The 51,856-nt window shown below is 71.7% G+C and carries 43 protein-coding genes; 20 read left to right on the plus strand and 23 right to left on the minus strand.

Annotated elements, in window-relative coordinates; translation table 11 throughout:
- The first annotated feature begins 79 nt into the window (after positions 1-79).
- Positions 80-1,231 carry a dipeptidase gene (locus tag ACZ3I3_RS09815; protein ID WP_467363938.1) on the plus strand — a complete coding sequence of 384 codons (1,152 nt, stop codon included), beginning with the start codon at positions 80-82 and terminating at the stop codon, positions 1,229-1,231.
- Between the two features lie 12 nt (positions 1,232-1,243).
- On the opposite strand, the gene ACZ3I3_RS09820 is transcribed toward ACZ3I3_RS09815, so the two are convergent.
- Together ACZ3I3_RS09820 and ACZ3I3_RS09825 are read right to left on the minus strand one after the other, a co-directional pair.
- On the minus strand, positions 1,244-1,639 hold the full coding sequence (locus tag ACZ3I3_RS09820; RefSeq protein WP_467363939.1) for a VOC family protein: 396 nt from the start codon (positions 1,637-1,639) through the stop codon (positions 1,244-1,246).
- 14 nt (positions 1,640-1,653) lie between these two features.
- Positions 1,654-2,025, minus strand: coding sequence for a VOC family protein (locus tag ACZ3I3_RS09825; protein ID WP_020274492.1), 372 nt, complete (start codon positions 2,023-2,025; stop codon positions 1,654-1,656).
- A gap of 129 nt (positions 2,026-2,154) precedes the next feature.
- Between ACZ3I3_RS09825 and ACZ3I3_RS09830 the strand changes: the two genes are divergently transcribed.
- On the plus strand, positions 2,155-2,658 hold the full coding sequence (locus ACZ3I3_RS09830) for a CGNR zinc finger domain-containing protein (protein WP_467363941.1): 504 nt from the start codon (positions 2,155-2,157) through the stop codon (positions 2,656-2,658).
- A gap of 12 nt (positions 2,659-2,670) precedes the next feature.
- Here ACZ3I3_RS09830 and ACZ3I3_RS09835 read toward each other — a convergent pair whose 3' ends face one another.
- The 6 genes from ACZ3I3_RS09835 to ACZ3I3_RS09860 form a co-directional block, all read right to left on the minus strand.
- Positions 2,671-3,405, minus strand: coding sequence for a cupredoxin domain-containing protein (locus ACZ3I3_RS09835; RefSeq protein ID WP_467363943.1), 735 nt, complete (start codon positions 3,403-3,405; stop codon positions 2,671-2,673).
- Positions 3,402-3,899 (minus strand): hypothetical protein, encoded by a 498-nt coding sequence (locus ACZ3I3_RS09840; RefSeq protein ID WP_467363945.1) that lies wholly within the window; start codon positions 3,897-3,899, stop codon positions 3,402-3,404. The genes ACZ3I3_RS09835 and ACZ3I3_RS09840 overlap by 4 nt, the downstream gene beginning before the upstream one ends.
- Positions 3,900-4,008: 109 nt before the next feature.
- Positions 4,009-5,007 carry a cupredoxin domain-containing protein gene (locus ACZ3I3_RS09845; protein WP_467363947.1) on the minus strand — a complete coding sequence of 333 codons (999 nt, stop codon included), beginning with the start codon at positions 5,005-5,007 and terminating at the stop codon, positions 4,009-4,011.
- Between the two features lie 25 nt (positions 5,008-5,032).
- Positions 5,033-6,373 (minus strand): copper resistance CopC/CopD family protein, encoded by a 1,341-nt coding sequence (locus ACZ3I3_RS09850; protein ID WP_467363949.1) that lies wholly within the window; start codon positions 6,371-6,373, stop codon positions 5,033-5,035.
- A complete protein-coding gene (locus ACZ3I3_RS09855) occupies positions 6,370-6,990 on the minus strand; it encodes a hypothetical protein (RefSeq protein ID WP_467363951.1) in 621 nt (206 codons plus the stop codon). The genes ACZ3I3_RS09850 and ACZ3I3_RS09855 overlap by 4 nt, the downstream gene beginning before the upstream one ends.
- Before the next feature lie 392 nt (positions 6,991-7,382).
- On the minus strand, positions 7,383-8,726 hold the full coding sequence (locus ACZ3I3_RS09860) for a UDP-glucose dehydrogenase family protein (protein WP_399414228.1): 1,344 nt from the start codon (positions 8,724-8,726) through the stop codon (positions 7,383-7,385).
- Between the two features lie 185 nt (positions 8,727-8,911).
- On the opposite strand from ACZ3I3_RS09860, the gene ACZ3I3_RS09865 reads away from it, so the two are divergent.
- Positions 8,912-10,069, plus strand: coding sequence for an acyl-CoA dehydrogenase (locus tag ACZ3I3_RS09865; RefSeq protein ID WP_467363953.1), 1,158 nt, complete (start codon positions 8,912-8,914; stop codon positions 10,067-10,069).
- A gap of 51 nt (positions 10,070-10,120) precedes the next feature.
- Here the strand turns inward: ACZ3I3_RS09865 and ACZ3I3_RS09870 are convergent, their stop codons facing one another.
- Positions 10,121-10,678, minus strand: a complete 558-nt coding sequence (locus ACZ3I3_RS09870) for an acyl-CoA thioesterase (protein ID WP_467363954.1) — start codon at positions 10,676-10,678, stop codon at positions 10,121-10,123.
- Positions 10,679-10,797: 119 nt separating this feature from the next.
- Between ACZ3I3_RS09870 and ACZ3I3_RS09875 the strand changes: the two genes are divergently transcribed.
- The gene (locus ACZ3I3_RS09875) at positions 10,798-12,099 is read left to right on the plus strand and encodes an LCP family protein (RefSeq protein WP_467363956.1); all 1,302 of its coding nucleotides are present in this window, start codon (positions 10,798-10,800) and stop codon (positions 12,097-12,099) included.
- A 58-nt stretch (positions 12,100-12,157) separates the two neighbouring features.
- Here the strand turns inward: ACZ3I3_RS09875 and ACZ3I3_RS09880 are convergent, their stop codons facing one another.
- Both ACZ3I3_RS09880 and ACZ3I3_RS09885 read right to left on the minus strand, forming a co-directional pair.
- Entirely contained in the window at positions 12,158-12,520 is a 363-nt protein-coding gene (locus ACZ3I3_RS09880; RefSeq protein ID WP_467363958.1) for a four-helix bundle copper-binding protein, read from the minus strand.
- Between the two features lie 122 nt (positions 12,521-12,642).
- The gene (locus ACZ3I3_RS09885; protein ID WP_467363960.1) at positions 12,643-14,124 is read right to left on the minus strand and encodes an LCP family protein; all 1,482 of its coding nucleotides are present in this window, start codon (positions 14,122-14,124) and stop codon (positions 12,643-12,645) included.
- A 127-nt stretch (positions 14,125-14,251) separates the two neighbouring features.
- Here ACZ3I3_RS09885 and ACZ3I3_RS09890 point away from each other — a divergent pair, with 127 nt between their 5' ends.
- A complete protein-coding gene (locus ACZ3I3_RS09890) occupies positions 14,252-15,310 on the plus strand; it encodes a glycosyltransferase family 2 protein (RefSeq protein WP_467363962.1) in 1,059 nt (352 codons plus the stop codon).
- Positions 15,311-15,362: 52 nt separating this feature from the next.
- Here ACZ3I3_RS09890 and ACZ3I3_RS09895 read toward each other — a convergent pair whose 3' ends face one another.
- The 6 genes from ACZ3I3_RS09895 to ACZ3I3_RS09920 form a co-directional block, all read right to left on the minus strand.
- Positions 15,363-16,976, minus strand: coding sequence for an LCP family protein (locus tag ACZ3I3_RS09895; RefSeq protein ID WP_467363964.1), 1,614 nt, complete (start codon positions 16,974-16,976; stop codon positions 15,363-15,365).
- A gap of 90 nt (positions 16,977-17,066) precedes the next feature.
- Positions 17,067-18,767 (minus strand): LCP family protein, encoded by a 1,701-nt coding sequence (locus ACZ3I3_RS09900; protein ID WP_467363966.1) that lies wholly within the window; start codon positions 18,765-18,767, stop codon positions 17,067-17,069.
- A 224-nt stretch (positions 18,768-18,991) separates the two neighbouring features.
- On the minus strand, positions 18,992-20,620 hold the full coding sequence (locus ACZ3I3_RS09905; protein ID WP_467363967.1) for an LCP family protein: 1,629 nt from the start codon (positions 20,618-20,620) through the stop codon (positions 18,992-18,994).
- A 75-nt stretch (positions 20,621-20,695) separates the two neighbouring features.
- Entirely contained in the window at positions 20,696-22,486 is a 1,791-nt protein-coding gene (locus ACZ3I3_RS09910; protein ID WP_467363968.1) for an LCP family protein, read from the minus strand.
- A 240-nt stretch (positions 22,487-22,726) separates the two neighbouring features.
- A complete protein-coding gene (locus ACZ3I3_RS09915; protein WP_467363970.1) occupies positions 22,727-23,947 on the minus strand; it encodes an LCP family protein in 1,221 nt (406 codons plus the stop codon).
- A 251-nt stretch (positions 23,948-24,198) separates the two neighbouring features.
- Positions 24,199-24,954, minus strand: a complete 756-nt coding sequence (locus ACZ3I3_RS09920) for a TIGR03089 family protein (RefSeq protein ID WP_467363971.1) — start codon at positions 24,952-24,954, stop codon at positions 24,199-24,201.
- A 149-nt stretch (positions 24,955-25,103) separates the two neighbouring features.
- On the opposite strand from ACZ3I3_RS09920, the gene ACZ3I3_RS09925 reads away from it, so the two are divergent.
- Complete coding sequence (locus ACZ3I3_RS09925) at positions 25,104-26,585, plus strand: peptidoglycan recognition protein family protein (protein ID WP_467363973.1); 1,482 nt, start codon at positions 25,104-25,106, stop codon at positions 26,583-26,585.
- 134 nt (positions 26,586-26,719) lie between these two features.
- Positions 26,720-27,802: a mannose-1-phosphate guanylyltransferase gene (manB, locus tag ACZ3I3_RS09930; RefSeq protein WP_467363975.1), complete on the plus strand. Its 1,083-nt coding sequence runs from the start codon at positions 26,720-26,722 to the stop codon at positions 27,800-27,802.
- Positions 27,803-27,971: 169 nt separating this feature from the next.
- Here manB and ACZ3I3_RS09935 read toward each other — a convergent pair whose 3' ends face one another.
- From ACZ3I3_RS09935 to ACZ3I3_RS09950, 4 genes are all read right to left on the minus strand, one after another.
- Positions 27,972-28,973 (minus strand): DNA-3-methyladenine glycosylase family protein, encoded by a 1,002-nt coding sequence (locus ACZ3I3_RS09935; RefSeq protein WP_467363976.1) that lies wholly within the window; start codon positions 28,971-28,973, stop codon positions 27,972-27,974.
- A gap of 69 nt (positions 28,974-29,042) precedes the next feature.
- Complete coding sequence (locus ACZ3I3_RS09940; protein WP_467363977.1) at positions 29,043-30,371, minus strand: coenzyme F420-0:L-glutamate ligase; 1,329 nt, start codon at positions 30,369-30,371, stop codon at positions 29,043-29,045.
- Entirely contained in the window at positions 30,368-31,327 is a 960-nt protein-coding gene (gene cofD, locus ACZ3I3_RS09945; RefSeq protein ID WP_467363979.1) for a 2-phospho-L-lactate transferase, read from the minus strand. Before cofD ends, ACZ3I3_RS09940 begins: the two co-directional genes overlap by 4 nt.
- Before the next feature lie 54 nt (positions 31,328-31,381).
- On the minus strand, positions 31,382-31,888 hold the full coding sequence (locus ACZ3I3_RS09950; protein WP_467363981.1) for a cysteine dioxygenase: 507 nt from the start codon (positions 31,886-31,888) through the stop codon (positions 31,382-31,384).
- Between the two features lie 657 nt (positions 31,889-32,545).
- Between ACZ3I3_RS09950 and ACZ3I3_RS09955 the strand changes: the two genes are divergently transcribed.
- From ACZ3I3_RS09955 to ACZ3I3_RS09965, 3 genes are all read left to right on the plus strand, one after another.
- Entirely contained in the window at positions 32,546-32,809 is a 264-nt protein-coding gene (locus ACZ3I3_RS09955) for a WhiB family transcriptional regulator (RefSeq protein ID WP_010034659.1), read from the plus strand.
- Between the two features lie 173 nt (positions 32,810-32,982).
- The gene (locus tag ACZ3I3_RS09960) at positions 32,983-36,654 is read left to right on the plus strand and encodes a glycosyltransferase (RefSeq protein WP_467363983.1); all 3,672 of its coding nucleotides are present in this window, start codon (positions 32,983-32,985) and stop codon (positions 36,652-36,654) included.
- A complete protein-coding gene (locus tag ACZ3I3_RS09965) occupies positions 36,651-38,171 on the plus strand; it encodes a DUF5719 family protein (protein WP_467363984.1) in 1,521 nt (506 codons plus the stop codon). The genes ACZ3I3_RS09960 and ACZ3I3_RS09965 overlap by 4 nt, the downstream gene beginning before the upstream one ends.
- A 121-nt stretch (positions 38,172-38,292) precedes the next feature.
- Here the strand turns inward: ACZ3I3_RS09965 and ACZ3I3_RS09970 are convergent, their stop codons facing one another.
- Positions 38,293-38,748 (minus strand): metallopeptidase family protein, encoded by a 456-nt coding sequence (locus ACZ3I3_RS09970; RefSeq protein WP_356927591.1) that lies wholly within the window; start codon positions 38,746-38,748, stop codon positions 38,293-38,295.
- Positions 38,749-39,042: 294 nt separating this feature from the next.
- On the opposite strand from ACZ3I3_RS09970, the gene ACZ3I3_RS09975 reads away from it, so the two are divergent.
- The 9 genes from ACZ3I3_RS09975 (at position 39,043) to ACZ3I3_RS10015 (ending at position 49,247) form a co-directional block, all read left to right on the plus strand.
- A complete protein-coding gene (locus ACZ3I3_RS09975) occupies positions 39,043-39,465 on the plus strand; it encodes a DUF3499 domain-containing protein (RefSeq protein WP_399414181.1) in 423 nt (140 codons plus the stop codon).
- Positions 39,466-39,584: 119 nt separating this feature from the next.
- A complete protein-coding gene (locus ACZ3I3_RS09980; protein ID WP_467364014.1) occupies positions 39,585-41,201 on the plus strand; it encodes an L-lactate permease in 1,617 nt (538 codons plus the stop codon).
- A 103-nt stretch (positions 41,202-41,304) separates the two neighbouring features.
- Positions 41,305-42,669 carry a phosphomannomutase/phosphoglucomutase gene (locus tag ACZ3I3_RS09985; RefSeq protein ID WP_467363986.1) on the plus strand — a complete coding sequence of 455 codons (1,365 nt, stop codon included), beginning with the start codon at positions 41,305-41,307 and terminating at the stop codon, positions 42,667-42,669.
- Positions 42,670-42,918: 249 nt separating this feature from the next.
- On the plus strand, positions 42,919-43,089 hold the full coding sequence (locus ACZ3I3_RS09990) for a Trm112 family protein (protein WP_078945647.1): 171 nt from the start codon (positions 42,919-42,921) through the stop codon (positions 43,087-43,089).
- A gap of 124 nt (positions 43,090-43,213) precedes the next feature.
- Positions 43,214-44,341, plus strand: a complete 1,128-nt coding sequence (locus ACZ3I3_RS09995) for an SIS domain-containing protein (RefSeq protein ID WP_467363989.1) — start codon at positions 43,214-43,216, stop codon at positions 44,339-44,341.
- Between the two features lie 54 nt (positions 44,342-44,395).
- Entirely contained in the window at positions 44,396-45,547 is a 1,152-nt protein-coding gene (gene manA, locus ACZ3I3_RS10000; protein WP_467363991.1) for a mannose-6-phosphate isomerase, class I, read from the plus strand.
- Between the two features lie 153 nt (positions 45,548-45,700).
- Positions 45,701-46,669, plus strand: a complete 969-nt coding sequence (locus ACZ3I3_RS10005) for a cation diffusion facilitator family transporter (RefSeq protein ID WP_467363992.1) — start codon at positions 45,701-45,703, stop codon at positions 46,667-46,669.
- A gap of 363 nt (positions 46,670-47,032) precedes the next feature.
- A complete protein-coding gene (ahcY, locus tag ACZ3I3_RS10010; RefSeq protein WP_467363994.1) occupies positions 47,033-48,490 on the plus strand; it encodes an adenosylhomocysteinase in 1,458 nt (485 codons plus the stop codon).
- Between the two features lie 142 nt (positions 48,491-48,632).
- Entirely contained in the window at positions 48,633-49,247 is a 615-nt protein-coding gene (locus ACZ3I3_RS10015; protein WP_467363995.1) for a hypothetical protein, read from the plus strand.
- 41 nt (positions 49,248-49,288) lie between these two features.
- Here ACZ3I3_RS10015 and ACZ3I3_RS10020 read toward each other — a convergent pair whose 3' ends face one another.
- Positions 49,289-50,293: an RDD family protein gene (locus tag ACZ3I3_RS10020; protein ID WP_467363997.1), complete on the minus strand. Its 1,005-nt coding sequence runs from the start codon at positions 50,291-50,293 to the stop codon at positions 49,289-49,291.
- 128 nt (positions 50,294-50,421) lie between these two features.
- On the opposite strand from ACZ3I3_RS10020, the gene ACZ3I3_RS10025 reads away from it, so the two are divergent.
- The gene (locus ACZ3I3_RS10025; protein WP_467363998.1) at positions 50,422-51,429 is read left to right on the plus strand and encodes a stage II sporulation protein M; all 1,008 of its coding nucleotides are present in this window, start codon (positions 50,422-50,424) and stop codon (positions 51,427-51,429) included.
- Positions 51,430-51,856 lie beyond the last annotated feature (427 nt).

The raw sequence follows: 51,856 nt of genomic DNA on the forward strand, positions 1-51,856 counted from the left end.
GAACGCCCCGCCCACCAGGAACCCTTCAGCGCTCCGTGCGACGGTGACCGTACCTCACGAACGACCGTACGGAGCCGCCATGGCAGACCTCCAGGACGACCTGCGCCCCACCGCCGCGGCCGGTGAGTTCGACGACCTGTCCGAGCCGTACCCCGACGAGGCCGTCATGGCGGCGGACCCGGCGGACCCGGCGGAGCCCTATGAGCCCGTCTCCGACCCGGACGACGCGCCGATGACCCGGGCCCACGCCATCCTCGCCGCCCACCCCGTCGCCGACGGCTACAACGGACTGCCCTGGGCACTCAAGCGCCTGTCCTACTACGACCTGGAGGAGGGCGAGAGCACCGTCGGCACGGACGTGCCCCGCCTGCGCCGCGGGCATGTGGGCGCGCTGTTCTGGTCGCTGCACCTGCCCGAGGGCCTGGACGGCGACCGGGCCGTCGGCGCCACCCTGGAGCAGCTGGACCTGGCCAAGAGCATCGCCCGGAGCTGCGAGGAGGGACTGCGGCCGGCCTGTTCGGCGGGGCAGGTCGCGGACGCCCGCAACTGCGGCCGCGTCGCCGTGCTCCTCGGACCCGCCGGGGCCCCGGCCATGGGCGACTCGCTGGGCATCCTGCGCCAGCTGCACTTCCTCGGCCTGCGCGTCCTGACGCTGACCGGGGTCTCCTGGGCGAGCGACGCGGGGCTGACGCGGTTCGGCGAGGAGGTCGTGCGCGAGATGAACCGGGTCGGCGTGATCGCGGACCTCTCCGGAGCCTCCGCGCCGACCGTCCGCCGGGTGCTGAGCCTGTCCCGGGCGCCCGTGCTGTTCAGCCGCTCCGCCGCCCGGGCCCTTCGCCCGCACCCGGTCAACCTCCCCGACGACCTGCTGGCGGAGCTGGGCGCGGCCAAGGGACTGTGCCTGGTGCCGCTGACCGCCGAGCAGACCGGCCCGACCGTCCGCGACGTCGCCGACCACCTCGACCACATCCGCGGCGTGGCCGGGGCGCAGTGCGTCGGGCTGTCCGGCACCTACGACTCGGGCTCGGCCCACCCGCAAGAGCTCGGCGACACCTCCTGCTATCCGCGGCTGGTCGCCGAGCTGCTGCGACGCGGCTGGGACGAGGCGGACGTCGCCCTGCTGACCTGGGGCAACGTCCAGCGGATTCTGCGCGGCGCCGACTTCACCGCCCGCGCCGCCCAGCAGCGGCGCGAGCCGTCGACGGCGACCATCTCCGAGCTGGACGGGTGACCGGCGCGTGACTCAGGCCGTGTGCTCGATCCGGCACAGGCAGAACGGATGCCCCGCCGGGTCGGCGTACACCCGGAAGTCCTTCTTCTCGTAGTCCTCCCGGTCCAGCACCCGCGCCCCCAGCGCCAGCACCCGCTCCTCGGCCGCGTCGATCTCCTCCCAGGTCGACCCGCCGTCGAAGTCCAGGTGGAACTGCTGCGCGTTGCGATCGGCCCTGGGCCACTCCGGCGGGGTGTACCCGGGCGAGCGCTGGAAGGCGAGCCGCGGCCCGTCGGGGATCCGCAGCACCACCCAGTCGGGGTCGTCGTCCTCGGGCGTGCCGCCCCCGACCTGCGCGTAGAAACGGGCCAGCTCACGCGGGTCGGGGCAGTCGACGACGACGGAACGGAAACGTGCCACAGCAGGCATGGGGCCTCCCGGTGTCAGCAGGCGCAGAGGCAGAACGGGTGCCCGGCCGGATCGGCATAAACCCGGAACGTCCGCGTCCGGTCCTCGGCGTCCAGCGGCTTCGCGCCGAGCGCCAGCACGCCCTTCTCGGCCGCGTCCAGGTCCTCCACGACCAGGTCGAGATGGAACTGCTGCGAGCCGTCGGGCGACGGCCACTTCGGCGGTACGTACCCCGGGGACTCCTGGAACGCCAGCGCCGCTCCGCCCGGCACCTTCAGATCGACCCACTCGCCCGAGTCGTCGGCCTCCACCGTGGGAGTGCCGCCGAGCACCTCGGCGTAGAAACCGGCCAGTGCTCGCGGGTCGGGACAGTCCAGGACGACGACATCCAGCTTGGCGAGAGCCATGGCTTCCTCCTTGAAGCGGCTGTTACCCGTCAGCGTTACCTGCACATCGCGGGTAACCGGTAACCGTTACTCCATGCTGGCCCATTGGCGGTAACCTCGCAAGGGGAATCCGAGAGGTACGGTCCAGCCATGACGGAGAGATCGCCCGCCCCCGGCGGCCTGGCCCTGGTCGAGGCCCTGGTGAACACCCTGGACATCGAGTCGGGTGCCGACTCGCTGGACACGGCGGAGGGCCGGGCCCGTTTCGGGATCACGCGGGACGACGTCGAGGACGCCAAGGCACTGCGTGAGTCCCTGCGCGTGGTCCTGCTCGCCCACGCCGGCCACCCGCCGCACCGCGAGGTGACCCCGCTGGGCGACCTGCTGGCCGGGGCACCACTGCTGGTGTCGGTCGACCGTCGGGACGGCTCGGCGGCCCTCGCCCCGGCCGACGGGGGCCCGCTGCTCTCCCGTGTCGCGGCCGCCGTCGCCGAGGCGCTGGTCGCCGGCACCTGGAGCAGGCTCAAGGCCTGCGAGGCCACCGACTGCCTCTGGGCGTACTACGACCGCAGCCCGGCCGGCCGGGGCCGCTGGTGCTCGATGCAGGTCTGCGGCGCCCGGGCGAAGATGCGCCGCTACCGGGCGAAGGGCTGACCGCGCGAAGGCCTACGCCTCCTCCTCCCGGGACGTCCGGGATCCCTGGGGAGCCGACGCCCGGGAGCCGACCAGGAGCAGGCACAGCACCGCGACCCCGGCGACGATGCCGGTCAGCACGAGCAGCGGGTCGAGGGGACGGGTGGCAGACGCGGCCGTCTGGGTCTGCGGCTGCTGCGCGACCGGTGCGGCCGGGGACGGGGAGGCCTGCGGTGACTGGCCCGCGGCCGCCGAGGAGGCCGTGGACGCGGCGGAGGGCGGTGACGGGGACGGCCCGCGCGTCGTCGGCGGCCTGCTGCCCGGCGTGGTGCGGCTCGGCGCGGTCGCCCGATGTTCCGGCGAGGAGCCGGTGTGGTGCTCGTGCGCCGTCGGTGCCGCCGTCGTCGCCGGTGCCGCCGCGCGGACCGTGATCCCGGCCGTCATGTTCGGGTGGACGGTGCAGACGTAGCCGTACGACCCGGCCGCGGTGAACGTGAAGCTCCAGCTCTGCCCCTTGTCGAGCATCGGGGAGTGGATCGGGACGGGGCCCGAGGTGGTCTTCACGTCGTGCGGCGCCGTGTCCTGGTTGGTCCAGGTCACCGTCGACCCGGCCGGGACGCTCAGGCTCGCCGGCGAGAAGGCGTACCCCTTCATCGTCACGCTGTACGAGGCCGCCGACGCCTGCCCGGCCGGCAGCAGCGGCAGGGCGAGGAGCGTCAGGACGGCGGGCACGGCGGCACCCCGGGCCGCCCGCCGGGCCGCCCTCACGCGAACTCCGCCGCGACCAGCAGCCGCAGCCGGGTGGCCGGCCGGCGCCACGGCAGCCGGAACCCCGTGGCGCGGCGCAGCAGCCGGTACGGCAGCCGGGCGTGCCCCACGACCAGCAACCGGTCGTCGGCCCGCTCGACCACCCGCAGCCGCAGCAGGACGGGGAAGGACAAGCCGTCCAGGTCGAGGTCGCCGGTGAGCTGGAGACGGCCGTGGACCTCGTCCACCTGCTCCGAGGTGAGCGCGGCGGACAGCAGGCGGTCGTCGAACTCGTAGCGGAACGAAGGGTGTTCGGCGTCCGCCGGCACGGTGAGGGACGCCCCGCCGAGCGTGATGCGCCGGCGCAGCACCGGCAGCGGGCCGCACCAGGCGGTGAGTTCGGTGAGCGAGCGGCCGGGGGCCACGGTGTACCGGCCGGGCAGCGGCAGCCGGCTGCCGGCGCCGCCGCGCGACGGCGACGGGGGAGGGACGGTGGGGAGGGTGACGGTCGTCATCCCGGTCTCCTTGGAAGGCGGTTCCCGAAGCATGGTGAGGGTGTGGAGAATGGAGCGGGCGCCGCTCCGGCCGGCTGAGCCCCGGCCGGAGCGGCGTCCACCTGTCCCGTCAGCAGTTGTCGGTGAGGAAGTCCGTGGTGGGCGTGAGCATCTGCCCGGCCCAGACGGTGTGCATCTTCACGTAGCTGTCGGGGTCGAGCAGGTCCGTGACCTGCTGTCCGAGCGATTCCTCGAGATGTGCCTTGTTGACGTGGTTCAGCAGCGCGCTGAGGGTGTCGTCGAGCACCGTGCCGCCGCCTGCGACGGCGGGCTTGAGGATGCTCTCGACCCACACCGTGTGCATCTTGATGTACGAGTCGAGCGCGAGTGCGTCCTGCACCTGCTCGCCCGGGGACCGCTCCAGGTGTGCCACGTAGAGGTGCTGGAGGATCGGCAGCAGCACGTTCTGGACGCTGGTGCACTGCTCGGCATCACCGGTACCGCCACCGCCGGTACCGCCCGTGGGAGTCGGTGTGGGTGTCGGTGACGAGGGGGGAGTGGGCGTGGGGCCGGTCGTCGGCGGGGCCGTCGGCGTGGGAGTGGGCGTGGGGGTGGGTGTCGGTGCGCCGCCACCGCCGCCGGAGCCCTCGACGACCTTCACCGATGCCACCATGTCCGGGTGCACGGCGCAGTAGTACTCGTACGTCCCGGCCTTGCTGAAGGTGTACGACCAGGAATCGCCCTGCTCCAGCGTCCCCGAGTCGAACTTCACCGGGGCCTTGGTGGTGGTGACCGTGTGCGGCGCGCTGTCGTGGTTGGTCCACTGGACGGTCTCGCCGACCTCGACGACCAGCTGCTTCCCGTCGCCGAACTTGTTGCCCATGATGTCGACCTGGTGGTCGGCCTTGGCGGCGGCGGGCCGTGCCTCGGCGGCGGCCACGGGCGCCTGAGCCGCGCCCGTGACCTGCTCCGAGCCGGCCGGTGCGGAACCGGAGACGGCGCTCAGCAATCCGAGGCTGAGCACGGCGGCCAGCGCCGCACCGAGCCCGGCGACCAGCAGACCCCGGTTCCCGGCGGGTGGCCTGCGCCGCCCCTGACCGGTGTCGTCGCTCTCGTTGCTTCGTTTCACTTCTGCTCCTTGTGCTTGGGGGAGTTCAGCGGCCGGGGTCGGCCGTGACCAGCAGACTCGTCACGGCGAGCACGACGAGGACGAGCCCCGTCTCGGCCGCGACCGAGTAACCGAAGGGCCGCACGGTGGCGGCGTCGCCGCGCAGCAGCACGGCGAGATCGAGGCGGGTGCGCACCCACTGGCGGCTCGCGAACGCGGCGAGCAGGACGGCCCCGAGCACGCCCGTCTTCAGCAGGAGCAGCTGCCCGTACGAGGTGTGCAGCAGGGCGTCGTACGACCCCACCACCTGCCAGGCGAGGACCAGCCCGGCGCCGACGATCCCGGTGACACTCACCGCCGCGAGGCGTGAGTAACCCGGCACCACCTCCGCCAGCTCCCCCGCGCGCCGACGCGGCAGCACGGCCAGCGCGAGCACGGCCAGCCCGCCGATCCACAGTGAGGCGCCCAGCAGATGGACGAAGTCGGCGACGGCACCCCACGTGGGCTCGGGGCCCTCGGAGCTGTGCCCCGTCATACCGGTCGTCCGCAGCAGCCCGAACGTCACCGCGAGGGCGCCCACCCGCCAGCCCGGGGAGCGGGAGGTGGAGGCACCGCCCTGGAGCAGGGCGCCGAGCACCACGGCCGCCAGCACCCACAGCAGTGCGCGCGCGGCGAGCACGACCCCGGGCTCGGTGGCCAGCAGATCGGCGTACGTCGCCGGGCGCAGTGCGTCGCGCAGGCCGCCGAGTGTGCTGTAGGCGCCCTGGAGGCCGATGCTCGCGACGGTGGCCGGCAGCCCGACCGTCCAGGCGAGGACGAGCAGCGCCCGGGACCGCGGTTCGTCCGCGCCGCGCGGCCACAGCAGCACGACGAAGGCGAGGCCGCCGACGAACAGGGCGAGCGCGAGGTAGCCGGCCCAGCGGGCGGCGACGAGGGCCTTGCGCAGCGAGGGGGAGGGGGCGGGAGCGGAGGCGGAGGCGGCGGCCTCGTCGCCGCCGGTGCCGGCGGCCGCGGCGCCGATGGTGAGGGCGATCCGGCCGGAGGAAGCGTGCCCGTCCTCCGCGTCGACGACGGACCACATGACGGCGAGCTCACCGTGCGCCGGGGCGGCGAGCGCCACCCGCACGGCATCGGCCCCGCCGCCCGGCGCACGGGACACCGGCAGCCGGTCGCCGCTCATCGTCAGCACACGGACGTCGGCGAGGTCGACGGCCTCGTCGAAGGTGAGGGTGAGGTGGCCGGGGGCCTTCTTCAGCTCCGCCCCGTCCTTCGGGGCGGAGGAGACCAGCTCGGTGTGGGCGGAGGCGGTCTGGGGCGCACCGGCCAGGAGGTAGAGGAGCGGGGTGAGCAGGAGCAGCAGCAGGGCGCGGCGGACGGTGTGGGTCACGGGGTCGCCTCCGGCCCGGGGGACGCGATGCCGCCGAGGAGACTGCCGGCCGGGGCCAGGCCGACACAGGGGGAGGGCTGCGGAGCGGGTGTCCCGCCCGCGCCGTCGAGCAGCCCGAACACCGGCTCGGTGAGCCCGCCGAGGAGGGGTTGTACGAGGGTGACCTCGCCGTCCTCGCAGGTGTCGTCGCCGGCCGGGGCGGACCCCGACGGGTTGGGTGTGGGGGTGGGAGAGGGGGAGGGGGAGCCGGTGCCGGAGGGCGGGGCGGGCGTGTGGCCGGTGTGGCCGGACCCGTCCGAGCCGCCGGTGCCGTACCCGGCCCCCGCGCCGATTCCGCCGTAGCCGGGCAACGGGCCGCCGCCGACGGGGACTTGGCCCGCACCGGTGCCCGGGCCGGATACGCCGGGGCCGCCCGGCGCGGCCGGTGTGGGGGCGGCCGGCGCGGTGGCCGCGGGCGGTGCTGCGGGGGGAGGGGCGGTCTGCGTGCTGCCGGAGGCGGAGGGGGCACCGATGCCCGACGCGTAACCCAGCACGATGACCACGGCGCCGACGAGCGCGCCGGCCACCAACTCGTCGCGGTGATCCCGCGGCCACTCCGCCCGGGAGAACAAGGGCATGGGGCACTCCTGGCATGGTCAGGTCAAGCCAATGGAAGGTGTGGCGAATGACGACCAGTGGAGTGGAAGGGGGATTCCGCGCAACTACGCGTCTGTTAATCGATTGTTGCCTGACCCTCTCTGCCGGTGCGCCGGCCCGTGAGAACGGTCGATTCCGCGTACTGCTCGAATAGAATTCGAACTCATATTGATGATTTCGAGGGCGACGGCGTATGTCGAGGCCGCCAGAGGGCTGTCGCCCTTGGGGGGACTGCCCGAGCGCAGCCTGAAAACGCACCGGGAATCCCCGCGGATCCGCTCGGTCCTTCACCGATCCCGCGAGAATTCCCGGACCCGTCGCAAAGCCGTCAGGAATTCATGAAACCCAACCGAATTCCACCGACCGGCCACACTCAGGCGGTCGGCCGCCCCATCGCCCGGTATGTCCACCCGGCCTTGCGCCAGCGCTCCGGGTCGAGGGCGTTGCGGCCGTCGAGGATGACCCGGGCCGCGGCGACCTCGCCGAGGGCCTCCTCGTCCAGCTCGCGGAACTCCCGCCACTCCGTCAGGTGCAGCACGATGTCGGCACCGCGCACCGCCTCCAGCGCCGAGTCGGCGTAGCCGAGGGTCGGGAAGACGCGGCGGGCGTTGTCCATGCCCTTGGGGTCGTAGACCGTGACCTGGCCGCCCTGGAGGTGGATCTGCCCGGCGACGTTCAGCGCGGGGGAGTCCCGGACGTCGTCCGAGTCGGGCTTGAAGGTCGCGCCCAGGACGGCGACGCGCTTGCCGAGGAACGGCCCGCCGCCCAGCGCCTGCCGGGTCAGCTCGACCATCTGCCCGCGCTGGCGCATGTTGATGGAGTCGATCTCCCGCAGGAAGGTCAGCGCCTGGTCCGCGCCCAGCTCGCCGGCGCGCGCCATGAACGCCCGGATGTCCTTCGGCAGACAGCCGCCGCCGAAGCCGATCCCGGCCCGCAGGAACTTCTTGCCGATCCGGTCGTCGTAGCCGATGGCCTCCGCCAGCTTGGCGACGTCACCGCCCGCGGCCTCGCACACCTCCGCCATCGCGTTGATGAAGGAGATCTTCGTGGCGAGGAAGGAGTTCGCGGAGGTCTTCACCAGCTCGGCGGTCGGGAAGTCCGTCACCACGAACGGCGAACCCTCGGCGATCGGCGTGGCGTACACCTCGCGCAGCAGCTTCTCGGCGCGCTCGCTGCGCACGCCCACCACGATCCGGTCGGGGTGCAGCGTGTCCTTGACGGCGAAGCCCTCGCGCAGGAACTCCGGGTTCCACGCCAGCTCGGCGCCCTCACCGGCCGGCGCGTGCGCGGACAGGTAGGCCGCCAGCCGGTCGGCGGTGCCCACGGGGACGGTCGACTTGCCGACGACCAGGGCGGGACCGTGCAGATGCGGGGCGAGCGAGGCGAACGCGGAGTCGACGTAGCTCATGTCGGAGGCGTACTCGCCGTGCCGCTGCGGGGTGTTCACGCAGACGAAGTGCACATCGCCGAACGCGCCGACCTCGGCCCAGTCCTGGGTGAAGCGCAGCCGCCCGCTGGCGCCCTCGATGCCCGCGACATGCCGCCGCAGCAGCTCGTCGAGCCCCGGCTCGTACATCGGGGCCTCGCCGCGCTCCAGCTTCTCGATCTTCTCGGGCACGACGTCGAGGGCGAGCACCTCGAAGCCGAGCTCGGCCATGGCCGCCGCGTGTGTCGCGCCGAGATAACCGGTGCCGATCACGGTGATCTTCAGGGCCATGGGTGCTCCAGGGGTCTACGGCAGGTGCGCGCCCGAGCATATCCGGGGCATGGAGGCGCGCTTCACGGGGCAACTTTCCCGCTGTCGTCTAGGTCACGTATCCCTCCCGTGGGCGAGCCCATAAACTTTTGATTACTTAACGGTAGTTAGCGTCACCATCGCAGCGTTTTGGAGCGTGAGAGACCTTGGCCGGATCGGCTGACTTCGACCTGTACCGCCCGTCCGAGGAGCACGACATGCTCCGCGACGCCGTCCGCTCACTGGCCGAGGCGAAGATCGCGCCGTACGCCGCCGCGGTGGACGAGGAGGCCCGCTTCCCGCGCGAGGCGCTCGAGGCACTGGTCGCGAACGACCTGCACGCCGTGCACGTACCCGAGGAGTACGGCGGCTCGGGCGCCGACGCCCTGGCGACCGTCATAGTGATCGAGGAAGTCGCGCGCGTGTGCGCCTCGTCCTCCCTCATCCCCGCGGTGAACAAGCTGGGCTCGCTCCCGGTGATCCTCTCCGGCTCCGAGGAGCTGAAGAAGAAGTACATGGCCCCGCTCGCCAAGGGCGACGGCATGTTCTCGTACTGCCTGTCCGAGCCGGACGCCGGCTCCGACGCCGCCGGCATGAAGACGAAGGCCGTCCGCGACGGCGACCACTGGATCCTCAACGGCGTGAAGCGCTGGATCACCAACGCGGGCGAGTCCGAGTACTACACGGTGATGGCGGTCACCGACCCGTCGAAGCGCTCGAAGGGCATCTCCGCCTTCGTCGTCGAGAAGTCGGACGAGGGCGTGTCCTTCGGCGCCCCGGAGAAGAAGCTCGGCATCAAGGGCTCCCCGACCCGCGAGGTCTACCTCGACAACGTCCGTATCCCCGCCGACCGCATGATCGGCGAGGAGGGCACCGGCTTCGCCACGGCGATGAAGACCCTCGACCACACCCGCATCACCATCGCCGCCCAGGCCCTCGGCATCGCCCAGGGCGCCCTCGACTACGCCAAGGGCTACGTCCAGGAGCGCAAGCAGTTCGGCAAGCCGATCGCCGACTTCCAGGGCATCCAGTTCATGCTCGCCGACATGGCGATGAAGATCTCGGCCGCCCGCGCCCTGACCTACCAGGCAGCCGCCGCCTCCCAGCGCGTCGACGCCGACCTCACCTACCTGGGTGCCGCCGCCAAGTGCTTCGCCTCGGACGTGGCGATGGAGGTCACCACGGACGCCGTCCAGCTCCTCGGCGGCTACGGCTACACGCGGGACTACCCGGTGGAGCGCATGATGCGCGACGCCAAGATCACGCAGATCTACGAGGGCACGAACCAGGTCCAGCGCATCGTGATGGCGCGCAACCTGCCGTAGCAGGCCCGGGGACGGGCGAACGGGCCTCCTGCCTCCCGGTCGGAGGCCCGTTCAGTCCTCGAACCCCTCAGCCGCCCGCTTCTCCCGCAGGTCCATGATCGCCCGGCGGCGGGCCAGGCGGTGGGTGCGGCGGATCTGGGCCTCCTGGTAGCGGCGCTTGTCGCGTTCGGTCTCCGGGAGGACCGGGGGGACCCGGCGCGGCTTGCCGTCGGCGTCGACGGCCGCGAAGACGAGGTAGGCGGATCCGACCTGTGTGGGCGGGGCCGACTCGTTCCAGCGCTCGGCCAGGACGCGGACCCCGACCTCCATGGACGTGCGGCCGGTCCAGTTGACCTGCGCCTTGACGTGGACCAGGTCACCGACACGGACCGGCTCCAGGAACGCCATCTCGTCCATGGACGCCGTCACCGCCGGCCCGCCGGAGTGCCGCCCGGCCACGGCACCCGCCGCGTCGTCGACCAGCTTCATGATCACGCCGCCATGCACCGTCCCCAGAAGGTTGGTGTCGTTGTGGGTCATGATGTGGCTGAGGGTGGTGCGGGAGGCCGAAGTCGGCTTGCCCGGGATATCCGCAGTGCCGGAATCCGCAGCTGAGGCCTGGTCTGTCATGGCCCCTACCTTATGCCGACGCGGTATGAGGGGGTTTTGTGTCAGCTTCGCCACAGCCGTGCTCTGATTTTCCGACGACTCTTGTATGGCGTACTACCGGGACCTGCACACTGGGGCGCATGAATGACTGGCCCGAGGGATTCTCCGGAGACAACCGCGGCAACCGCTACGGACGCGGCAGCTCGAGCGCACAGCCCGAGAGCGCCCGTGTCATGCGGCAGGTCCGCCGCGGTCCGGCGGCATCGCCCGGGCAGGCCGGCTACGGCGGCGCCCCGCCGTACCAGGGCGGAGTGCCGCAGCAGCCGTCGTACGTCGACGGCGGCTACGCCCAGCCGCCGAGCGGCTACGACAGCGGCTACAACACCGGCCAGGTCTACGGCGCACCCGGCGGCAGGGGCCCCGGCGGTCCGGGCGACGGCATGTACGAGCCGCGCCCCGCGCCGAACTGGCGCCGCCGTATCAAGGTGACGACCATCACGCTCGTGACGGTGCTGGTCGTGACGAGCGTCGCCACGTACTTCTGGGCCGACTCCAAGCTCAACCGCGACGTCGACCTGTCGAAGGTCATCGACCGGCCGGAGGCGGGCGAGGGCACGAACTACCTGATCGTCGGCTCCGACAGCCGCGCGGGCATGTCGGCCGAGGAGAAGAAGAAGCTGCACACCGGGTCCGCCGAGGGCAAGCGCACGGACTCGATGATGATCCTGCACACCGGCAGCAACGGCCCGACGCTGATCTCGCTGCCGCGCGACTCGAACGTCACGATCCCGTCGTACAAGGGCTCCGACTCCGGCAAGCTCTACCCGGCCACCGGCCGCCAGACGAAGCTGAACGCGGCGTACTCGGAGGACGGACCGGAGCTGCTCGTCCGTACCGTCGAGTCCAACACGGGCCTGCACATCGACCACTACGTGGAGATCGGCTTCGGCGGCTTCGCGAACATCGTGGACGCGGTCGGCGGCGTCGAGATGGACATCCCGCAGGACATCAAGGACACCAAGTCCGGCGCGGACCTCAAGAAGGGCAAGCAGACCCTCAACGGCGAGCAGGCCCTCGCCTTCGTCCGTACGCGCTACGCGCTCGCCGGCTCCGACCTGGACCGTACGAAGAACCAGCAGAAGTTCCTCTCCGCGCTGGCCAACCAGGTCGCCACCCCGAGCACGATCCTCAACCCGTTCAGGCTGTACCCGACCATGGGCGCGGGCCTGGACTCCCTCGTGGTCGACAAGGACATGGGCCTGTTCGACCTGGCATCCATGTTCTGGGCCATGAAGGGCGTCAGCGGCGGCGAGGGGAAGTCGATGAACATGCCGATCGCGGGCAACTCCGCGAACGGCAACCTCCAGTGGGACACCGCGAAGCTGAAGACGCTGGTCGACCAGCTGAAGAACGACGAGGCGGTCACCGTCTCGGGCAACTGAGCACCGGCATGCGTCGGGGGCACCCACGGGGGTGCCCCCGACTGCTGTGAGGCGGTGCTCACATCGTGGCGGCCGACATCGACCGGCACATCTCGGCACAGCGGCGACACGCCTCGGCGCAGCGCATCATCTGGGCGTCGTCCGGCATGGACATACACGCCTCGGCGCACATGTCACAGGCCCGGGCGCACATCGCGCACATCTCGGCCGACAGCGGCGAGCGCCGCATCATCATGTCGGCGCACATGCGCGTCATCTCGGCGCAGTCCATGACCGCGCGCATGATCTGCATCTGGGCCTGACCGCCCATCTGCAGGCAGGAGCTCATGGTCTCCTCGCAGACGCTGTGGCAGGTCATGCACGCCTGGACGCAGTCCTGCATCTCCTTGCTCAGCGGGGGCATGGTGGCTTGCTGGGTCATGATTCCTCCCGGGCGGGGTGTGAGGACCGGAATCGGTCCTTTGTGCCCTTCCGTCCTACGCCTGCCGGGGCCCGGCCGCCACGGGGCGGAGGGAAGGAATCCGCCATGCGTGCGTCAGGGCCCTACGAGCACGCCACCTCATCGCCGCGGACCACCCCGAACTCGCCCTGCCCCGGGTCCTCGGCCCGCACCTTGCGCACGCGCTCGAAATCCGCGCCCGCGATGACCTTCAGGGTCGCGCCCAGGCCCTTGACCGGGCGGAGTTCGCTGCCCGGCAGGGCCGTGGCGAGGGACTTGGCCGAGCGGTCCCAGCGGGGGTCGTGGGCGACGATCGTGCGCTTGACGTCACGGACGGCGGCGTTCACCGGGGCCCGGGTCGTCCGGAAGCCCGTCGAGGCCAGGGCCGCGTCCACCCGGCGGCCCAGCCCGGGCGTGCGCGTGCCGTTCTCCACCTGGACGCGGATCTGCTGCGGGGCGACCGAGACGATGCGGGCCGCGCCACGCGCCCGGTGCACCGACAGCGGCTGGTCCTCGCGCAGGGCGTGGAAGAGCCGCTCCGCCTTCACGGGGTCCCACTTGAGCGTGGAGCCGACGCCCTTCACCGCGTATCCCATCCGCCCGATCGGGACGGTCGTGAACTCGGAGGAGGAGGGGGAGAAGTTCCGCATGGCCCGGCCCAGGTCCAGCATCTGGTCCGCGCCGAAGCCCTTGTCGGCCCGCACCGAGCCGAGCACGGCCCGTGTCACGTCCCGGAACTTCATCGGGTTGAGGAGGATCCCCGAGGAGGTGATCCGCTCCACGAGCGCCGCCATGAAGCGCTGCTGCCGTTTCATCCGGCCGAGGTCCGACGCCCCGTCGATGTGCCGGGCGCGCACGTACTGGAGCGCCTGCCCGCCCCCCAGCGTGTGCCGGCCGGGCGGCAGGTTCAGGCCGGTGTAGCTGTCCTTCAGGGGGTCCGCGGTGCAGATCTGCACGCCCCCGACCACGTCCACCGTCCTCATGAAGCTGGTGAAGTCGACCTCCAGATAGTGGTCGATCTTCACCTTCGTCATGCTCTCGACCGTCCGCACGGTCAGCTGCGGCCCGCCCTCGGCGTACGCCGCGTTCAGCTTGACCGGGTGCCCGCCGTGCCGTTTGCCCGTCGTCCGGTCGACGTGCGCGGGCATCACGGCGTAGGAGTCGCGCGGCAGGCTCACCACACTCGCCCGCTCCCGGTCCTCCGAGATGTGCACGATCATGATCGTGTCGGTGCAGTGGCAGGGCGCCCCGCCCAGCCGGTACTTCCGCCGCTCCTCCTTGCTGATCTTCTCGCGGCCGTCGGTGCCGACCAGCAGCACGTTCATGCCGTGGCCCGCCTGCGGCCGGTTCTTCATGTCCTTGAAGGGGTCGACCCGCGCGATGTCCGCGTCCAGGCTGGTCATCACCGCGTGCCCGATACCGGCGGACGCGAGGACCACCACGGACAGGGTGGTGACCACGCGCATGCCCCAGCGCGGCTTCCGGCGCCGGGCGGGCGGCGCGGGCCTGCGCGGGCGCCCGGGGGCGGGCTGCGGGCGGCGCTGCGGGGCGGCGGTGGACCGAGGGGATCGCGGCGGCGTGGGCAAGGGGACACCTCCGGACGACGGCCGTACGTGGGATCCGTGAAACCGTAGGCCGATACGATCTGCGGCCCGCGGTACCGCCCCTGCGGCGCGCACCGGTGTCCCCCGTTCGCGGTAACGTGAGGCCCCTATGAACGCCAATCCCGACGTGCGGCTCCCCGCCGTTTCCGTGATCATGCCCGTCCTCAACGAGGAACGGCACCTGCGGGGAGCAGTCCAAGCGATCCTCGCGCAGGAGTACGCCGGCGAGATGGAGGTCGTGATCGCCCTCGGTCCGTCCACGGACCGCACGGACGAGATCGCCGCCGAACTCGTGGCCGAAACCGCGTCTCTCAAAAGCAAGCGCGTGCACACCGTCCCCAACCCCACCGGCCGTACGCCCGCGGCGCTGAACGCGGCGATCAACGCCTCCCGGCACCCGATCGTCGTCCGCGTCGACGGGCACGGCATGCTCTCGCCCAACTACATCGCCACCGCCGTACGGCTCCTGGAGGAGACCGGCGCGCAGAACGTCGGCGGCATCATGCACGCCGAGGGCGAGAACGACTGGGAGCACGCCGTCGCCGCCGCGATGACCTCGAAGATAGGGGTCGGCAACGCCTCCTTCCACACGGGCGGCGAGGCGGGTCCGGCCGAGACCGTCTACCTCGGGGTGTTCCGGCGCGAGGCGCTGGAGCAGCAGGGCGGCTACAACGTGGAGTTCATCCGCGCCCAGGACTGGGAGCTGAACTTCCGGATCAGGGAGGCCGGGGGCCTCATCTGGTTCTCGCCCGAGCTGAAGGTGTCCTACCGGCCGCGCCCGAGCGTGAAGGCGCTCGCCAAGCAGTACAAGGACTACGGCCGCTGGCGGCACGTCGTCGCCCGGTACCACGAGGGCTCGATCAACCTGCGCTACCTCGCCCCGCCGACCGCCCTGTGCGCGATCGCGGCCGGGACCCTGGTGGGCGCGCTGCTGACGCCGTGGGGCTTCGTCGTGCCCGGCGGCTATCTCGCGGCGATCCTGCTCGGCTCGGTCCCGGCGGGCAAGGGGCTGCCGCTGAAGGCGCGGCTGCAGATCCCCGTGGCGCTCGCCACGATGCACATGTCGTGGGGCTGGGGCTTCCTGACGAGTCCGCGGTCGCTGGCGAAGAAGGTCATCGCGTCCCGGCGTCCGGCGGTCCGGGCGGACGCGGACGCCACCGCCGCCTGACGCACACCGCACGCGTGCGGGCCCCTCCCGACTCGGGAGGGGCCCGTTTCCGTCACCAGGTGAAGTTCGGGTTCACGCGCATACAGGCCTTGTCGTCCGCGCCGTTGAGCGCCTCGGCCGACTTCGGGGTCTTGTTGTTCCGCTTCGGCGCCTTGTACTCCGCGCCCTCCCGCCAGTCGGCGCCCACGACGAGCGTGACGCCGGAGACGTCGGTCGACCGCTTGACCGAACTCAGCGGAAGCCCCAGGGCCTTGGCGATCCGCTGGGCGTCGCCCTCCAGGTCCGCGCTCGGGTAGCGGACGACGGTCCGCTCCTCGCTCCACGAGCCGGTGGTGTCGGCGACGGCCTCGGCGAAGCCCTGCTCGGTCAGCAGCCCGGCCACCGTGCTCGCGCGCCCGCGCGCCGCGGCCAGGGTGTCGGTCCGGGTGCCGTTGCGGACCTGGACCGGGATCTCGTCGTCGGCCGCGGCCGGGTCGGAGGAGGCCTTCTCCGCAGCCTTCTCCCCGTCGTTGTCCCCGTCCTTGTCCTTGCCGTCCAGCGCGATGTCGTCCCGTACCAGCCGGAACAGCTGCTCGGCGTCATCCGTCGGCTCCACGCGGGCGCCGACGTACCGGTTGGGCATCGTCGTCATGGTGATGCGGGCCGGCTCGACCTTGCGCAGCTCGTTGCTGAGGTCGTAGAGCTTCTTGACGGTGTCGAGGCCGGGATCGACGGTCAGCGCCCGGGTGGCCTCCTCGGCCAGTCTGCGGAGCTTGTTCGGGCTGCTGAGGGTGGCGTTCTCGCGCAGCTGGCGGACCATCGCGTTCATGTACATGTGCTGGGCCTTGGCGCGGGCGAGGTCGCTGCCGTCCTCGAAGCCGTAGCGGGTGCGCAGCCACTGGAGGGCCTGCTCGCCCTGGATGTACGAGGTGCCCTTCTCCAGCTTCAGGCCCGAGCCCTTGCCGTCGGAGGTGCGCGAGTGGATGTTGGCGTCGACGCACACCGGGACGCCGCCGACGGCGTCGGCCATGGACACCACGCCCGCGAAGTCGACCATGATGAAGTGGTCGATGTGGATGCCGGTGAGCTCCTGCCAGGTGGCCACGGTGCAGCCCGGACCGCCGTTGCCGAGGCTCTGGTTGGTCATCGTCCGCCCCTGGGTTCCCGGGTACACCTTCCCGTCGTCCGGGTCGGTGCACTTCGGGATCTTCACGAGCGTGTCGCGGGGCATGCTGATGACCGACATGTTGGTGCGGTCGGCGGACAGGTGCAGCAGCATCTGCACGTCCGCCAGCGGCGCGGCGCCGAACGTCTCACGGGCGCCGCCGAGTCTCTGGTTCTCCTTGCTGTCCCGTGCGTCCGAGCCGATGAGCAGGATGTTCAGCGGGGTCTGCCCGGCGGCGTTCGGCGTCGGTGCGGCGACCTTGTTGTCGCCGAGGTTCAGCGCGTCCTTCTTGATGTTGCCGTTGAGGTGCCGGTAGTAGAGGTATCCGGCCCCGGCCGTCCCGAGTATGAGAAGGGCGAGCACGGCGGCGGACCACCGCAGCAGCCGCCGGGTACGCCGAGGCCGGCCCTCGCCGCTCCGGCCGCCGGGGGTGTCACCCGTCGCCGACGTGGTCTCACCCTGGCCCGGTTCCCGGCGGACGCCCTGCCGCGACTCGTTCTCCCGCACACCGCTCTGCGTCACTTCCCGGTCCTTCCCGCCCCCCGCACACGCAACAGGCCCGTCCTGCCTCCTGTTAGACGCATGACGGGCCGGTCAGTTGCCCTCAGCGGGTCAACTCGCGCACTTCACCTTGTCGGCGGTGGACTTCTCCACGTCCGCCGCCTCGACCGGGGCGTCGAGCTTCACGCCGGCGCCCTTGAAGTCCTGGCCGAGGGTCAGGGTCATGGCGGGCACGCCCTGGGAGTTGGTCACGCTCTCGCCGGGCTTCAGCGCCGACCCGGACAGCCCCATGATGTCGGCGAGACGGCGGGCCTGGTCGGCCTGGTCGGGGGCGTACTCGAGCGTGGTCCTCGCCAGTGCGGCGGGCGCGTTCCCGCCGTTCTCGGACTTGGTCACGCCCTCCTCGACCTGGAGGTACTGGAGGGTCTTCTGCGCGCTGCCGGTGACGGCCCCGCCGTTGAGGACCCGGACCCGGACCTCGGAGGCCGGGGCCTTGCTGCCCTTCAGCCGCGCGGCCTCGGCGTCCTTCTCCTTCTTCTTCCGCTCCTTGACCTCGGTGAACGAGACGTCGTTCTTGATCATGTCGAACACCTGGGGAGCCTTCGACTCGTCCAGGACGACCGTCGCCTTCACCGTCTCCGCCGGGTTGTCCTTCACCGGGACGGTCGCGAAGGCGATGTTCTTCGTCGGCACCTTCTTCAGCTCCAGGGCGACGTCCTTCAGCGTGCCGACGCTGCCGATGGCCTGGTCCACGGTCAGCGCCTCGGTGGCGGCCTCGGCCAGCTTCAGCAGCTTCGAGGGGCTGGTGAGGGTGTCACTGGAGGACATCTTGCGCATGAGCGAGCCCAGGAACTGCTGCTGCACCTTGATCCGGTCCAGGTCCCCGCTGTTGCCGAAGCTCTTGCGGGTACGGACGAACGCGAGGGCCTGCTCGCCCTCGACCGTCGACTCGCCTGCGGGCAGGACGAGTTTGGACTCCTTGTCGTTGACCGGCTTCTCCACGCAGACGTCGACCCCTTCCACCGCGGTCGTCAGCGTCTTCACCGCGTTGAAGTCGGCCATCATGAAGTGGTCGACATCGATGCCGGTGTTCTCCTCCACCGTGAGCATGGTGCAGCCCGGGTCCCGGCCGGCCTCCCCGAGGCTCCGGTTGAAGCGGACGCCCCGCAGGCCCGGGACGACCTTCTCCGAGCCGTCCTCCAGCTTCGTCGGACAGTCGGGGATGTCCACGATCAGGTCCCGGGGGATGCTGAGGGCGGTCGCGTTGGAGCGGTCCTCGGCGACGTGCAGCAGGATCGTGGTGTCGGCGTGCCCGGAGCTGCCTTTGTCGCCGTAGCCCTCGTTGCCCTTACCGGTGCGCTTGTCCGTGCCGATGATGAGGATGCTGAAGGCCTCGTCCTTGCTGAAGTTGCTGGCGCCCGCACTGCCGACGTCGGTCGTCGTGACGTTGCCCTCCAGGTGCTGGAGGTAGAAGTAGCCGGCCGCGCCGACCCCGACCAGCACGAACGCCATCGTGCCGCCGGTCCACATCAGGGCCTTCTTGGCCTTCTTGGGCTTGCGCTGCACCGGCCGGCGGCCACCGCGCCGCCCGGGCGGCGGCTCCTCGGGCACACCGCGCCGCCGGCGCTGGGGCGGAACGTCGGCGCGCGTGCCGCCCGGCCTCGTCGGGCGAGTGGTTCCGCTTGCCCCGGACACCGGCGACTGCGCACCGGAGGGAGTCAGTCGCAGTTCGTATTCGCCGGTGTTCGGATTGAGTACCCACTGGTCTGCGGGGTCGATCTGGTCCCCCCGGCCACGGCGTTGCGCGTCCACGGTTGTCTGTTTCCTCCGTCGGGGCACGCGGCGCCTTCTCCCCCCGGAAGGCGCACGGGTACTGGTCATCACAGAAGCACTGGATCGCTCACACTATCCGCCCAGTTGAACGTCGATGTGCGCTGAATGACAAATTCAAGGTCCATACAATTGGGCAATCCCGCCCAATTCCCTGTGCGAGTGTGGAAGGAAGTCGTCGACCGGTGTGCGCGTTGCTTCTCCGGTCACTGCCAGCGATAGGGCGCGTACACGTCCATGCACTTCCCGGTGTCCGAGCCGTTGAGGGCGTCCGCGTCGCCGGGCAGGTCCCCGGCCTTCGGAGCCGGCTGCTTCGGATAGGCCGTACCCGTACGCCAGTCGGCGCCCACGACGACCGTGACGCCGGAGACGTCCGTCGACCGCCGCACCGAACTCGCCGGAATCCCCATCGACTTGGCGACGCGCTGCGCGTCGCCCGCCAGTTCGGCGCTCGGATAGCGCACCAGGGTCCGCTCCTCGGCCAGCGCGCCCGAGGTGTCGGCGGCGGCCTTCGTGAAGCCCTTCTCCACGAGCGACCGCGCGATGGCGCCCGCGCGGCCGGTCACCGGACCGAGGCCGGCCGAACGCGTGGCGTTCTGCACCAGGACCCCGATCGCGTCGTCCGCGGCGGCGGGGTCCTCGGACGTCTCGGGCTCCTTGGACGTCTCGGGCGCCTTGGACGCCTTCTTCGCGCCCTTGCCGTCGAAGGGCACGTCGTCGCGGATCATGTCCCACACGCGGTCGGCGTCGGCACCGGCCGGGACCAGGTGGTTGCGGTCCTGCGGGTCCTCGACCGTGGGCAGCGTCGTCATGGTGATGCGGTCCGTCGGGACCGTCTTCAGCTGCATCCCCAGGTCGTACAGCTTCTTCACCGTGCCGAGCTCCTCGGACACGTGCAGCGACTTGGTCGCTGCCTCGGCCAAGTCCGTCAGCCGCCCCGTGTCGGTGAAGACGTTCTGCGCCTTGAGCGTGCGGATCATCGAGTTCATGTACATGTGCTGCGCCCTGGCCCGCAGCGGGTCGCTGCCCCAGGCGTGCCGGGTGCGCAGCCACTGGAGGGCCTGCTCGCCCTGGACCTTCTTCCGGCCGGCCGTCAGCTTCAGCCCCGAACCGCCGGGTACGCCGGGCAGCGGGCGGTCCCACACGTTCTGCCGCACGCACACCTCGACCCCGCCGACGGCGTCGGCCATCTTCACCACGCCCGCGAAGTCGATCGTCATCCAGTGGTCGACATAGATCCCGGTGAGGTTCTCCCACGTCGCCAGCGTGCAGCCCGCTCCGCCCCGGGCCAGTGAGGTGTTGATGATCGTGTTGACCGGCGGATACGTCCGCCCGGTCTTCGGGTCGGTGCACTTGGGTATGTCGACCCGGGTGTCGCGCGGAATGCTCACCACAGCGGCGCTCTTGCGGTCCGCGGCCAGGTGGATGAGCATCTGCACGTCGGCCAGCGGCGGATTGCCGCGGTCCTTGCGCGCGCCGCCCAGCTTCACGTTCTCGTCGGAGGCACGGCTGTCGGAGCCGATCAGCAGGATGTTCAGGGGCGTCTGCCCGGCCGCGTTCGGGGCGGTCCTGCGCGCCTTGGAGTCGCCGCTGCTGCGCCGGCCCTTCTCGATGTTGCCGTTGAGGTGCTCGTAGTAGAGGTAGCCGGCGCCGGCAGTCGCGAGGATCAGCACAGAGAGCGACGCCGCCGACCAGCGCAGGGCGCGGCGCCCGCGGCCCGGCCTGCGGCCCCCCGGGCCGTCGTCGCCCGGCCCGACGGGGCTGCCCGGGACCGGCTCGCCCGGGACGGCCCCCGGCCTCGTCCCTTCCCCGTACACACTGCTGCTCTGTGCCATCTGCTCTTCCCCACCCCCGTGTCACCGGACAAGGCCTGCCGTACGCCCTGTGAGACGTACGGCGGCCCCGTCAGGTCACTCGGCGCACTCGACCTTGTCCGCCGTGGACTTCTGAACACCCTCCGGCGCCTTCGACGGAGCGGTGAGGGAAGCGCCCGCACCCTTGAAGTCCTTGCCCAGGGTCAGCGTCATCGCCGGCAGCCCCTGGGCGTTCTCCACGCTCTCGCCCGGCTTCATCGCCGACCCGGACAGTCCCATGATGTCGGCGAGGCGGCGGGCCTGGTCGGCCTGGTCGGGGGCGTACTCGAGCGTCGTCTTCGCCAGCTCCGCGGGCGCGTTGCCGGCGTTCTCCGACTTGGTCACACCCTCCTCGACCTGGAGCCAGCTGAGCGTCTCCTGGGCGCTGCCGGGGTCGGCACCGCCGTTGAGGATCCGCACCCGGACCTCGGAGGCCGGGGCCTTGCTGCCCTTCAGGCGGGCGGCCACCGCGGCCGCCTCCTTCTTCTTCTTGTCCTTGACCGCGGTGAAGGAGACGTCGTTCTTGATCATGTCGAAGACCTGCGGGGCCGTCGACTCGTTCAGCACGACCGTGCTCTTGACCTTCTCCGTCGGGTTGTCGATCACCGGTGTCGTGGTGAACGTCAGGTTCTTGGTGTTGAGCTTGCCCAGCTCCAGACCGAGGTCCTTCAGCTTGCCGATGCTGTCCAGCTGCGAGTCGACGGTCAGGGCCTTGGTGCCCGCCTCGGCCAGGTCGAGCATCTTGGAGGGGCTGGTGAGCGTGTCGTTGGACTTCAGCTTGCGCATCAGCGCGCTCAGGAACTGCTGCTGGAGCCCGATCCGGCTCAGGTCGCCGCCGAAGCCGACGGCATGCCGGGTCCGTACGAACGCCAGCGCCTGCTCGCCCTCGATGGTGTGCGTGCCCTTGGACAGCTTCAGCTTGGAGTCCGGGTCGTCGATGTCCTTGCCCAGACAGACCTCGACCCCGCCGACCGCGCTGGTCAGCGTCTTGACGGCGTTGAAGTCGGCCACCATGAAGTTGTCCGGCTTGACCCCGGTCAGCTCGGTCACGGTCCGCATGGTGCAGCTGGGGGTGCGGCCGTCCTGGCCGAGGCTGGTGTTGAAGCGGACCTTCTGCGTGCCGGGGATGACCTTCTGCGTCCCGTCCTCCTGCGTGGTCGGGCAGTCCGGGACGTCGACGATCAGGTCACGCGGGATGCTGAGGGCCGTCGCGTTGGAGCGGTCCTTGGAGACGTGCAGCAGGATCGTGGTGTCGGCGTGCCCGACACTGCCCGAGTCGCCGTAGCTCTCGTTGCCCTTGCCGGTGCGCTTGTCCGTGCCGATCAGCAGGATGTTGATGGCCTTGTCCTTCTGGAAGCCACCGGTGCTCGCGCCGTCGTCGGAGACGGACGCGATGTTGCCGTTCAGGTGCTCGATGTAGAAGTACGCGGCGCCTGCACCGGCGACCAGCACGAACGCCATCGCGCCGCCGGTCCAAAGCAGGACCTTCTTGCCCTTCGCGGCCTTCTTGGCGGGCCGCCGTCCGCGCCGCCCCGGCAGCGGCTCCTCCGGCGCCCCGCGGCGCCTGCGCGGCGGGGCCCCACGGCCGGGCGTCTCGGGCCGCGGGCGGCCGGGCGCATCCGTGCGACTGCCATCGGTGCGACTGCCGGCATCCGTGCGACCGCCGGCCCCCCTGCGGCCGCGCACCGGCGGGGTCCCGTCGGAGGCCGGTGGCCGGCGAGGGCTGGGGACGCCCGACTGCGGTGGGGAAGGGGGCAGTCGCAGTTCGTATTCGCCGGTGTTCGGATTGAGCACCCACTGGTCTGCGGGATCGATATCGTCCGCCCGCCCACGGCCTTGCGCGTCCACGGTTGTCTGTTTCCTCCGTCGGGGCACGCGGCGCCTCCCCCTCCAAGGCGCCCGGGTCTCTGTCACACAGTGCGCGACCTCAGGACCGTCCTCAGAGCCGGGCGCACCGGATCGCTCACACTAACCGCCAAGTTCAGTGCCGAACGACGACGGTGACAAATTCCACGTCCCTACACCTGGGCAATTCGCCCATTTCCCGGGTGAAGAGTCCATTGCCTTGGAGTGACCTTGGTGCCCGCTTTACTCACAGGTGTCCTCGGCTGCCGTGTTCCCCCGGAAGGTCGGTGGAGGAGAAACGGTGACGGGAGGCCCGGTAAACGGCCCCGGATGCGAATCCCCGTACGACCCGTCACGCGATTCGGTAGGCCTCGACGGGGCGGAACCACGGGGCACATTCCCGGCCACCACCACAGGTGTGTCCGTACGCAGCCGCTCGAACAGCCTCTCCGCCTCGGGCTCCACGAGTTGGTCGCGATTGGCGTCGTACGCGTACGACTCCCGTGGAACGGTCAGGAATTGCACACGTTCCATGGGGATGTTGCGCAGCCCACGCACGAGTTCGTACAAACCGCGAAGGCTCGCCAGATCCGGGTCCGTTGTGAGAGAGGACGTGGCGGCGTCCAGCACGGGATACAGCTTCGCCGGATTCAGCAGGACGTCATTGCTGCGCACCTTGTTGACGAGTGCCCCGAGGAACCGTTGCTGCCGCTCCATCCGTTCCGTGTCACTGCCGTCACCGAGCGTCTTGCGGACGCGGACGTAGCCGAGCGCCTGCTCGCCGTCGAGGGTCACCCGCCCGGCGGGGAGCCGCAGCTTGGCGGCCCGGTCGTCGATCGGCTCCCGCAGGCACACCTCCACGCCGTCGACCGCGTCGACCATCTTCTTGAAGCCGTGGAAGTCGACGACGACGTGGTGGTCGACGCGGATGTCGGTGAGCTTCTCGACGGTCCGGATGGTGCAGGCCGAACCGCCCACCTGGAAGGCCTGGTTGAACGCGGCGAACCGCGGCGCGCTGCGCGACCCGTCCGGGCGCCGGCAGCCCGGCACGTTCACCATCAGGTCCCGGGGCAGGGAGACGGCGGTGGCACTGCTCCGGCCCGCGGACAGGTGCAGCAGGATCGTGGTGTCCGACCGCTCGGTCCCGGAGTCGCGCCCGTAGCGCGCGTTGTCGTCACCCTCGCGCGAGTCGGATCCGATCAGCAGGATGTTCCGCGCGTCCTTGACCAGCGAGGTGGGCCGCTCCTTCTCGTAGCGCGCGAGCTCCGCGGCGGCGGCCTCGTCGGGCGTGATGTTCCCGCTGAGCTTCGCGTACACGGCCCATCCGGCCCCGGCGGCCGCGACGACGACACCGGCGAACCCGAACGCCCCGATCCGCACCCACCGCCGCCGACGCCGCCGCACCAGCCCCGGCCCACTGGCGGACGCCCCCGCCCTCGGCCCGAGCCTCCCGGTGTCGCCCACGACAGAGACCACCCCTCACGACGTACGAACGTGCGCGCGCACTGCTCCTACGACTGTGGCGTGGATGGGGGTCGGGGGTGGGGTGGGGATGGGCTGAACGGGGCAATCGGCCTAGCTGCGGGCGCCGGTCCGGCCTAGCTGCGGGCAATCGTGCCGCTAAGGGCGGCACGGGTGGGCGCAGCGGCACCCCGCTCCGCCGGGCTGCGCAACGCCCCGCCCCCAGCCCCCACGCCGAGCACCGTCAAACCGGCCTACCGGGCAATAGCCGTAACCCGCTCACTCTCCACCCGCTTGTCCAGCACGCCCTCCCCGGCCCGCTCCAGATGCCGGCACAACACCACGGACCCCCCCGTGGCCAACGGCCCGTACAACCCCGCGTTCAACCCCTCCCACGTGTCGTACGGCAACCCCGACAGGATCCGCGACCCCGGCCCGGTCAGCCCCAGCCCCGCCGCCTCCGCCCGGGCCCGCTCGACCACCTCCGCCCCGCTGAACTCCCGCCCCGCCACGATCAGCGCGGGCTCGTCCGGATCCACCGGCGCATACGGGACGAACCGGTCCCCCTGCCCCGGCACCTCCACCGCGTAGTCGACGAACCCCTCGGGCACCTGCGGAAACCGCCCCCCGAGCGGCCGCAGCGCCATCGCGATCCGCGCCCCGGAACACGCCCGCGCGGCTTCCAGCCCGTCCGGCCCGCTCACCACGACATCGGCGGCCCGCGCATCCCCCGACACGTCCGCGACGACTCCCACCGACGAACACGCCAGCAGCCACACCGCCGTCTGCCAGTGCGCGGGCAGCATCAGCGCCACCCGGTCCCCGGGCTCGACGGACAGCTCGTCCTGGAGGAGGTTGGCGGTCTTGGCCACCCAATTGGCGAAGGTGGCCACGGACAGTTCGACACGTTCGCCCGTGGCGTCGTCGTAGAAGGTCACCAGGGGGCGTCCCGGATCCGCTGCGAGCGCGGAATTCAGCAGGTCGGCAGGGGTGCGATCGGTGGCGTTCACCCGCGCAAGCGTACGCGGCGGCCAAGCCCGCGCCCAATGCCCCGGCCACCGCCCGCCGTGAATCCGCCACCGGTTCGGCCGAACCCCGACCGACGGTCCGTCAAATCCCAAATAGACAGACTCATAGGACTATGTCCAAGCTCAGGAGCATGCGTGGATTTATTGCTTCTTCGATCGGTGTCACCTGTGCGGCCGCTCTGGCCCTTCCGCTCACTCCGCCCGCCGTCGCGGCGACGGCGAGACCGGTGCCGACCACGGAAGCCGCCACGGCAGCGAGACCCGCGCCCCACGCGGGGGCACCGGACACGACTCTCACCAGCCGACGCGCGGCCGAACCGTACGCCCCCGGCAGCACCCAGTCCCTCCCCCTCGAACCCCTCAGCCGCAACCGCGCCACCCCCACCACCCCCGGCGGCCCCGAACAGGGCCTGACCCGCCGGGCCGTAGGCCACTTCTCCCTCGTCGGCATCGTCTGGGACGACCCCGAAGCCGAACTGCACGGCCGCGTCCAGGTCCGCACCCGCGCCGCCGGCACCGGCACCTGGTCGGGCTGGCAGGACGTCGAGACGCACAACGGCGACCACGCGGCCGACCCCGACACCCCCGAGAGGACCTCCGGCCGCGTCCGCGGCGCCACGGCACCGCTGTGGGTCGGCGACTCCGACGGCGTGGAACTCCGCGTCCGCTCCGAACCCGAGAGCGCGGAAGCCGACTCCGCGCACCACGGCACGGACACCCGCAACCTGCCCGCCGCGCCCCCGCTCCCCTCCGGCCTCCGCCTCGAACTCGTCGACCCGGGCGATGACGCCCCACCGCCCGACGCCTCCGCGGACGGCCCCCGCACCGCCGGCCTCGCCGGTCTCGCCGGTGAGAACTCCGCCGCCGCCGAAGCCTCCGCCGTCAACGCCGACCTGGCTCCCCTCGGCGCCACCGAGATCCCGGCGCTGAACCGCGCGGAGACCGAGCAGGAGTTCCTCGCCCTCAACCCCGGCGAGCTGACGGAGCAGCAGCAGCGGGCGAGACCGTACGTCGGCCCGCGCCCGCGCATCGTCACGCGGCGCGGCTGGGGCGCGGACGAGGGGCTGCGGGAGCGGGGCTTCCGGTACACGAAGAAGGTCAAGGCGGCCTTCGTGCACCACACGGCCAGCGGCAACAACTACCGCTGCTCGCAGTCCCCGTCACTCATCCGCAGTATCTACCGCTACCACGTCAAGAGCATGGGCTGGCGGGACATCGGCTACAACTTCCTCATCGACAAGTGCGGAAAGATCTACGAGGGCCGGGCCGGTGGCGTGGCCAGGCCGGTCCTCGGCGCGCACACCCTTGGTTTCAACAGCAAGAGCATGGGGATCGCCGTCCTCGGGTCGTACGACGCCAAGAAGCCGTCGTCCGCCTCCGTCCGGGCCGTCGCCCGGCTCACGGCCTGGAAGCTGGGCCTGTACCGGGTGAATCCGCGGGGTAAGACCTACCTGAAGTCGGGGGGCAGCAATCTCCACCGGAAGGGCAAGAAGGTACGACTGAACGTGATCTCCGGTCACCGGGACGGCTTCATCACGGACTGCCCGGGACGCAAGCTCTACAACAAGCTCGGCTCGGCCCGCTCCAAGGCGGCCCGGTACCAGGGCCGCTGAGACACACGTTCACCGCCGTCGGGGGGCAGCGGGCGGAATGCCGCACGGCCAGCGAAGGCGCCACGGAACGGTCTGCATACACTGACCGGCCGAAAGACAGTTCGGCCGGTCCCGGCAGGAAGCAGAGACGACACGTGACAGAAGCGATCCTCCTGGTCGGCGGCAAGGGCACCCGGCTGCGCCCGCTCACGGTGCACACACCCAAGCCCATGGTGCCGGCGGCCGGGGTGCCGTTCCTCACGCACCAGCTGGCGAGAGCGAGAGCGGCGGGCGTCGAGCACATCGTCCTGGCCACGTCCTATCTGGCCGAGGTCTTCGAGCCGTACTTCGGTGACGGTTCCGCGCTGGGGCTCCACCTGGAGTACGTGACGGAGGAGGAGCCCCTGGGCACGGGCGGAGCCATCCGCAACGTCGCCTCCAGGCTGCACTCCGGCCCCGACGACCCGGTGCTGATCTTCAACGGCGACATCCTGACGGGCCTCGACATCCGGGCCCTGGTCGACACCCACGAGACCACGGGCGCGGACATCTCCCTGCACCTCACCAAGGTCACGGACCCGCGCGCCTACGGTCTCGTCCCCACGGACGACACGGGCAGGGTCCTGGCGTTCCTGGAGAAGCCGCAGACGCCCGAGGAGATCGTCACCGACCAGATCAACGCGGGGGCGTACGTCTTCCGCCGCTCGGTCATCGACACGATCCCGCTGGGCCGGCCGGTGTCGGTGGAGCGGGAGACGTTTCCGGACCTGTTGACCGCCGGGGCCCACCTCCAGGGCATGGTCGACTCGACGTACTGGCTGGACCTGGGCACCCCGGCGGCGTTCGTCCGGGGCTCGGCGGACCTGGTCCTGGGCCGGGCCCCGTCCCCGGCGGTCCCCGGCCGCTGCGGCGACCGCCTGGTCCTGCCGACGGCGACGGTCGCGGCCGACGCGAAGCTGTCCGGCGGCACGGTGGTCGGCGAGGGCGCCTTCGTGGCGGAGGGCGCGCGCGTCTTCGGCAGCACGATCCTCCCGGGCGCCGTGATCGAGCCCGGCGCGGTCATCACCGACTCCCTCATAGGCACCCGGGCCCGCGTCGGCGAACGCTCCGTCCTCACCGGCACGGTCATAGGCGACGGCGCGGTCATCGGCCCCGACAACGAACTCCGCGACGGCGCCCGCATCTGGTGCGACGCCCAAATCCCAGCAGGAGCGGTCCGCTTCTCCTCGGACCAGTAACGCCTAGGCGGGGGGCTGAGCTGCGGGCAGTCGTGCCTCCCCCAGTGCCTTAAGGGCCTGGGAGGTGCCCCCAGGCGGCACGGGTGGGCGCAGCGGCACCCCGCAACGCCGGGCTGCGGACCCACCCGGCCCCAGCACCAACGCCGCAGCACCGGAAACCCGGGGCAGCTCACAACGCCCCAATATCCCACCGCGGCATCTTCGGCGCCCTCCGCCCCGGCACCACCCCACTCAACAAAATCAACCGAGCCGCCCGATGCCGCTGCCCCGCATAAGGCTGAAGCAACTCCAGCATCACGGAGTCATCCGCATCCCGGTCCCCGGCCAACGCCCACCCCACGATCCGCGGCAGATGCAGATCCCCCACGGTCACCTCATCCGGCGCCCCATGACTGCGCTGCACCGTCTCCGCCGACGTCCACGGCCCGACCCCCGGCACGACTTCCAGCCGCGCCCGAGCCGCCCCCGGCTCCATCCCGGCCGCCTCCTCCAACCGCCCGGCCACCCGCACCGCACGCAGAATCGTCGACGCCCGCTTGTTGTCGAGCCCGGCCCGATGCCACTCCCACGACGGGATCAACGCCCACTCCCGAGGCCCCGGCATCACACACATCCGCCCGGGCGCGGGCCCCGGCGCCGGCTCCCCGAACTTCCGCACCAGCAACCGCCACGCCCGATACGCCTCATCGGTCGTGACCTTCTGCTCCAGAATCGACGGAATCAGAGACTCCATCACCAGCCCACTCCGCGTCAGCCTGAGCCCCGGCCGCCGATGCCGGGCCAGCGCCACCAGCCGGTGCCGGGGCTCGAACACGGACGGGTCGTCGGAGGCCCCGAGCAGCTCCGGCAACCGGTCCAGCAGCCACTCCGCCCCGGGCCCCCAGGCCTGGCCGCGCACCCCACCGCCGTACGCGCACACCCGTAGCGTCCCGGGCCCGGCGGGCGTACGACACGCCCGCCACACGGACCCGTCCGGCATCGCCCGGAACGTCGGATCACCCGGCCCGCGCCGCAGCGGCCCGAGCACCAGACCCAGATCCAGCGGCCCGTCCGGCACCCAGTCGCGCACCAGCCCCGCCGCCTGCCCTGCCCCCGCCGCCTGCCGCGGCACGCCGGCATGCCCGCCGCGCACAGTGGTACGCGTGGGCCGGGGAGCGAACCGTCCTGCCATGAGTGAAGTCCCTGGGAAACGATGCGAAGCGAGAGGAGCCCTACGAGCGTAGGCGCCGGCCGGCGCCGGTCACCGCACCTCGATGAAGGCCCCCGCGTCCCGCTCCGACCGCGGACGCGGTTCCTCCGCCGGATGCCCGACCGCCACCGCGCCCATCGGATCCCAGTCGCCCGGCAGCCCCAGCACCTCGCGCACCACGTCCCGGCAGAACATCGTCGAGGACACCCACGCCGAACCCAGCCGCTCCCCGGCCAGCGCGACCAGGAAGTTCTGCACGCCGGCGCCCGTGGCGACCACGAACATCTCCCGCTCGGCCCCGTCACGCCGCGCGTCACCGTAGGTGTGCGAGCCGTCCATGACCAGACACGGGACGACGAGGTACGGCGCGTTCCGCAGGACGTCCCCGCGCCGGACCCGCTTGGCGATGGACTCCTCCGTCTTGCCGTCCCGCCGCAGATCCGCGATCCACGCGTCACGCATGGCGTCGAGCAGCCGCGTCCGCGACTCCTCGGACTCCAGCAGCACGAAGCGCCAGGGGGTGGTGTGGTGCGGCGCCGGCGCCGTCACCGCCGCGGCCACCGCCCGCCGTACCGCGCCGGGGTCGACGGGCTCGTCAGTGAAGGCCCGGACCGTGCGCCGCTGGGTCACCGCCAGCCGTACCGCCTCCGACGTGCCGAGCCGGAACATGTCGTCGCGCGCGCCGCGCACCATGGCCCGCGCTCCCTCTCCGTCGCCCGGCGCCAGCAGGTGCGGCAGGCCGCGCACCACGGCGACGGGGAGCCCGGACGCCTTGCCCTTGACCAGGTCGCCGGCCGCGGCGAGTTCGTCGGCCGTGGCGACGACGGTGGCGCTGAGCGGGTTGCCGTGCGCGTCCGTGCCGCCGCGCAGATCGTCCAGTACGCGCACCCCGGCGGCGCCGATCGCGACGTCCGTCAGCCCCGCGCGCCAGGGCCGCCCGAACGTGTCGGTGACCAGGACACCGACGTCGACGCCGAGGATGTCGCGCAGCCCGTCGCGGATCGCTCGGGCGGAGGCGTCCGGGTCCTCGGGCAGCAACAGCACCGTCCCGGACGGGGTGTTGGACGCGTCGACCCCGGCCGCGGCCATGACGAGGCCCTGCCGGTTCTCGACGATCCGGAGGCTGCCGCGCCGGGCGACCACGCGGACCGTCTCGGCGTCGATGGCCGCCTCCCGGTCGGTCGCCCGGACCGCCCGGCCCTCCGCCTTGGACACGATCTTCGACGTGACCAGCAGGACGTCGCCGTCGGCCAGACCGGGCTCGGCGGCCGCGATCAGCTTGGCCAGGTCGTCCCCGGCCGTGACCTCGGGCATCCCGCCCAGGGCCCAGACCCGGTACCCGTCGGCACCCTGCCGGTTCTCCGGCACCTCGCCGCTCAAGCTGCCCGCACCTCCTCCGCCAGTGCCAGGGCCTCCCGCGCCATCTGCGCGGTCGCGTCGGCGTCGGTCATCATCAGCGGCACGGCCCGGCAGCGGATCCCGGCCGCCTCGACCCGCTCCACCGCAGCGGCGTCCACCGTGTCGACGAGCCAGCCGTCCAGCAGGCCCGAGCCGTAGTGCTCGGCCACCGCCGGGGCGGTCGACTCGACACCCACGGCGGCGAGCACCTTGTCGGCCATGCCCCGCACGGGCGCGTCACCGACGATGGGGGACAGACCGACCACCGGCACCCCGGCGTCGGCGATGGCCTCCCGGATGCCGGGCACGGCCAGGATCGTGCCGATCGACACGACCGGGTTGGACGGCGGGAAGAGGATCACGTCCGCCTCGGCGATCGCCTCCAGCACACCCGGCGCGGGCTTGGCCTGGTCGGCACCCACCGGCACGATCGCCTCCGCGGGCACCGAGGCGCGCAGCCGCACCCAGTACTCCTGGAAGTGGATCGCCTTGCGCTCGCCGTCGATCTCCACGGCCACGTGGGTCTCCACGCGGTCGTCGGACATCGGGATCAGCCGCACGCCCGGCTCCCAGCGGTCGCACAGCGCCTGGGTCACCGCGCTCAGCGGGTAACCTGCGCCGATCATCTGCGTCCGCACGATGTGCGTGGCGAAGTCCCGGTCACCGAGGCCGAACCACTCGGGTCCGACGCCGTACGCCGCGAGCTCCTCCTTGAGGTGGAAGGTCTCGTCGGCGCGCCCCCAGCCCTGCTCCTCGTTGATGCCGCCGCCGAGCGTGTACATCACCGTGTCGAGGTCCGGGCAGACCTTCAGCCCGAAGAGGTGGATGTCGTCCCCGGTGTTGCCGATGACCGTGATGTCCGCGTCCGGCACGGCACGCTTCAGACCACGCAGGAACCGGGCACCACCGATGCCGCCTGCCAGAACCACAATGCGCATGGAAGCCAGTCTTGCAGGCGGCTGTGACAACCGGTCGGCGACCACCGCAACCGGTCAGGCGGTCACGGCCCCCGGTACGCTCCGGGCCTCGCAGTGCTGGGCCGTGTGCATCGGCATCTCCGTCAGGCCCGGGTAGTAGACGTGCAGGCTGACCGCCGGCTCCAGTGCGTCGTTGACGACTTCGTGCACGTACCCCGGCGCGAAAACGCGCTGCGCGCCTGCCCGCAACGCGCGTGTGCCCCGCTCCGTGCGCTCGGTCAGCGTGCCGTCCAGCACGGTCAGCACACCGGAGGAGCGGCCGTGGTCGTGCAGCCCGCTGCCCTGTCCGGGCACCCAGGACAGCAGCCACACCTCGTAGCCCGGGCCGGTGCGCAGCCGGTGGTACCAGCGGCTGGTCGCGTCGTAGTGGACGAGGTGCTCCCACTGGGAGCGGTCGGCGGCGAGGGAGCGGGCGAGTCCGACGAACTCGGCGACGGTGGCCGGGTGCTCTCGCGGGGTCTGGAGCAGATGCGGGACTTCGAGGAGGTCGCCGGCGATCTGGAGGTCGCTGTCGCTGTTCATGGGTGGTGGTGGTTCCTCAGTGAAAGAAGGTCAGAGGGAACAAGCCGAGAGAGGGTGGCTCGGCCTTCAGCTGGAGCAGGTGAGGCTCAACAGCTGGAACAGCAACAGCTACAGCGAGCGCGGGCAGCACCGTGGGACCCGGCGGTGCGGGTCGAGGTGAGTGCCGAGTTCGCGAGCATGCCCACAAGGACACCGGTTCACACCTTCACTGTCAACTCGGCACCCGTCATGTGGGATGTGGTTCACCTCATCCGGTCGTTCACTCAGATGAAAGGTTTGTTCATGGCCCGCCCGGGACACATGGCGTCCAACCGGGCGCACGAAACCCCGTTGCGTACTCGTGATCCGACTGTGATCCGTTTCGCTTCGAGGTGCGTGCCGGAACGAGATCGAACCTCTGGGCGTCCTTCTTCGTACAGGTCTGCAAGGGGTCCGGCGGACGGCGTGAACCCCTGCGGGCTCCGTCGGTGTGTCAGGTTTTATGGTGATTTGAACACTTTCCGCTTGGGCTTGGTTCCGCAGAGTGAATAAGGGGCTCAATAGCAGATCTCGGCTTGACTCGCCCGGAGCAGCACACTTGTAATTTCACTCGTGTCGTTCAGCCGGAATCGGTAACGGCTAGATCACGGGGACGCGAAAGACAGACGAGGGGCGCACATGACCGAGACGGTGCAGCAACTGCTGGTCGACGACGCGGACGAGGAACTCGGCTGGCAGGAGCGCGCACTGTGCGCCCAGACCGACCCCGAGTCCTTCTTCCCCGAGAAGGGCGGCTCGACCCGGGAGGCCAAGAAGGTCTGCCTCGCCTGTGAGGTCCGCTCCGAGTGCCTCGAGTACGCCCTCGCCAACGACGAGCGATTCGGCATCTGGGGCGGCCTGTCCGAGCGGGAGCGCCGCCGGCTGAAGAAGGCCGCGGTCTGACGGCATCCCGATCCGTACGCCCGGTTCGAACGGCCCGTCGCAGGTGGGTTATCCACAGGCGGCGGGCCCCCTTGTTGCACAGCCGATAGTGTGGTCGCTCGTCCGAGACGCACCGCTGCCCCCACCGGCCGCAGGCGTCCACCGCAGTCCACCGAACCGGGGCCCGTACCTCGATGTCCGTGCACAGCCACCCGGCAGCTCATCACGACAGCGCTGCCACACCTGAGTTCCCGCGTCATGTGGTGACCGCGGTCCTCGTCTCCCATGACGGCGCCCGCTGGCTGCCCGACGCGCTCGCCGGGCTGCTCGGCCAGGAGCGACCCGTGCAGTACGCGATGGGCGCCGACACCGGCAGCGCGGACGACTCCGCCCAGCTGGTCACCGACGCCCTCGGCGCCGACCGCGTGCTGCACCTCGCCCGCCGCACCGGCTTCGGCCAGGCCGTCGAGGAGTGCGACCGCACGGCCCCGCACCTCACGCCGGAGGAGCTGCCGTATCTGAAGCGGCCCAGCGGCTGGGACCCGGTCACCCGCTCCTGGCGCGACGACGCCTACGACCTGCCCGAGCTCCCGCACGGAGAGCCGGTCCAGTGGCTGTGGCTGCTGCACGACGACTGCGCCCCGGAGCCCGACGCCCTGGCCCAGCTGCTGCGCGTCGTGGACAACGAGTACGAGCTGGGCCGCGAGGACGTCGCCGTCGTCGGCCCCAAGCTCCGCGGCTGGTACGACCGGCGGCAGCTGCTGGAGGTCGGCGTCAGCATCGCCAACTCCGGCCGCCGCTGGACCGGCCTGGACCGCCGCGAGCAGGACCAGGGCCAGCACGACCACGTCCGGCCCGTGCTGTCGGTGTCCACCGCCGGCATGCTGATCCGCCGCGACGTCTTCGAACAGCTCGGCGGCTTCGACCGCCACCTGCCTCTCATGCGCGACGACGTCGACCTGTGCTGGCGCGCACACGCGGCGGGCTACCGCGTCCTCGTCGCCCCCGAGGCCGTCGTCCGGCACGCCGAGGCGGCCTCCCGCGAGCGCCGCACGGTCGACTGCGTGGGCCGCACGTCTGCCTCCCCCCACAAGGTCGACAAGGCCGGCGCCGTCTACACCCTGCTCGTCAACGCGCGTACGGCCGTCCTGCCCTGGGTGCTGCTGCGGATCGTGCTCGGCACACTGCTGCGGACCGTCGCCTACCTCGTCGGCAAGGTCCCCGGACAGGCCGTCGACGAGATCCGCGGCCTCATGGGCACGCTCCTCAGGCCCGAGCGGATCCTCGCCGGACGGCGCGGCAGAGGGACACCCCGGATCGACAAGGACGAACTGCGGCCGCTGTTCCCGCCGCCCGGCGCGACCGTCCGCATGACCGTCGAGCAGGTCGCGGGCAACGTCGTCGGCCCCTCCGACGCCGAGGTCGCCTCCGGCGCCGGACGGCACGGCGGTGCCGTCGAGTCCGGCCCCGGCGGTGACGACGCGGACTTCCTGGAGATCGAGCAGTTCGCCCGGCTCAAGCGCATCGCGCGCAAGCCCGGCCCGGTGCTCTTCCTGGTGCTGCTGCTCGTCTCACTGGCCGCCTGCCGCGAACTCCTCGGCGGCGGCGCGCTCACGGGCGGCGCCCTGCTGCCCGCCCCGTCCGACTCCTCCGACCTGTGGGCGCGCTACCTGGACGCCTGGCACCCCGTCGCCGCCGGTGGCACCTCCTCCGCGCCGCCGTACCTCGCGCTCGTGGCCATGCTGGCGTCCCTGCTGTTCGGCTCGACCGGCCTCGCCGTCACGCTGCTGCTCGTCTGCTCGGTACCGCTGGCCGGGCTCAGCGCCTACTTCGCCTCCCGCCCGCTGGTCGAGTCCCGGCTGCTGCGCGCGTGGGCGGCCGTCGTCTACGCCTTCCTGCCCGCCGCCACCGGCGCCCTCGCCGGCGGCCGGATCGGCACCGCCGTCCTGGCCGTGCTGCTGCCGCTCATCGCCCGCGCGGGCATCGCCGCCAGCGGACTGGCGAACCCCTCGGGGGCGCGTGGCAGTTGGCGCGCCACCTGGGCGTACGCGCTGCTGCTGACCATCACCACCGCGTTCACCCCGATCGTGTGGCCCATCGCGCTGCTCCTCGGCGCCGGGCTGCTGGTCCTGCGCCGGACCGACATCACGGCGTACGGGCTGCGGTTCCTCGCCCAGCTCGGCACGCCCCTGCTGGTCCTCGCGCCCTGGTCGCTGTCGCTGCTCCCCTTCGGCTTCTTCCAGGAAGCCGGTCTGGAGTACGGCCCGTCGGCCGCCTCCGCCCTCGACCTGCTCGGCGCCAGCCCGGGCGGCCCCGGCACCGTCAGCGGCCTCATGCTGATCGGCATCGTCCTGGCCGCGCTCGCCGCCCTGCTCCGCTCGGAACGCCGGCTGGGCATCTGGACGGCCTGGACGGCCGCCCTGACCGGCTTCGTCTTCGCGGTCCTGTCCAACAGCTCCACCTGGTCCGGCCCCGCGACGCTCGTCTACGGCATCGCCCTCCTGGCGGCCGCCGCGCTCGGCGCCGACGGGGCACGCGCGCGCGTGGCCGAGCAGAGCTTCGGCTGGCGCCAGCCCGTCGCCGTGCTGATCGCCTTCGCCTCGGCCGCGGGCCCGCTGCTCGTCGCCGCGGGCTGGATGATCCGCGGCGCCGACGGCCCGCTGGAGCGGCGCGACCCGACCCAGGTCCCCGCGTTCGTCGCCGAGGAGAGCGGCGGCAGCGACCAGGCCCGCACCCTCGTCCTCGACAGCGACTCCGCCTCGCGCGTCGGATACATGCTGGTCCGCGGCTCCGGCGCCCGCCTCGGCGACGGCGAGATCGCCGCGGCCGACGGCGAGAACAGCAGGCTCGACAAGGTCGTCGCCAACCTCGTCGCCGGCTCCGGCGCCGACCAGGCCGACCAGCTCGGCGGCTTCGCCGTGCGCTACGTCCTCGTGCACCAGGGCGCTCCCCGCGACGTCACCCGCGTCCTGGACACCACGCCCGGCCTGACCCGGCTCAGCCAGCAGGACAGCGGCGCGCTGTGGCAGATCGACCAGGACGTCGCGCGCGCCACCATCGTCCCCGCCTCCGGCTCCGGCACCCCGCAGACCGTCGCCGCCGGGCCCGTCGACATCCACACCACGATCCCGGCCGGCCCCGACGGACGCGTGCTGCGCCTGGCCGACACCGCCTCCGACGGCTGGACCGCCACGCTCGACGGCAAGCCGCTCACCCGCACCACGGTCGACGGCTGGGCTCAGGGCTTCAAGCTCCCCGCCACCGGCGGCAGGCTGGACGTCACCTACGACGACCCGGTCGGCCACACCGCGTGGCTGTGGGCGCAGGGCCTCCTCGCCGTCGTCCTCGTCGTGCTGGCCCTGCCCGGCCGGCGCCGCGACATCGACGACGACCTGCCCGAGGAGCCCGCCGTCCCGGCCCAGCCGGTCGCGGGCGAGGGCCGCCGGGCCCGCCGCCTGCGCGCCCAGGCGGAGGCCGAGGCCGAAGGGGCGGCGCAGCCCGGGGAGTTCCCGCCCCCGCAGCCCGAGCAGCCCCCGGCACCGGTGCCCCAGCAGAACCAGGGGCAGTGGGACAACGCCGGCTACCAGAGCGGCGAGTACGCGAACTACGGCGACCAGTACCAGGGCGCCCAGTACCCGGCGGACGCGTACGGACAGCAGTACCCGGCCGACCCCTACCAGGGCGGCCAGTACGACCCGTACGCGTACGGCGGCCAGCCCCAGAACCCGTCGTACGACCAACAGGGCTACGACCAACAGGGCTACGACCAGGCCTACCCCCAGGGCTACGGCACGCCGTACGACCCGGCGCAGCAGCACCACCCCCACGGCACGGGCAGTGAGCGTCCCGACGGGAGCCAGCAGTGAACCGCACGACCCTGTCCCTGATCGCCGGCGCGACCGCGCTCGCCGCCGTCACCGGCTTCGCCGCGCTGTCCGCCCCGGACACCCCGGGCGCGGACACCACCGCCAAGGCGGCCGCCCAACTGCCCGTGGAGCGCACGAGCCTCCTGTGCCCCGCGCCCAGCATGTCCGACATCGCGGAGACGTCGTACACCTCCTTCACACCCGTCACGAAGGGCACCGGGAGCGGCGGCAAGGCCGAACTCCAGGCGGCCGCCCAGGAGTCGGAGGACGGCGCGGGCGGCGACCAGGGCAAGGATGCCGGGAAGACCGGCGAACGGAAGACCGAGAAGCCGGTGCTGACCCCCAAGGAGCCCGGCAAGCCGGTCACCGGGGACACCTCGGGCGCCGAATCGCCCGCGCTGGTCGGGACCGCGGACGGCAGGTTCGCGCCCGGCTGGACGGTCCAGGAGACGACGGAGGTCGCCGCGGGCACCGGCCGCGGCCTCCAGGGCGTCAACTGCACGGCCCCGGACACCAGTTTCTGGTTCCCCGGCGCCAGCACCGCGGCCGACCGCACCGACTACGTCCACCTGACGAACCCCGACGACTCGGCCGCCGTGGTCGACGTCGAGCTCTACGGCAAGGACGGCACCCTCAAGTCCACGGTGGGGGAGGGCATCACGATCCAGCCGCACTCCAGCGACCCGGTCCTGCTGTCCACCCTCACCGACGAGCAGCAGACCAACCTCACGGTGCACGTCAACGTCCGCAGCGGTCGGGTCGGCGCCGCCGTGCAGGCCCTGGACGACAAGCTCGGCGGCGACTGGCTGACCGCGTCCACGGACCCCTCGGGCAGCCTGGTCCTGCCCGGCATCCCCAAGGACGCCACGTCCGTGCGCCTGGTCGCCTTCACCCCGGGCGACGCCGACGCGGACCTCAAGGTGCGCCTGGCCTCCCCCTCCGGGCTGATCACCCCGGCCGGGCACGAGACGGTGCACGTCAAGGGCGGCATGACCACCGCCGTCGACCTGGGCGACGTGACGCGCGGCGAGGCGGGCTCCCTGGTGCTGACGCCGACGGACCGGTCCGTGCCCCTCGTGGCGGCCCTGCGGGTCGTACGCGGCAAGGGCGACAAGCAGGAGACGGCCTTCATCCCGGCCACCCGCCCCGTCGGCACGCGCGCGACGTCCGCGGACAACAGCGCCAAGGGCAGCACGCTCTCGCTGACCGCCCCCGACCGCGCCGCCACGGTCGAGGTCACCGCCTCGGCGGGCAGCGAGGGCGGCACACCGGCGTCGAAGACGTACACGATCAAGGCCGGCACCACCCAGGACATCGAGCCCCCGGTCCCCAGCGGACTGAAGGGCACGTACGCGCTCACGGTCGAGCCGAAGTCCGGCGGCCCGGTCTACGGCGCCCGCACCCTGGCGGCGACGGAGGGCGGCGTGCCCGGCTTCACCGTGCAGACGCTCCCCGACGACCGGGGGACGGTCGCGGTGCCGGAGGCGGACGAGGACCTGTCGGTGCTGCAGAAGTAGCCCTGAACACGGGGGTCGGTGCTGCGGAAGGAGCCCTGACTACTGGGGTCGGTGCTACGGAAGTAGCCCTGACCACTGCGGTCGGTGCTGCGGAAGTATCCCTGGCCGCAGCCGGGCGGTCTCAGCCCTGGTCCTCGCCGTACCGCGGATCGACCGTCTCCGGGGTCAGCCCCAGCAGCTCGGCGACCTGTTCGACGACGACCTCGTGCACCAGCGCCGCCCGCTCGTCGCGGCCCTTGGTGCGGATCTCGACCGGCCGCCGGTAGACCACCACGCGCGCTGGGCGGCCCTCACGGGCGCTGATCGTGCCGCCCAGCGGGACCGCCTCGTCGTTCCAGGCCTGGCCGGGCCCGTCGAGCCGCGGCACCTCCAGCACCAGGAAATCGATGTCGGCGAGCTGAGGCCAGCGCCGTTCCAGGCGCTCCACGGAGTCCTGCACCAGATCGGCGAACGCATCCGCGCGGCTGGCGGCGAGCGGCACCTGTGGCGGTGCGATCGGGCCGCGCATGCCCCGGCCGTGGCGATCACGGCGGCGGGGCCCGGGGGCGGCGGCTCGGGGCGTTACGGGCATGTCCATCACTGCTGAAGGGTAGTCCCCGCCGAGTCCCCGCGCCCGGCACCGCACGCCGGTACGGACGGCTTCCGGCCGACCGGTACGGCATGTCGTTACATGACCATTCCAGCCAAGGTTGGGCTCGATTCCGTATCTCGCCGAGACCGGCGACCTCACGGCAATTGAGGGTTTTGTGACGACTCTTGACCGCTTGACGGGTCGTTCGACACCCCGGACGACACTGTCCGGGCAGGTCAGCAGGGTGCGCCCGAAGGGGGGTGTGGGGCGTTTCACAGCACGACACGGGGGAGTGACCTGGTGGAGAGTCGTCGCGGCCCGCTCAAGAGTGCGGTACCGTCCAACGTCGTGAGCCCTGTACGTCGCTGTTCGCGCACCGCCTGCGGCCGTCCCGCCGTCGCGACGCTGACGTACGTCTACGCCGACTCGACCGCGGTCCTCGGCCCGCTCGCCACCTACGCTGAACCCCACTGCTACGACCTGTGCGCCGAGCACTCCGAGCGCCTCACCGCCCCGCGCGGCTGGGAGGTCGTCCGGCTTCTCGACGGCTCGGCCCCGGCGCGCCCGAGCGGCGACGACCTGGAAGCGCTTGCCAATGCCGTGCGCGAGGCGGCCCGTCCCCAGGAACGGGCGGCCGGGGCCGGTGGCGGCGGGCGCTCGGCCGACCCGATGGAGGTCGCCCGGCGAGGGCATCTGCGGGTCCTCCGGTCGCCCGACAACTGACCGCACCTCCCGGATCCTCCCCGCGCACACCCATTGACGCGCGCTTGGCGTGGACATGACCATTCCGTTTGGGGGACGCGAGAAATCGCTTCCGCATGACGGAAACCGGGGAGGCGCCCGTGTACGTGCAGGAACTGGAACCCGTCGCCGGCTCCCTGGGCCTGTCCGCCCTCGTGGCGGCCCTGCCTCTCGTGCTCGTCCTGGTCCTGCTGGGCGCCGTCCGCATGAAGGCGCACCTGGCCGGCCTGACCGGCCTCCTCGCCGCCGTTCTCGTCGCCCGGCTCGCCTACGGCATGCCCTTTGGGCAGACGCTCTCCAGCGCCGCCCAGGGCGCCGTCTTCGGCCTCTTCCCCATCCTGTGGATCGTCGTCAACGCCCTGTGGGTGTACCGGATGACCGTCCGCACCCGGCACTTCGACATCCTGCGCCGGTCCTTCGGGCGGCTCTCCGACGACCCCCGCATCCAGGCGCTCGTCATCGCCTTCTGCTTCGGTGCGCTGCTGGAGGCACTCGCCGGCTTCGGGGCGCCCGTCGCGATCAGCGCGGTCATGCTGGTCGCCCTCGGCTTCGAACCCGTGCGCGCGGCCGTCGTCGCCCTGGTCGCCAACACCGCGCCCGTGGCCTTCGGCGCGATGGGCACACCGGTCGTCACGCTCGCCCAGGTCACCGGGCTGCCGCTGGACTCGGTGGCGTCCGTGGTGGGCCGTCAGACGCCACTGCTGGCCCTCGTGGTGCCCCTCGTGCTGGTCTGGCTCGTGGACGGCCGGCGCGGACTGCGCGAGACCTGGGTGCCCGCCCTCGCCTGCGGAGTCGCCTTCGCCGTCGCCCAGTTCGCCGCCTCCAACTACGTCTCCGCCCAACTCGCCGACATCGGCGCCGCCCTGGCGGGCGCGGGCGCCCTGGTCGCCGTACCGCACGCGCGCGTGCCCGCCGCCGAGTCCGTACGCGCCTCCGTGCTGACCGGCGTACGCAGCGAGGAACTGGACGAGCAGGACCCGCCCCGCGAGGTCCTTCGCGCGTACGCCCCCTACGCGCTGATCGTCCTGATCTTCTCCGTCGCTCAGATCCCGGCCGTCAAGGACTGGCTGGACAGGGCCACCCAGACCTACGACTGGCCTTTCCTGAACGTGCTCGGCTCCGACGGCGAACCGGTCGGCGGCAACGTCTTCACCTGGCCGATCGTGTCGACCGGCGGCACGCTCGTGCTGCTCGCCGGGATCGGCACGGCCGCCGTCATCGGGGTGCACGCGCGCGTGGCGGTGAAGGAATGGCTCGCAACCGTGCACGAGCTGCGCTTCGCGATCCTGACGGTGACGTCCGTACTGGCGCTCGCGTACGTCATGAACCTCTCCGGGCAGGCGGCGACCATCGGCCACTTCGTGGCGGCGGCGGGAGCCGGGCTCGCCTTCCTCTCGCCCGTCCTCGGCTGGTTCGGCGTCGCCGTGACGGGATCGGACACCTCGGCGAACGCCCTCTTCGGCGCCCTCCAGGTGACCGCCGCCCGCGAGTCGGGGCTGCCGCCCGACCTGCTGGCCGCCGCCAACAGCTCCGGCGGCGTCCTCGGCAAGATGATCTCCCCGCAGAACCTCACCATCGCCTGTGCGGCCGTCGGACTGGCGGGCCGCGAGGGCGACTTGCTGCGCAAGGTACTGCCGTGGAGCCTCGGCCTGCTGCTGGTGATGTGCCTGATCGTGGTCGGCCAGAGCACGCCCGTCCTGGACTGGATGCTGCCGTGACCTGAGACGACGCCCGGGCGCCGACTCGGCGTCCGCACAGCGCGCTGTCAGCGGGCGAGGGTAGTTTGGGCGGACCGACAGTACTTTTTCAGGAAGGTTGGCCGTGGCTGCTGATCTGTCGCAGGTCGTCAAGGCGTACGACGTACGCGGGATCGTCCCCGACCAGTGGGACGAGTCCCTGGCCGAGCTCTTCGGAGCGGCCTTCGTGCGGGTCACCGGCGCGAGCGCCATCGCGACCGGGCACGACATGCGGCCCTCCTCACCGGGCCTGTCGCGGGCCTTCGCGCGGGGGGCGGCGGCGCTGGGCGCCGACGTGACCGAGATCGGCCTGTGCTCCACGGACCAGCTCTACTACGCCTCGGGCGCGCTGAACCTGCCGGGCGCCATGTTCACCGCCTCCCACAACCCGGCCCAGTACAACGGCATCAAGATGTGCCGCATGGGAGCCGCCCCGGTCGGCCAGGACACCGGCCTCGCCGAGATCCGCGAACTGGTCGAGGCCTGGAGCGAGTCGGGCGCCCCCGAGCCCGCCGCGACGCCCGGAACCATCACCGGCCGCGACACGTTGTCGGACTACGCGGCGCACCTGCGCTCCCTGGTCGACCTGACCTCCATCCGCCCCCTGAAGGTCGTCGTCGACGCGGGCAACGGCATGGGCGGCCACACGGTCCCCGAGGTCTTCGCCGGCCTGCCCCTGACGCTGGTCCCGATGTACTTCGAACTCGACGGCACGTTCCCCAACCACGAGGCCAACCCCCTCGACCCGGCCAACCTCGTCGACCTCCAGAAGCGGGTCCGCGAAGAGGGCGCCGACCTCGGCCTCGCCTTCGACGGGGACGCCGACCGCTGCTTCGTCGTCGACGAGCGCGGCGAGCCGGTCTCCCCGTCGGCGATCACCGCCCTGGTGGCCTCCCGCGAGCTGGCCAGGCACGGCGGCAAGGGCATGATCATCCACAACCTGATCACGTCCTGGTCGGTCCCCGAGGTCGTCGTGGAGAACGGCGGCACCCCGGTCCGCACCCGCGTCGGCCACTCCTTCATCAAGGCGGAGATGGCGCGCTCGGGCGCGATCTTCGGCGGCGAGCACTCCGCGCACTACTACTTCCGCGACTTCTGGAACGCCGACACGGGCATGCTGGCCGCCCTGCACGTCCTGGCGGCCCTCGGCGGCCAGTCCGGCCCCCTGTCCGCCCTCGTCGCCCAGTACGACCGCTACGCCGGCTCCGGCGAGATCAACTCCACGGTGACCGACCAGGCGGCCCGCCTCGCCGCGATCCGCTCCGCGTACGAGAACCGCGAGGGCATCACCCTCGACGAGCTGGACGGCCTGACCGTCTCCGCCACCGACTGGTGGTTCAACGTCCGCCCCTCCAACACGGAGCCCCTGCTCCGCCTGAACGCGGAGGCGAGGGACCAGGAGACGATGACCAGGGTGAGGGACGAGGCACTGGCGATCATCAGGGGCTGAGGGAAAGGCGAGCCCGGCCTCTTGTCCGACCGCTTCGGGCGGCGGGTGGGCATAGGCCGGGGTCCAGGGGGCGAAGCCCCCTGGCGGGGTCAAAGGGGCGGAGCCCCTTCACCCACCCCAGCCCACATACCCGCCGCACTTGCCGATCACCCCCGCCCCACCCCCCACCCGGCGGTACCCTGACCAGGCACATCCGCACCACCCCCAGCACCAACGCCCCACCCCGCCCCATCCCCGAAGGGACCCCGCATGGCACTCGAAGCCGGCCTCCTCGAAATCCTCGCCTGCCCGGCATGCCACGCCCCCCTCAAGGAGCAGGACACCGAACTGCTCTGCACCGACCAGAACTGCGGCCTGGCCTACCCGGTCCGCGACGGCATCCCCGTCCTCCTGGTCGACGAGGCCCGCCGCCCCGCGTAGGCCCGCCCGGGCAGACACACCCGCGTGAACCCGGCGCACATACACCCCGGGCACAACGGGCACCGACGTAGGACATCCCAAAAACGGACCCGGACCGGACTCCGGCGATCGGAGGCTGCCGCCCATGCTCGACGAATCGCTGCTCGACTCCCCGGAGGGCCTCTCCGAGGCAGACCACCGCGGGCTGCTCCGCGGCGCCGCAGAAGCCGGCGCCCGCGTCCGCACGGCCGCCCGGCACTCCGCCGAGGCCGGCATCAACGACCTCAAACCCGACGGCCGCCCCCGCGCCGTCCTCATCGCCGGCCCGGGCGCCGCCGCCACGCACGCCGCCGACCTCATCGGCACCCTCGCGGGCGCCGGCAGCCCGGTCACGCGGCTGGCCCCCACCGGCGTCGCCCCCGCCGCGGGCGCCCTGCGCTGGGATCTGCCCGGCTGGGTCGGCTCCGTCGACCTCCTCCTGATCACCACCCCGGACGGCAGCGAACCGGGCCTGTCCCTCCTCGCCGAGCAGGCCTACCGCCGCGGCTGCAACGTCGTCGCCGTAGCCCCCCGCCGCTCCCCGCTCGCCGACGCGGTGAACGGCTCGCACGGCCTGTTCGTCCCCATGGCGACCGCCCCGTACGACCAGGACGAGCCCCTCGCCGCCTCCGCGCCCGGCGTCCTGTGGGCGCTGCTCACCCCGCTGCTCGCGCTGCTGGACCGCACCGGCGTGCTCGCCGCCCCGCCGGAGGCCCTCGGCAAGGTCGCCGACCGCCTCGACGGCATCGCCGAACGCTGCGGCCCCGCCATCGCCACCTACAGCAACCCCGCCAAGACCCTCGCCGCCGAACTCGCCGACGCCCTCCCGATCGTCTGGACCGAGGGCACCTCGGCCGGCCCGGCGGGCCGCCGGTTCGCCGCCGCGCTCGCCGAACTGTCCGGTATCCCGGCGGTCGTCGCCGAACTCCCCGAGGCCCTCGCCACACACAGCGCCCTGCTCGCCGGCCCCCTGGCCGCCAGCGCCGACCCCGACGACTTCTTCCGCGACCGCGTCGACGAACCACCCGCCCTGCACGCGCGCGTGGTGCTCCTCCGCGACCGCCCCATCGGCGGCCTCACCGCCGCCCCAGGCGCCCGCGACCTGGCCCTCAGCCATGACACGCCGATCAGCGAGCTGGAACCGGAGGAGGGCGGCGAGCTGGAGACCCTCGCGGAACTGATCGCCGTCACGGATTTCGCCGCCGTTTACCTGGCGCTCGCTTCCAGGGCCTGATCATGCTCGGGACACGCTGACGCACCCGCACGCCCGAACCCCCAGAGAGACCCCATGGACCGCCTCGACAACACCATCCGCCCCTACGCCTGGGGTTCTCCCACCGCCATCCCGCACCTGCTCGGCACCGACCCGACCGGCGAGCCGCAGGCGGAGATGTGGATGGGCGCCCACCCGGGCGCCCCCTCACGCACCGGCCGGGGCACGCTCGTCGAGGTCATCGACGCCGACCCGGAGAAGGAACTCGGACCGGCCGCGGTCGCCAAGTTCGGCCCCCGCCTGCCCTTCCTCCTCAAGATCCTCGCCGCCGGCGCCCCGCTCTCCCTCCAGGTCCACCCCGACCTGGAGCAGGCCAAGGAGGGCTACGCGGACGAGGAGCGCCGCGGCATCCCCGTGGACGCCCCGCACCGCAACTACAAGGACGCCAACCACAAGCCCGAACTGATCTGCGCCCTCACCGAGTTCGACGGCCTGTGCGGCTTCCGCGACCCGCTCGCCGCCGCCGGCCTGCTCGACGACCTCGGCATCGACTCCCTCAAGCCGTACGTCGACCTGCTGCACGCCCACCCCGAGGACGCCGCCCTGCGTGAGGTCCTCACGGCGATCCTCACCGCCGACCCCGAGGAGATGTCCCGCACGGTCGCGGAGGCGGCCACCGCCTGCACCCGCCTCGGCGGCGCCTACGCCCCCTACGCCGACATCGCCCACCACTACCCGGGCGACCCCGGCGTCATCGCCGCGATGCTGCTGAACCACGTCCGGCTCCAGCCCGGCGAGGCCCTCTACCTCGGCGCCGGCGTCCCGCACGCCTACCTGAACGGCCTCGGCGTCGAGATCATGGCCAACTCCGACAACGTCCTGCGCTGCGGCCTGACCCCCAAGCACGTCGACGTCCCCGAGCTCCTGCGCATCGTCCGCTTCCGGCCCAGCGACCCCGGCGTCCTGCGCCCCGAGGCCTCCCCGGACGGCGAGGAGCTCTACGAGACCCCCATCGACGAGTTCCGCCTGTCCCGCTTCGTCCTCCCCGAGGCGGGCAGCGCCCACGACCTCACCCGCGCGACCCCGCAGATCCTGCTCTGCACGGCCGGCTCCGTCCGGGCCGGCGGGCACGACCTGACCCCGGGCGGATCCGTCTTCGTCCCGGCCGGCGAAAAGGCCGAAGTGTCCGGAACCGGCACGCTCTTCCGCGCCACGGTCGTCGCCTGACCGTTTCGATGACCCCCGTGCTGGTGACCTGAAGCACCGCGGCCCGAGCGGGCTGCAACAATGGCCCACCGTCAAGCACGGGCAAAGCCACGGGTGCCGCACCAAGGCGGCATCCCGGCCCTGGAACGGCGTACGAAGGGACAACGCGAACATATGAGCGCGTCAGGCGGCACCAAGGCGATCGTGGCGGCACTGGTCGCCAACCTCGCGATCGCGGTAGCGAAGTTCGTGGCGTTCATCTTCAGCGGCTCGTCATCGATGCTCGCCGAGTCCGTCCACTCCGTCGCCGACTCCGGCAACCAGGCGCTGCTGCTGGTCGGCGGCAAGAAGGCCAAGCGCGAGGCCACCCCGCAACACCCCTTCGGCTACGGCCGCGAGCGCTACATCTACGCCTTCCTCGTCTCCATCGTCCTCTTCTCGGTCGGCGGCATGTTCGCCCTCTACGAGGGCTACGAGAAGATCAAGCACCCGCACGAGCTGACGCACTGGTACTGGCCGGTCGGCGTCCTCGTCTTCGCGATCATCGCCGAGTCCTTCTCCTTCCGCACGGCCATCAAGGAGTCCAACGTCCTGCGGGGCAAGCGCTCCTGGAAGGAGTTCGTCCGCCACGCCAAGGCTCCCGAGCTCCCGGTCGTCCTCCTGGAGGACCTCGGCGCCCTCGTCGGCCTGATCCTCGCCCTCGGCGGCGTCGGCCTCGCCCTGCTCACCGGCGACAGCGTCTGGGACGGCATCGGCACCCTCTGCATCGGCATCCTGCTCATCCTGATCGCCCTCGTCCTCGCCGCCGAGACCAAGTCGCTGCTGCTCGGCGAGTCCGCCGGCGTCGAGGAGACGCAGAAGATCGAGGCCGCCGTCGTCGACGGTGACACCGTCACCCGCATCATCCACATGCGCACGCTCCACCTCGGCCCCGAGGAACTCCTCGTCGCCGCCAAGATCGCCGTCCGCCACGAGGAGACGGCCACCGAGATCGCCGCCGCCATCAACGCCGCCGAGGGACGCATCCGCGAGGCCGTCCCGATCGCCCGCGTGATCTACCTCGAGCCGGACATCTACAGCGAGGCCGAAGCCGCCAAGGGCCCCGACCCCGAGGCAAGCCCCGGCGGCCCCACCGACCACTGACACCACCACCTGCGACTCCTCCGGCCACGGGGCCCGCCGAACCACTCGGCGGGCCCCGTCGCCTTCCACCACTCCCGCACCTCACCGACAGTCCCACCCCCGCCCGTTACGGGATCGGCTCGATGTGTTTCCCTGCGGACTGGGGATCGCAGGCGCCCCCGGTGTAGCTTGGGACGGAGCCAGACGTCGCTGCTGATGGCGGTCGGGCGGTCCCACCGCGGACCGACCGAGGGAGAGAGGGCCTCCGACGGACTGCGCTGCGCACACGCGGGCATGCCTGTGTCCTCTTTCGGGCACCCCTGTGTCCGCCGCCGCGCAGACCAGCCGTACCCACCTCGACCCAATCCCGAGGAGCAGCTCTCAATGACGACTGTCGACAAGCGACAGGACTTCAAGGTCGCCGATCTCTCCCTGGCCGAGTTCGGCCGCAAGGAGATCACCCTCGCCGAGCACGAGATGCCCGGCCTGATGGCGATCCGCAAGGAATACGCCGAGGCCCAGCCCCTGGCCGGCGCCCGTGTCACCGGCTCCCTGCACATGACCGTGCAGACCGCCGTGCTCATCGAGACCCTGGTCGCCCTCGGCGCACAGGTCCGCTGGGCCTCCTGCAACATCTTCTCCACCCAGGACCACGCCGCGGCAGCCATCGCCGTCGGCCCGAACGGCACGCCCGACAACCCGCAGGGCGTCCCGGTCTTCGCCTGGAAGGGCGAGACCCTGGAGGAGTACTGGTGGTGCACGGAGCAGGCCCTGACGTGGCCGGACAGCCCCACCGGCGGCCCGAACATGATCCTGGACGACGGCGGTGACGCCACCCTCCTCGTCCACAAGGGTGTCGAGTACGAGAAGGCCGGCAAGGTTCCTGCCGTCGACACCGCCGAGAACGACGAGCACCGCGTCATCCTCGAACTCCTGAACCGCACCATCACCGACGGCTCCCAGAAGTGGACCCAGCTCGCCTCGGAGATCCGCGGGGTCACCGAGGAGACCACGACCGGCGTCCACCGCCTGTACGAGATGCAGCGCGACGGTGTCCTCCTGTTCCCGGCGATCAACGTCAACGACGCCGTCACCAAGTCGAAGTTCGACAACAAGTACGGCTGCCGCCACTCCCTGGTCGACGGCATCAACCGTGCCACCGACACCCTCATCGGCGGCAAGACCGCGGTCATCTGCGGCTACGGCGACGTGGGCAAGGGCTGCGCGGAGTCCCTGCGCGGGCAGGGCGCCCGCGTGATCGTCACCGAGATCGACCCGATCTGCGCCCTCCAGGCCGCGATGGACGGCTACCAGGTCACGACCCTCGACGAGGTCGTCGACAAGGCCGACATCTTCATCACCACGACCGGCAACAAGGACATCATCATGGCCGGCGACATGGCCAAGATGAAGCACCAGGCCATCGTGGGCAACATCGGCCACTTCGACAACGAGATCGACATGGCCGGCCTCGCGAAGATCCCCGGCATCGTCAAGGACGAGATCAAGCCGCAGGTCCACACCTGGACCTTCCCCGACGGCAAGGTGATCATCGTCCTGTCCGAGGGCCGCCTGCTGAACCTGGGCAACGCCACCGGCCACCCGTCGTTCGTGATGTCCAACTCCTTCGCGGACCAGACCCTGGCCCAGATCGAGCTGTTCACCAAGCCCGACGAGTACCCGACCGGCGTCTACGTGCTGCCCAAGCACCTCGACGAGAAGGTCGCCCGCCTCCACCTCGACGCGCTCGGCGTGAAGCTGACCACGCTCCGCCCCGAGCAGGCCGAGTACATCGGCGTCCAGGTCGAGGGCCCGTACAAGCCGGACCACTACCGCTACTGAGCCGAGTACCGCTACTGAGCCGAGCAGCTCAGCTCCTCAGCAGCTCAGGTCCTTCGAAGCAGGCCCCCGCACCCCCGTGCCGGGGGCCTGCCCCGTTCGACCGGCCGGTGACCGGCCCAGCCCGTCAAGACCCAGGACCCCCATGCCCCGCGGCCGCTATTCGCTCCACGATCCGCACGATCACACCCCCCTCGCTGAAGAACACTTCCAGTGCGCCCCCGGCCCCTCCGGCTGGCGCTACGTCTCCCAGCTGACCACCCCCTCGGGCGATCACCACGGCTCCGTCGACCTCACCCTCGACGAACTCGGGCGCCCCATCCGCCTCGAACTCCACGCCGCCGCCTGGCAGGTCCGCGGCGCCGCCCTCGACGGCGTCACCTGGGTCCGCACCGACCCCACCGGAACCGACGCCACCGAAGGCAATGTGCGCGCCCACGCCTTCACCGGCACCTCCCCGGCGTTCCTCGTCGCCACCACCCGTCTCCTGCGCCTCACCCCCTCCTCAGCAGGCACCCGCGTACGCCTCGTCGCCTTCACGGACCCGGTCCTCGCCCCGCGCACCGTGGACCAGTCGTGGACCTTGCTGAAAAGAGAAGCACACGCCACTGACAACGGCCCCCTGACCGTGGACGAATACCAGGTCACAGCCCTGGACACGGGAGAACAGCACTCCGTGCACATCGCCGGAGACGTGGTGCTCGCGGCCCCCGGCATCGAGCTCGAAGACCTCGAATCACCGCCGTCGGCGTTCACCTGAGCCCGGCCCCCCCGCTGAACGGGCAGCCCGGCCGCCCTCCACTACGCCGGCGGCACGAACCCAGTCCCGGGACGCTCGCCCGCAGGCACCTCATGCGACTCCGCGGGCCGGTCCCCGCCGGACGACTCGACAGCCGCACCGTACGGCTGAGACACGGCACCAGGCGGCACAACCGGCGGCCGTCCGTACGCACCGGACGCCGCGCCCGCCCCCGAAGCGGGCTCAGCTGCCGGGGCAGCATCGGCGGCCGGAGCAGCCGGAGCAGCCGCAGCACTCGGACCGGCCGACGAGGACGACCCGCTCCCGAAAGCCCGCCGAGCCTCCCGCGCCTGCCGTTCATGCACGACCGCCGCCAGAAACGCCGCCGGCGGAACACCCTGCGGCACCGGAGCTCCCGTCCGTTCCGCGAGATCCGACGCCAGCCGCTCCGCCATGGACCACCCCACCTGCGGGTCCAACTGCTGCATACGCGTCAGGTACTGCCGCACGGCCAGCCACAACCCGTCGGGCACCGCAGACAGGTCGAGTCCCGAGAACCGCCCCGCCAGCCAGGGCGGGGGAGGGGGCACGAACCCGGTCCGCGTGACCGGAATCCGCTCCCGGACGACGAGGGTCCCCGCGAACACATCCCCCAGCCGCCGCCCACGCGCCGACACGAACGAGGCGATACAGGCGACGACACCGAAGGTCATGAGGATCTCGATCACCCCGATCAAGCCCCTTACCAGCGCATGCCGGAACCGGATCGGCCCCCCGTCGTCCCGCACCACACGCAGCCCGCAGGCCATCTTCCCGAGAGAACGCCCATGGCTGAGCGTCTCCACCGCGATCGGCCCGCCCACCAGCACGAGAACGAACGTCGCGATCGACAGCGCCGTCTGCGCCGCCTCGTCCAGCGAGGCAGTGGAAACCACGACCGCGATGGTCACCGCCACGTAGACGGCCACGGCCGCCACAAGATCCAGCAACACGGCCAGCGCCCTGCTGGGCAACCTCGCGGGGCGCAGCTCCAACGCCACCGCCTCGCCCGTCACCAGCTCACTCACGCCCGCCGTCCTTCCCCTGCCCTGCCCCCGACAGGGCCAGTCTGCCAAGCTGAGGGCGCATCGCGCCGCAGTACGACAAGCTGATCCACGACGAGCCGCCGACGAACAGCCGAGGAGCAGGCAGACCGATGGACCTCGACGTCTTCGTCTCCGCCCACCGAGCGGAGTGGGACCGCCTCGAAGCCCTGCTCCGTCGCCAGCGCCGCCTCAGTGGTGCCGAAGCCGACGAACTCGTCACTCTTTACCAACGTGCCGCCACGCACCTCTCCCTGATCCAGTCCAGTGCTCCCGACCCCCAGCTCACCGGCAGGCTCAGCCAACTCGTGGCACGCGCGCGTGGTGCGGTCACGGGTACCCGCCGCGCCTCCTGGCGCGACGTCACCCGCTTCCTCACCCACAGCTTCCCGGCCGCCGTCTACACGTCACGCCACTGGTGGGTACCCACCGCGCTGCTGTCCACGGCGGTCGCGGCCCTCCTCGGCTGGTGGATCGGCACCCATCCCGAGGTCCAGGCGTCCATCGCGGCCCCCAGCGAACTGCGCGACCTCACCCGCCCCGGCGGCCAGTACGAGACCTATTACTCCAGCCACCCGGCCGCCAGCTTCGCCGCCCAGGTCTGGACGAACAACGCCTGGGCCGCAGCCCTGTGCCTGATCCTGGGCGTCTTCCTGGGGCTCCCGGTCCTCTGGATCCTCTTCCAGAACATGCTGAACCTGGGCATCGGCGTCGGTCTCATGTCCTCGGCCGGCCGTCTCGACACCTTCCTCGGCCTGGTGCTCCCGCACGGCCTGCTCGAACTGACCGCCGTCTTCGTGGCCGCCGGCACCGGCCTGCGCCTCGGCTGGACCCTCATCGACCCAGGCCCCCGCACGCGACGCACCGCTCTCGCGGAAGAGGGCCGCGCCGCCATCGGCATGGCCATCGGCCTGGCGCTGGTCCTCTTCGTCTCCGGCGCCATCGAAGGCTTCGTCACCCCCTCCGGCCTCCCCACCTGGGCCCGCATCACCATCGGAGTCGTCGCCGAACTGGCCTTCTTCGCGTACGTCTACGTCGTGGGCGGCCGCGCTGCCCGCGCCGGCGACACCGGCGACGTCGAGGCAGCGGAACGCAGCGCCACCGTCCCGACAGCTGCCTGAACGGCCCTACGGCCGCCGGATGTGCGACCACGTCCGTTCAACTGCTAGTCTCCTCTTCGCCCCACAGGAGCCGTTGACACGGCTCGTGCGGGGAGGTAGATTCGAACAGTTGCCTGGACAAGGGGTTCAGCCCCGGATCGGCGACAGTGAGCATCTGTCTGCTTCATGAAACGCTGATTTCATTGAAGCCCCTCCCGATGAATCGGAAACGAGCGGCCGGTCAATCCGGCTCAGAACTTCTGATAAAGTCGGAGCCGCCGGAAAGGGAAACGCGGAAGCGGAAACCTGGAAAGCACCGAGGAAATCGGGTCGAGAAAAGATCTGATAGAGTCGGAAACGCAAGACCGAAGGGAAGCGCCCGGAGGAAAGCCCGAGAGGGTGAGTACAAAGGAAGCGACCGTTCCTTGAGAACTCAACAGCGTGCCAA

The organism is Streptomyces sp. NPDC016851 (assembly GCF_055562795.1).

Excerpts from the sequence above, each read along its gene's own strand:
- ACZ3I3_RS09815 (WP_467363938.1), top strand. The coding sequence starts at position 80 with ATGGCAGACCTCCAGGACGACCTGCGCCCCACCGCCGCGGCCGGTGAG.
- ACZ3I3_RS09820 (WP_467363939.1), bottom strand. The coding sequence starts at position 1,639 with ATGCCTGCTGTGGCACGTTTCCGTTCCGTCGTCGTCGACTGCCCCGAC.
- ACZ3I3_RS09825 (WP_020274492.1), bottom strand. The coding sequence starts at position 2,025 with ATGGCTCTCGCCAAGCTGGATGTCGTCGTCCTGGACTGTCCCGACCCG.
- ACZ3I3_RS09830 (WP_467363941.1), top strand. The coding sequence starts at position 2,155 with ATGACGGAGAGATCGCCCGCCCCCGGCGGCCTGGCCCTGGTCGAGGCC.
- ACZ3I3_RS09840 (WP_467363945.1), bottom strand. The coding sequence starts at position 3,899 with ATGACGACCGTCACCCTCCCCACCGTCCCTCCCCCGTCGCCGTCGCGC.
- ACZ3I3_RS09855 (WP_467363951.1), bottom strand. The coding sequence starts at position 6,990 with ATGCCCTTGTTCTCCCGGGCGGAGTGGCCGCGGGATCACCGCGACGAG.
- ACZ3I3_RS09860 (WP_399414228.1), bottom strand. The coding sequence starts at position 8,726 with ATGGCCCTGAAGATCACCGTGATCGGCACCGGTTATCTCGGCGCGACA.
- ACZ3I3_RS09870 (WP_467363954.1), bottom strand. The coding sequence starts at position 10,678 with ATGACAGACCAGGCCTCAGCTGCGGATTCCGGCACTGCGGATATCCCG.
- ACZ3I3_RS09875 (WP_467363956.1), top strand. The coding sequence starts at position 10,798 with ATGAATGACTGGCCCGAGGGATTCTCCGGAGACAACCGCGGCAACCGC.
- ACZ3I3_RS09880 (WP_467363958.1), bottom strand. The coding sequence starts at position 12,520 with ATGACCCAGCAAGCCACCATGCCCCCGCTGAGCAAGGAGATGCAGGAC.
- ACZ3I3_RS09890 (WP_467363962.1), top strand. The coding sequence starts at position 14,252 with ATGAACGCCAATCCCGACGTGCGGCTCCCCGCCGTTTCCGTGATCATG.
- ACZ3I3_RS09905 (WP_467363967.1), bottom strand. The coding sequence starts at position 20,620 with ATGGCACAGAGCAGCAGTGTGTACGGGGAAGGGACGAGGCCGGGGGCC.
- ACZ3I3_RS09925 (WP_467363973.1), top strand. The coding sequence starts at position 25,104 with ATGCGTGGATTTATTGCTTCTTCGATCGGTGTCACCTGTGCGGCCGCT.
- ACZ3I3_RS09935 (WP_467363976.1), bottom strand. The coding sequence starts at position 28,973 with ATGGCAGGACGGTTCGCTCCCCGGCCCACGCGTACCACTGTGCGCGGC.
- cofD (WP_467363979.1), bottom strand. The coding sequence starts at position 31,327 with ATGCGCATTGTGGTTCTGGCAGGCGGCATCGGTGGTGCCCGGTTCCTG.
- ACZ3I3_RS09950 (WP_467363981.1), bottom strand. The coding sequence starts at position 31,888 with ATGAACAGCGACAGCGACCTCCAGATCGCCGGCGACCTCCTCGAAGTC.
- ACZ3I3_RS09955 (WP_010034659.1), top strand. The coding sequence starts at position 32,546 with ATGACCGAGACGGTGCAGCAACTGCTGGTCGACGACGCGGACGAGGAA.
- ACZ3I3_RS09960 (WP_467363983.1), top strand. The coding sequence starts at position 32,983 with ATGTCCGTGCACAGCCACCCGGCAGCTCATCACGACAGCGCTGCCACA.
- ACZ3I3_RS09970 (WP_356927591.1), bottom strand. The coding sequence starts at position 38,748 with ATGGACATGCCCGTAACGCCCCGAGCCGCCGCCCCCGGGCCCCGCCGC.
- ACZ3I3_RS09990 (WP_078945647.1), top strand. The coding sequence starts at position 42,919 with ATGGCACTCGAAGCCGGCCTCCTCGAAATCCTCGCCTGCCCGGCATGC.
- ACZ3I3_RS09995 (WP_467363989.1), top strand. The coding sequence starts at position 43,214 with ATGCTCGACGAATCGCTGCTCGACTCCCCGGAGGGCCTCTCCGAGGCA.
- manA (WP_467363991.1), top strand. The coding sequence starts at position 44,396 with ATGGACCGCCTCGACAACACCATCCGCCCCTACGCCTGGGGTTCTCCC.
- ACZ3I3_RS10005 (WP_467363992.1), top strand. The coding sequence starts at position 45,701 with ATGAGCGCGTCAGGCGGCACCAAGGCGATCGTGGCGGCACTGGTCGCC.
- ahcY (WP_467363994.1), top strand. The coding sequence starts at position 47,033 with ATGACGACTGTCGACAAGCGACAGGACTTCAAGGTCGCCGATCTCTCC.
- ACZ3I3_RS10015 (WP_467363995.1), top strand. The coding sequence starts at position 48,633 with ATGCCCCGCGGCCGCTATTCGCTCCACGATCCGCACGATCACACCCCC.
- ACZ3I3_RS10025 (WP_467363998.1), top strand. The coding sequence starts at position 50,422 with ATGGACCTCGACGTCTTCGTCTCCGCCCACCGAGCGGAGTGGGACCGC.